The following is a 57,671-nucleotide window of genomic DNA, read 5'->3' on the forward strand; positions in this document are numbered from 1 at the left end:
TCTGCTGGAAGTCAACGAAGCGTTCGAAGAACAGATCGGTCTCAAAGCCGAAGACGTCATAGGCCAGACCGCCACCGACCTGAACATCTGGGGCGTACCCGGCGTGGGCCCAGGTTTGTTGCAGCGTTTGCAGGCCGGCAGCATCCGCAACCTGGAGATGCCCTTTCGCCGCAGCAATGGCCAGGTGTTTACCGGCCTGATTTCCGCCGAGCCTTTCGATCTCGATACGACCCCGGCCCTGGTGGTCGTCGTGCGGGACATCAGTCAGCTCAAAGAAACCCAGCAACAACTGCAAACCTCCGAAGAGAAATTCGCCAAAGCCTTTCATGCGTCTCCCGACGGCTTGCTCTTGTCCCGGCAGAGCGACGGTTTGCTGTTGGAAGTCAACGAAGGCTTCAGCCGTATTACCGGTTTCAACAGCGCGATGTCCGTGGATCGGTCGGCCCTGGACCTGGGGATCTGGGTCAATCTCAACGAACGCAAGCAGATGCTCGAGTTGCTGCACCGGGATGGTTTCGTGCGCGACTTCAGTTGCCACATCCGCCGCAAAGACGGGCAGATCCGGCTCTGTGAGGTTTCAAGCCGGCCGTTGCCCATCGGCGATGAAGACTGCATGTTGACTATTGCCCGGGACATTACCGAGCGGCACCTGATGCAGGAGAAACTGCAGCAGGCCGCCACGGTGTTCGAGAGCACTGCCGAGGGTGTATTGATCACCGACACCCAACAGCACATCAGTGCGGTCAATCGTGCATTCACCGAAATTACCGGCTACAGCGAGAGCGAAGCGCTGGGCCACACCCCTCGCCTGCTCGCCTCGGGCCTGCATGACAGCGCATTTTATGCGGCGATGTGGCATCAGTTGACCGCCGACGGTCATTGGCAGGGCGAGATTTCCAACCGGCGCAAGAATGGCGAACTTTACCCGAGCTGGCTGACTATCAGTGCAGTGCGCAACCGGGACAAATTCATCACCCACTTTGTTGCGGTGTTCGCGGACATTTCCAGCCTCAAGCACGCTCAGGCCAAACTCGACTACCAGGCGCACCACGACCCCCTGACGGGCCTGCCAAACCGCACATTGTTCGAGAGTCGGCTGCTGACCGCACTGAACAGCCAGCAGGAAAACGGGGGACAGGGCGCAGTGCTGTTCCTCGACCTGGACCGCTTCAAGCACATCAACGACAGCCTCGGCCACCCGGTCGGCGACCTGCTGCTCAAAGGCATCGCCGTGCGCCTCAAGGAGCAGCTGCGCGATATCGATACCGTGGCGCGACTCGGTGGCGACGAGTTCATCATCCTGCTCCCGGGGCTGCAACAGTCCAGCGATGCCGACAACATTGCCACCAAGCTGTTGAACTGCTTCGCCGCCCCTTTCCAGGCCGGTGAACACGAGTTTTTCATCAGCGCCAGCATCGGCACCAGCCTGTACCCCAAGGACGGCTGCGACGTCGCGACGCTGGTCAAGAACGCCGATGCCGCGATGTATCGCTCCAAGGCCAAGGGTCGTAACCGGGTTGAAAGCTACACCCGGGACCTCACCGCCCAAGCCAGCGAGCGCGTGGCGCTGGAACATGAACTGCGACGCGCCATCGAGCGCAATGAGCTGTTTTTGTACTACCAGCCCAAAATCAGTCTGAATGACCATCGAGTGGTAGGTGCCGAAGCGCTGATCCGCTGGCATCACCCCACCTTTGGCGATGTACCTCCCGAGCACTTCATTCCCCTGGCTGAAGAAAACGGCATGATCCTGCAGATCGGAGATTGGGTACTTGAGACCGCCTGCCGACAGATGTACGAGTGGAATCAGGTCTATGAGTGCCTGGGCCCACTCTCAGTCAACCTCGCAGGCGCGCAACTGCGCCAGCCGAACCTGCTCGGCCGGATCGAGCAATTACTCAAAGACAACCACCTCAATCCCGGCTTCCTGCAACTGGAAATCACTGAAAACTTCATCATGAGCCAGGCCGAAGAAGCGCTGGCGGTGCTGCATCAACTCAAACGCCTGGGTGTGCAACTGGCGATCGATGATTTCGGCACCGGCTATTCGTCCCTGAGCTACCTTAAACGCCTGCCGCTGGACATCCTCAAGATCGACCAATCCTTCGTCCGCGGCCTGCCGGACGACCCACACGACGCGGCCATTGTTCGCGCAATCATCGCCCTGGGCCGCAGCATGCAATTCACCGTCATCGCCGAGGGCGTCGAAACCCAGGCGCAGCAGCAATTTCTCACCGCCGAAGGCTGCGAACAGATCCAGGGGTACATCGTCAGCCTGCCACTTCCCCCCGACGAATTCGCCGCGACGTTTCTTCGTACAGCCATATTGGATTTTTCGGATAGCACAGCCGAGAAACCATCGCTATAATCCGCGGCCTACTGAGGGCCTATAGCTCAGTTGGTTAGAGCAGGGGACTCATAATCCCTTGGTCGTAGGTTCGAGTCCTACTGGGCCCACCATACTCAAAGCCGCGCACTGCGCGGCTTTTTCGTGTCTGTCGTTCAGGTTTTCCTAACGCTTTTTTCTTTTAATGCAGCTGAAACGTCCACAAAGTGTCCAAATCGATTTTTGCAGCGAGACACACAATAGAATTTGACAAACCAATCTTGCACTTTAGGATGGCACAACCTATAAATATTATAGAAAACTAATGAACATCCTTCTCCCCTTTCCTCTACCCAAAAAGAAAGCGCTTGAAATAATACGTGAGCTTTCGGAGGTATCGGAGCGCATCTTCTATTCGCCGCACGCCAGGGCGCGGATGATTGAACGAGGCGTGAGCATGCCGGATGTAATGGACTGTTTAGGTAAGGGGCAGATCACCGAGGGGCCGTTTCAGCAGCCTGGGGGTGATTGGAGGTTTACTATTTCCTGGTTTAGAGCTGGGTCACCTCTCCAGGTCGTCGGCGCAATCGACATCGATGACGACGGGACATTTCTCGTCATAGTGACCACGATACAAAAGAAGGGGTGAGTTTTATGTACCACTACGTAGAAAGCGGCCTACCGAACGTATGGCTTAGCAATGGCTTCGTGGTGAAAGAGACCGCATATGGAGAGTCTGTTGCCATCACGGATGTGAAAGGCCTACATGACGTAATCGGCAAGGCCATCGCGGAGAAGCCCTCATTACTGACAGGCGCCGAGTTCAGATTTTTGAGAAAAGAGCTTGGGCTGTCCCAGGAAAGCCTCGCCGAAATCGTCGGTTTGACGAGCCAAGCCGTCGCGATCTGGGAAAAAACCGACAAAATCCCGATGGTGAACGACCGGTACTTGCGGGGGCTTTATCTTGAAGCCAAAACTGGCGAAGCGGATCTGATGGCGGCTATCAATACCATCAACAAATTGGACCACGACCTTTACAAACTCAATCTGGAGTTTGCAGGTGAATGGCACAATCAAGACAAAGCATGCGCTTGAGCCTGAATGCTGCGATAGAGCCCGGCAAAAATGCCGGGCTTTTTTTAGGCACTTTTCAGCCCCAGACACTCAACAATGGAATGGCCTGCACAGGCCGCAACTGCTCAAGCATTTCCCTCGTCAACACGACCTCATAAGTATCCCCCGGCCTACCCCATTGCTCCACAATGACCATGCCGTCTACCAGCGTCGCGCCCAGTCCGGTAATCGTATCGGCCAATGCCTCTACGATTTGTTGGGTCCGCAACCACATACGGTCAGTGATTTCTTTAAGCTCGGCAGTTATGCGCTCGGACGACGCGGGATCCGTAGCGGGGTAGGAGATATTTCGCAGCAAATGCCGTAACTCCCTTACTTTTGCGTAATCCTGTTCTGCCCCGAGCTCTCCATTCAGGATGGCTGTCGCTTTCAATTTATCGACAAGTTTCCTGGCCGAATGCTTTGCAGGTAAGGTTTGACTCATGGCTCCTGCAAAGAGGACGATCAGCCGACTTTCCAAATGTTCCTTCATTTCTTCTATCGAGGAAATTGACCGCGTCAAGATAATGGAAGCCCCGGCCTGATGCCTCAAGTCCATGGTGACTTTCAAGGTCACATCACCCGTTTCAAAGCCCAAAGCTCGGGCAACCACGTAGTGTCCCATTTCGTGATTCGCGATCTGCAATGCATGTTCCCGTATAGCGGGAGGCATTTTCTTGTTCATTCCCATCATCTCCCGTCACAGCTCTCCGTTGCGTATTCGACTATGAGAGTAACGGCTTGTGTCTCATCCAAGGCTAGTCCAGTCAACCGCCACGAGCACCGTGCAGGATGTGCCTGTAACATGCCTGCCCATTGCTCTATACCGCTGGAGATGCCCCTTTGCCTGACACCCGCCCTCCCGTCCTTGACGAAATCGACCGCCAATTGATCGCGGCCTTGCAAATCAACGCGCGCGAAAGTGTCGCCATGCTCGCCCGTCAACTGGGTATCGCCCGCACCACCGTCACGTCGCGCTTGGCGCGGCTGGAAAAGGCCAAGGTAATCACCGGTTACGGTGTGCGCCTGGGACAGCGCATGGTGGATGGTGGATTGCAGGCATACGTCGGGATCACGGTGCAACCACGGTCCGGCAAGGAAGTGCTGCGTCGTCTCAGCGCCATGGCGCAGGTGCAGCAGTTGTGTGCGGTGAGTGGCGAATTCGATTATGTGGCGTGGTTGCGCACCGACTCGCCGGAGCAGCTGGATCAGTTGCTGGATCAGATTGGCAGTGTGGATGGCGTGGAAAAGACGACGACTTCGATCATCCTGAGTAGCAAGATTGATCGGGGGCAGCCGGTTTGAGTTTCTGCCGGTAGGTCTTCGGTGTCTGGTCGGACCTCTTCGCGGGCAAGCCTCGCTCCTACAGTGTGTAGTGATATGTCGTCATATTGATCAGGTAATTGGCAAAACGACGACACATTGCGTCTTATTAACGTGTTCTACGCTCTCTAGAATGGCTGCCATCTTTTCCTATACTCAGACGCGCACTCTGCGTCAGGTCGCCAGCAAGGTCAGCCATGAACAAGAACAATCGCCATCCTGCAGACGGTAAAAAACCGGTCACCGTTTTCGGCCCGGACTTTCCTTTCGCTTTCGACGACTGGATCGAGCACCCGGCCGGGCTGGGCAGCATTCCGGCACACAATCACGGCGCCGAAGTGGCGATTGTCGGGGCAGGCATTGCCGGTCTGGTGGCAGCCTACGAATTGATGAAGCTGGGCCTCAAACCCGTCGTCTACGAAGCCTCGAAGATGGGCGGCCGTCTGCGCTCGCAGGCCTTCAATGGCGCTGAAGGCATCATCGCCGAGCTCGGCGGTATGCGTTTCCCGGTGTCGTCCACTGCGTTTTATCACTACGTCGACAAGCTCGGCCTCCAGACCAAGCCCTTCCCGAACCCACTGACGCCTGCGTCGGGCAGCACGGTAATCGATCTGGAAGGTAAAACTCATTACGCACAGAAACTGGCGGATCTTCCTGCACTGTTCCAGGAAGTCGCTGACGCCTGGGCCGATGCTCTGGAAGCCGGCTCGCAGTTCTCCGATATCCAGCAAGCGATCCGTGACCGAGACGTGCCGCGCCTCAAGGAACTGTGGAACACCTTGGTGCCGCTGTGGGACGACCGCACGTTCTATGATTTCGTCGCCACCTCCAAAGCCTTCGCCAAGCTCTCGTTCCATCATCGCGAAGTGTTCGGCCAGGTCGGTTTCGGTACTGGCGGCTGGGACTCGGACTTCCCCAACTCGATGCTGGAAATCTTCCGCGTAGTGATGACCAACTGTGACGATCACCAGCACTTGGTAGTCGGCGGCGTGGAGCAGGTGCCGCTGGGCATCTGGCGCCATGTACCGGAGCGTTGCGTGCATTGGCCTGAAGGCACCAGCCTCAGTTCGTTGCACAGCGGTGCGCCACGTTCCGGCGTGAAGAAAATTGCCCACGCGCCGAATGGGCGTTTTACGGTCACCGATAACTACGGCGACACACGCGAATACGCGGCCGTACTGACCACCTGCCAGAGCTGGTTGCTGACCACCCAGATCGAATGCGACGAAAGCCTGTTCTCGCAAAAGATGTGGATGGCCCTGGACCGCACCCGCTACATGCAATCGTCGAAGACGTTTGTGATGGTCGATCGCCCATTCTGGAAGGACAAGGACCCGGAAACAGGCCGCGACCTGATGAGCATGACCCTCACTGATCGCCTGACCCGCGGCACGTACCTGTTCGATAACGGCGACGACAAGCCAGGGGTGATTTGCCTGTCGTACTCGTGGATGAGCGACGCCCTGAAAATGCTCCCGCACCCGGTGGAAAAACGCGTGAAGCTGGCGCTGGATGCATTGAAGAAGATCTACCCGAAAGTCGATATCGCCGCGCGGATCATCGGCGATCCGATCACCGTGTCGTGGGAAGCCGACCCGCATTTCCTCGGCGCTTTCAAAGGCGCCCTGCCCGGCCACTACCGCTACAATCAGCGCATGTACGCGCACTTCATGCAGGACGACATGCCGGCCGAGCAGCGCGGGATTTTCATCGCCGGCGACGACGTTTCTTGGACGCCGGCATGGGTCGAAGGCGCGGTGCAGACGTCGCTCAACGCGGTGTGGGGGATCATGAAACACTTCGGCGGTGAAACTCACGCCGAAAACCCGGGTCCAGGAGATGTGTTCAACGAGATCGGTCCGATCGCCCTGCCCGAGTAAGAGGAATCCGAAATGCGCGTAGCCCTTTACCAATGTCCACCGCTGCCCCTGGATGTCGCAGGTAATCTGCAACGCCTGCATCAACTGGCGCTGGAGGCCAAGGGCGCAGATTTGCTGGTGCTGCCGGAGATGTTCCTGACCGGCTACAACATCGGCATCGATGCGGTCAGCGTGCTGGCGGAGGTGCACAACGGTGAATCGGCGCAGCAAATCGCGCGCATTGCCAAAACGACGGGGATCGCCATTTTGTATGGCTACCCGGAGCGTACCGAAGACGGGCAGATCTACAACGCCGTGCAGTTGATCGACGCCAATGGCGAGCGGTTGTGCAACTACCGCAAGACTCACTTGTTCGGCGACCTCGATCACTCGATGTTCAGCCCCGGGCCGGATGAGTTTCCGCTGGTTGAACTCAACGGCTGGAAGCTTGGCTTTTTGATCTGCTACGACCTGGAGTTCCCGGAAAACGCCCGCCGCCTGGCATTGGCCGGTGCCGAGCTGATCCTGGTACCGACGGCTAACATGATTCCCTACGATTTCATTGCCGACGTCACCGTCCGGGCACGGGCCTTCGAAAACCAGTGTTATGTGGCTTACGCCAACTATTGCGGGCACGAAGGCGAGATCCAGTATTGCGGCCAAAGCAGCATCGCCGCGCCGGATGGCAGCCGCATCGCCCTGGCCGGACTTGATGAAGCGCTGATTGTCGGTGAACTGGATCGTCAGCTGATGATCGATTCCCGCGCCGCCAATCGCTACTTCCTCGACCGCCGTCCCGAGCTATACGGCGAGCTGAACAAGCCCTAATCCGCTAGCATTAGCGCTTCTCTGTTCTGGAAGTGCTCATGCCTGCGCTGAATCACCCTCGCCTTCATACTGAAACCCTCGCCAACGGCCTGCGGGTGACGTTGCGTCATGCGCCGGATTTGAAGCGTTGCGCCGCTGCGTTGCGGGTCGCTGCAGGCAGTCACGACGTGCCACTGGCCTGGCCGGGGCTGGCGCACTTTCTTGAGCATTTACTGTTCCTGGGTACAGAGCGCTTTCCCGCAGAGCAGGGGTTGATGGCCTACGTACAAGGTCATGGCGGGCAGGTGAATGCGCGAACCAGCGAACGTACGACGGACTTCTTTTTCGAGCTGCCACCTCAGGCGTTCAGGGGTGGGCTGGAGCGTCTGTCAGACATGCTCGCTCATCCGCGTATGAATCCGGACGATCAGCGGCGGGAACGGGAAGTTCTGCACGCCGAATTTGTCGCCTGGTCGCGGGATGCGACGGCCCAACAGCAGTTTGCGCTGTTCGATGGGCTCTCGGCGGCTCATCCGTTGCGGGCGTTTCATGCGGGAAACCGTTACAGCCTGCCGGTACCGCAGCCCGAATTTCAGCAAGCGCTGAAGGACTTCTATCAGCGGTTTTACCAGACCGGGCAGATGACGCTGAGTCTGGCCGGGCCACAGAATCTCGATGAATTGAAGCGGATGGCACAGGCGTTTGCCGTTGCTATTCCCTCCGGCGAGAAAGTCCCTCAGACAAAACCCACCCTGTTGATGGATTCTTCAGACAATAGTTATCAACAGGCTGGAGAACGTCGGCTGGATCTGCTGTTCACCTTCGAAGCGCTACCCGACTCATCGCCCGAAGCGCTGGCGTTCCTGTGCCATAGGCTGAACGCCGAAAAACCCGGCGGCCTGGTGGCGCAGCTGCGAGAGCATGGGCTGGCGGACAACCTGAAAGCCACGCCTCTCTATCACTATGCAGGCCAAGCCTTGCTGCACATCGAACTCACACGGCCCGCCCACGCCACGCAACCGGCCAAAATGATCCGCGAACAGCTCCTGGATTGGCTGGGCTTTTTTGCCTCTCATCAGAATTGGGCCGAATTGCGCGAAGAGTATGCAGCCCTGCTGCAGCGCCAACAGCAAGTCAGCAGCGCCCTGCAATTGGCCCGACGAGACAGCGAACAGCTTGAACTCGGACTGTCCGAACAGGGCGTTGTCGCCCTCAAGGCAATCCTTGAACAAATCGGCGCTGTGGATAACTTTACCGGCCAATGGCAACTGCCGACTCCCAACCCGTTTTTGCGCGCCGAGACGCCAGCCCCGAATGCCGGATTGATTCGCGGCCAGACCAGCGCCCACCGCGGCCTGCGGACTTTTGCCCAGGATCGCTCACGCAGTCGCCGTGAACGATCGCCGATGCAGTTCAGTCAGGCATTGCCGGACAACACCGATCAAGGTGCGGTTTATCTGCGCTGGCGCCTGGAGTTCGTACCCCACAGCCGCCTTCAGTCGAACCTGGAAAACAACCTGCGGTTGCTGCGCGAAGATGCGCGTCAGGCCGGTGTCGACTTTTCCTTCAGTGCTTCGGGCAACGAATGGCTATTGAAAATGACGGGGCTGCAGGAACCGATGCCGACAGTCCTCGAACATGCGCTGAAAGAACTGACAAAACCTGATGCCGATTTCTCACAGGAAGAGCCGGCGGCTGTTGCATTGATGCCGATTCGACAGCTTCTCAAAGCATTGCCCGATCTATGCCATGAGCACAGCGTAGCCTCAGATGACCTACAGCAACTCTGGTCGAGCGCACGCTGGGATGGCCTGGCCACAGGCCTGTCTGCCCAGACACAAGCGGCGATGGGGCTTGCCTTGAGTCGTATTCCCGGCACTGCGGATAGTCAACTGACGCCGCCTCCGTCGATTCGCTCGCAGCATCTCTGGAACTCCGTCGATACCGGCTCCAGCGAACACGCGCTGCTACTCTTCTGTCCGACAGCAACCCATGACATCGCCGATGAAGCCGCCTGGCGCTTGCTCGGGCACGTATGCCAGACGCCGTTCTACCAGCGCCTCCGGGTAGAGTTGCAACTTGGGTATGCCGTGTTCAGCGGACTACGCCAGATAAACGGTCAGACCGGGCTCCTGTTTGGCGTGCAATCGCCGAGCGTCGCGCCCATGGATTTACTGGAACACATCGAACAGTTCCTCAGCGAACTGGAAGGGATGATCGAACGCATCGATGACGCGACCTTCATCGCTCAGCGCCAAGCCCTGGCCGATCAATTCGACAGCATCGCCCTGCCCAACGCCCAGGCCGCCGAGCTGCTCTGGCAAGGCAAACTGGCCGGCCACTCGTCTGATTACCTGCAGCGTCTGCCTCAGGCGATTCTGATGATCGACCGTGAAGCCTTGCTGGCGGCGGCACAACGACTGAATCGGGCCGATGGTGGATGGCGCTGTCTGGCCAGCGGGCCTTGTTCCGGGGCGCCTTGGCAAGTGGCAAAATGATCATTACCGGCGCTGCAATTAGCTTTCTCAAAGATTCGTGGCCAATCGCTCTGTAATTTTGAGTAACATAGCCACCTAACTATCTGAACATCTCCAGCTGGAGGTGGACTATATGTATAGGTCTCAACTGTCCCATCCACCTGAAGGAGCGCTTCTATGTCCTGGTCCAAACCTGCTTACACCGACCTGCGTATCGGCTTCGAAGTCACCATGTACTTCGCAAGCCGCTAAGCTCTGCCGTCTGGTAGAGAATGCAGTGCTACGCCTCGGCTCGCCGGGGCGTTTTTATTTTCAGCTTTCAATGATGGAGCGGCCATGTTTGTCCAGATTCTAGGTTCCGCCGCCGGCGGCGGTTTCCCCCAGTGGAACTGCAACTGCGTGAACTGCGCAGGTTTTCGCGACGGCAGCCTGCGGGCCGAGGCACGTACCCAGTCGTCCATCGCTATTTCCGATGACGGCGTGAACTGGGTGCTGTGCAATGCTTCGCCGGACATCCGCGCCCAGCTCCAGAGTTTTGCGCCAATGCAGCCGGGCCGCGCGCTGCGTGACACCGGCATCAGCGCAATCATTCTGATGGACAGCCAGATCGATCACACCACAGGTCTGCTCAGCCTGCGCGAAGGTTGCCCGCATCAGGTGTGGTGCACCGACATGGTCCACGAAGACCTGAGCACCGGTTTCCCTCTGTTCACCATGCTGACTCACTGGAATGGCGGGTTGAACTGGAACCGTATCGAACTCGATCAGAGCTTCACCGTCCCGGCCTGCCCGAACTTGCGCTTCACCCCGCTGCCCCTGCGTAGCGCCGCACCACCGTACTCGCCGCATCGGTTCGACCCGCACCCGGGCGACAACATTGGCCTGATCGTCGAAGACCTGAGCACCGGCGGCAAACTGTTCTATGCACCGGGCCTGGGCAAGGTCGACATATCGCTGCTGAAGATCATGGCCAGCAGCGATTGCCTGTTGGTGGATGGCACGATGTGGGACGACGACGAAATGCAGCGCCGTGGCGTCGGCACCCGCACTGGCCGGGAAATGGGCCACCTGGCGCAGAACGGCCCTGGCGGCATGCTCGAAGTGCTGGAACAGCTGCCCAAACAGCGCAAAGTGCTTATCCATATCAATAACACCAACCCGATTCTCGACGAGGATTCGCCAGAGCGTGCGGAGCTGGCCCGTCGCGAGGTTGAAGTGGCGTATGACGGCATGAGTATTGTGTTGTAGCGGATGGCCTCTTCGCGGGCAAGCCTCGCTCCTACAGAGCGATAACGCCGACCTGTAGGAGCGAGGCTTGCCCGCGAAGGCGTCCCACCAGATACACCAGAATCCACCGGTTGTACCCCGGAGAACCGCAATGACTGACACCGCAATGTCCCCCGCCGAATTCGAAGCGGCCCTGCGCGCCAAGGGTGCCTACTACCACATCTATCACCCGTATCACGTGGCGATGTATGAAGGCCGGGCGACCCGCGAGCAGATCCAGGGCTGGGTCGCCAACCGTTTCTATTACCAGGTGAACATTCCACTCAAGGATGCCGCGATTCTGGCCAACTGCCCGGACCGCGAGATTCGTCGCGAGTGGATTCAGCGTTTGCTGGACCATGACGGCGCCCCCGGCGAAGAAGGTGGCATCGAAGCCTGGCTACGCCTTGGCCAAGCGGTCGGCCTCGACCCGGATCAACTGCGCTCTCAGGAACTGGTGCTGCCCGGCGTGCGTTTTGCCGTGGATGCCTACGTCAACTTCGCCCGCCGGGCCCGTTGGCAGGAAGCCGCCAGCAGTTCGCTGACCGAGCTGTTCGCGCCGCAGATCCACCAATCGCGCCTCGACAGCTGGCCGCAGCATTACCCGTGGATCGACCCGGCCGGTTACGAATATTTCCGTACGCGTCTGGGCCAGGCGCGCCGGGATGTGGAGCATGGTCTGGCGATCACTTTGCAGCACTACACTACGCGGGAAGGCCAGGAGCGCATGCTGGAAATTCTCCAGTTCAAACTGGACATTCTTTGGAGCATGCTCGATGCCATGAGCATGGCCTACGAACTGAACCGCCCGCCCTACCACAGCGTGACCGAACAGCGGGTCTGGCATAAAGGAATCATCGTATGAGTTTCGATCGCAGCAAAACCCCGACCTGGCGCCCAGGCTATCGTTTTCAGTACGAGCCGGCACAAAAAGGCCATGTGCTGCTCTACCCGGAAGGCATGATCAAACTCAACGACAGCGCCGCGCTGATTGGCGGTTTGATTGATGGTCAGCGGGATGTCGCGGCGATCATCGCCGAATTGAACACGCAATTCCCCGACGTGCCCGAGCTTGGTGAAGACATCGAGCAATTCATGGAGGTCGCCCGTGCTCAGCACTGGATCGAACTTGCCTGACTCCACGTCAATCAAGTTACCGCCCAAGCCTGAAATCGGCCTGCCACTGTGGTTGCTGGCCGAGCTGACGTATCGCTGCCCGCTGCAATGCCCGTACTGCTCCAATCCATTGGATTTCGCCGAGCAAGGCAAAGAATTGACCACCGAGCAGTGGCTCAAAGTCTTTCGTGAAGCCCGGGAGATGGGTGCGGCGCAGCTGGGCTTTTCCGGTGGTGAGCCGCTGGTGCGCCAAGACCTCGCCGAGCTGATCGCCGAGGCGCGCAAGCTGGGCTTCTACACCAACCTGATCACCTCGGGCATTGGCCTCACCGAGCAGAAAATCAGCGACTTCAAGAAGGCCGGTCTGGACCACATCCAGATCAGTTTTCAAGCCAGCGACGAGCAAGTGAATAACCTGCTGGCCGGCTCAAAAAAAGCCTTCGCGCAGAAACTCGAAATGGCTCGCGCGGTGAAGGCTCACGGCTACCCGATGGTGCTGAACTTCGTCACCCATCGGCACAACATAGACAAGATCGACCGGATCATCGAGCTGTGCATTGCCCTTGAAGCGGACTTCGTCGAACTCGCGACATGCCAGTTCTACGGCTGGGCCCAGCTCAATCGGGTTGGCCTGTTGCCGACCAAAGAACAATTGGTTCGCGCCGAACGCATCACCAATGAATACCGCGCCAAACTGGAAGCCGAAGGGCATCCGTGCAAGCTGATTTTCGTTACGCCGGACTATTACGAAGAACGCCCGAAAGCCTGCATGAATGGCTGGGGCAGTATTTTTCTGACAGTCACGCCGGACGGAACCGCCCTGCCTTGTCATGGTGCCCGACAGATGCCGGTGCAGTTTCCCAATGTGCGCGACCACAGCATGCAGCACATCTGGTACGACTCGTTCGGTTTCAACCGCTTTCGCGGCTACGACTGGATGCCCGAGCCGTGCCGTTCCTGCGACGAGAAAGAAAAGGATTTCGGCGGCTGCCGCTGTCAGGCGTTCATGCTCACGGGGGACGCGAGCAACGCCGACCCGGTGTGCAGCAAGTCGGAACATCACGGCGTGATTCTCAAGGCCCGCGAAGAAGCCGAACACGCGACCCAGACCATTGAACAACTGGCCTTTCGCAATGAACGAAACTCACGCCTCATCGCCAAAAGCTGAACCCTTGAGCGCCGCCAAGGCTGTCGCGGCCGGCATCGACTTCGCCGAGTTACAGGTCGGGCAACATGGCCTGTTCTGGAACGAATACCGCCCCGAGGACGCCGCCTGCCGGATCTGGCAGTGGCGCGACGGCCAGGCTCGTTGCCTGACGCCGCCCACCTTCAGTGTGCGCAGCCGGGTGTACGAATATGGCGGCGGCGCGTTTTGTCTGACCGATGACGGGCTGGTTTTCGTCAACGAGGCCGACCAGCAGCTGTATCGGCAATCGCTGACGGGTGAGGCACCTGAGGTCCTGACTTCAAGTGAATGCCGCTACGGCGATTTGCACTTCGCCAACGGGCAGGTGCTGGCGGTGGAAGAGAACCGTGATCGACATCGCCTGGTGGCTATCAATCTGACTGACGGCCAACGTCATCTGCTGGCCGAAGGTGCCGATTTCTACTCGGCACCGACCTTGAGTCCTGACGGTCAGCGTCTGGCCTGGATCGAGTGGAACCGTCCGGATCAGCCTTGGACCGCTACCCGCCTGATGGTTGCCGAACGCCAGAGTGATCACACCTTTGCGCCACCGCGCTGTGTGGCGGGTGACGGCGCCCAGGAGTCACTGCAACAACCTAGATTCGATGACAGCAGCCGTTTGTTTTGTCTGACCGATCGCGGCGGTTTCTGGCAGCCGTGGGTGGAGTCCGGCAACGGCTTGAGCCCACTCCCAAGCGCTGCCGCCGACCATGGACCGGCGCCTTGGCAACTGGGAGGTTGCACCTGGTTGCCGTTGGGCGACGACACTTATCTGGCGAGTTGGACCGAAGGTGGTTTTGGTCGACTGGGGCTTTGTCATGGCGATGGTTCCCGTGACGATTTCACTGGCGACTACAGCCGCTTCCGCCATCTCGCACAGGATGAGCAGTTCATCTACTGCATCGCCGCTTCACCGGTCAGTTCATCGGCAATCATTGCCATCGACCGTGAAACACGCCAGGTCAACGTTCTGGCCGGCGGTATCGCACCGCTGCCAGCCGAACAGATCAGCTGCCCGAAAACCCTGCGTTATCCAAGCGGTTCGGGCGAGGCCCATGGTTTTTTCTACCCAGCGATGACCAACAACACGAAACCGCCGTTGGTGGTGTTCATTCACGGCGGCCCGACTTCAGCCTGCTACCCGATGTTCGATCCGCGGATCCAGTATTGGGCACAACGCGGCTTCGCCGTGGCCGACCTCAATTACCGAGGCAGCAGCGGCTATGGCCGGGCTTATCGCCAGGCGTTGCATCTGAGCTGGGGTGACGTGGATGTGGAAGACGCCTGTGCGGTGGTGGCCTACCTAGCCGATCAGGGACTGATCGACGGCGACAAGGCGTTTATCCGCGGCGGCAGCGCCGGCGGGTACACCACGTTGTGCGCACTAGCCTTTCACAAGGTCTTTCGTGCGGGTGCCAGCCTGTATGGCGTCAGCGATCCCGTTGCGCTAGGCCACGCCACTCACAAGTTCGAAGGTGATTATCTGGATTGGTTGATCGGCGACCCGGTGCAGGACGCCGAACGCTACGCCGCGCGCACGCCATTGCTGCACGCGAACAACATCAGCGTTCCGGTGATTTTCTTTCAGGGTGAACTGGACGCCGTGGTGGTGCCGCAACAGACCCGCGACATGGTCACTGCGCTACAGGACAACGGCATTCTGGTCGAAGCGCATTACTACGCCGACGAGCGCCATGGCTTTCGCAAGGCCGGCAATCAGGCCCATGCGTTGGAACAGGAGTGGTTGTTTTATCGGCGGGTGATGGAGTTGGCGGGCTGAAACCGCGTCGTGCCCTTCGCGGGCAAGCCTCGCTCCTACAGAACGTAGAGGCTTGCCCGCGAAGGCTGTTTACCTGACACATCAAAACTCAGCGCTTGGCGATGATGTATACCGCATGCACGATCCCCGGAATGTAACCGCACAACGTCAGCAGAATGTTCAGCCAGAACGCCCCAGCGAAACCGACTTGCAGAAACACACCCAGTGGCGGCAACAGAATGGCTATGATGATTCGAATAAAGTCCATGGGGTAGCTCCTGATTGAAGTTGGCTCTTGTGAAACCATACAGCTAATCGACCTGCGGCGTTCTACGGGGTTCCGTTGTCAATTCCGATCACTGCCTCCCTCCAAAGGAAGACAAAAAAACGCCCCACGCCAAAAGAATCAGGCGTAGGGCGATGCGTTATACCGCGAGACGGTTCGAGAATTCGTGTAGGACGGGTCTGATCAGACCGCAATACCTTTCCGGCACTGCAGTTGCGCGGTGCGTACGCGGGAGAAGGCACGGGCCAGGCGCAGGAGCATTTCGTCGATATTGGCCTTGCTAACGGTGAGGGCTGGGGTAAAGCGCAAGCAATCGGGTTGCGGGGCGTTGAGCAGCAATCCTTCGTACAGCGCAGCCTTGACTACGGCCTCAGCCGAATCGTCGGACAGATCAAGACCCCAGAGCAGTCCTTGCCCGCGCAACTCACCGTGACCGTAGCGATGAGCCAGACGACTCAAGCCTTCACGCAGATGCTGACCGACCTCGCGCACATGATCGAGATGGCCCTTGTCCTGCACATTGTCGAGGACGACAAGACCGGCAGCACTCATCAGCGCATTGCCGTGATGCGTGCCGGTCAGTTCGCCGACTTCGAAACAACAGGCCTTGCCTCGCGCCAGCAATGCCGCCAATGGCACGCCACCGCCAAGTCCTTTGCCGAGCACGACGATATCTGCCCGCACGCCGTAGGACTGTTCGGCGAGCAAGCTGCCGCAGCGACCGATGCCGGTTTGCACTTCGTCGAGTATCAGCAAGATGCCAAGCTCACGACACAGGCGCTCGACACCTTTGAGGTAGTGTTCGGTGGCGGGAATCACTCCGGCCTCGCTCTGGATCGGCTCGAGCATGATTGCGACAGTCTGGGCGTCCACGGCCGCATGCAACGCCGGCAGGTCATTGAACGGAACATGACTGAAGCCCGGCAGTTGTGGCTCGAATCGGTTGATCAGATTGGAACTGTCCGACGCTGAAATCGTCCCGAGACTACGGCCATGACAACCTTTACTGGCAACAATGATCCTCGAAGCACCGCCGCGATGTCGCTGACCCCATTTGCGCGCCAACTTGATCGCTGCTTCACAGGCTTCGCTGCCACTGTTGAGCAGGTGCGCCTGGTCACTGCCGGTGCTGGTACAGAGCCGTTCCGTGAGGTTGAGCATGCCACGGTTATGCAAACTGAAACCTGGGTTGATCAACAACTGAGCCTGTTCCGAAATGGCTTTGACCAGTGCCGAAGGGCTATGTCCAAGGCTATTGGCGCCGCCACCCTGTGAGAAATCAAGATAAGCGCGGTCATCGCTGTCCCACAGCCATGAGCCTTGGCCCCGCACGAAAATCTGTTTCGGCCGTTCGACACTGGGCATCAGGCACTCGCTGGTTAAGTTGTCGCTTCTGGACGACAGGGAGGTGTCCATTGCCAGGTCATCAAGGCTCGGTGTTTTGCGTCGCAGGTTGAACAGATTCATTGGATAAAACCTCGTTTGAGGTTTTCTGTCTTGCCTATGTAAACACCATCGTCGTAAACGGTATTCATCGTGCGCTATGGCCCTGTAAGCCCTGTGAATGTGGTTAGACTAGGCTTAGGCAAGGCACTGAGCCATTTCGATTTTCCAGCATTTTCGATAAGTATTACTTATGGATTTCAAGCAACTGCGTTATTTCGTCGCGGTCTACGAAGAAGGCCACGTCGGCCGGGCCGGCGAGCGACTTTCAATCTCCCAACCAGCGTTGTCCCAGCAGATTCGCCAACTCGAAAAAAACCTCGATGTGAGCCTGTTCGAGCGCAGCAGCAAACGTCTGCTGCCCACTCTGGCTGCCCATACGCTGTACAACCATGCTCTGCCCTTGCTCGATGGCCTGCAGCGCGCACGCGAAGCCTTGGGCAACTTCAAGGGAAAGGCGCTACGAACCTTGGCCATCGGCGTACTGCAGACCGTCCACTCCAGCCTCGTGCCGCAAATGCTCGAACGCGTGCGCAAGGCACAGCCACATTTGGTGGTGCAGATCTATGAACTGACCGGCCTGGAAATCGAGCGGCGGCTACTCAATGGTTCACTGGACATCGGCATCAGCTACCTGCCGCCCCGTCAGCCGGGTTTGCACGGCGTGCAGTTGTACGAAGATGAACTGACCCTTGTCATCCCGGCGGACCACCCGTTGCGCGAATTCAAGAAAGTCTCTATGAGCCAGGCCGCCGAGTTACCGATGTTGCTACTGGGTGAAGAGTTCCAAGTGAGGCAGATCTGGCAGGCACAATTAGCCAATCTGGGACGTCGCCCCCAAGTGCAGGCTGAGCTGAACAACATGGCGGGGATTCTCGACAGCCTGCCGCACACGCGACTGGCGACGGTTCTGCCTGGGCGCTCGCAAAAGACCCATGGCGATCAGGCCTTGCTGTGGAAACCACTGAGCGAGCCGCGGGTGCCGCTGAAAGTCGGATTGGTGTGTCGGGATGTGCAGCGGCAACAGGCTTCGCTGACGTTGTTGCGGACATTGCTGGAAGAAGTGATAAATGGGCCAGATGACCACTTGAATGGCCCGGCGACACTGGACGGGTTGAGCTGAGCACTTTTTTCCAGGCAAAAGAAAACCCCGCCGAAGCGGGGCTTTGCAGACTGTTTCCCTGACATCCATTTCACTCCGCCGTCCTGGCAGAATCCTACGTGTCCGTGTTGTTGCTTTGCGCTTCCTGCGCGACGTCCATGTGAAGTAGATTAGCTCTGGATCCAATCTTCGCCTATGGGAAAACAGCAGCACGTTATGTAAGAGAATGCTTACATAACGTCAAAGGATCAGAATTGTCCTGCGTCCAGCAGGAACAGCGATTCGCTGCCTGCCTTTACCGACGCGCTCAATGAGTGAATACGCGGCAGTAGACGTGCGAAATAGAACCGCGCCGTGCCGAGTTTGCTCGCATAGAATTCGTCCTGCGCTTCTTTACCGAAGGCTGCCTTGGCCATCAGTGCCCACATGTAGGCGTAGGCCATGTAGCCGAATGCTTGCAGATACTCCACCGACGCCGCACCGATCTCGTTCGGGTTGTTTTTCGCCCGGTCCAGCAACCAGGCGGTCAGTTCGTCGAGGGTGTCCACCGCATCATTCAGCGGCTGGGTGAACTCCGCCAGGTCAGCACTGGCTGTCCCGATGAAATGACGAATCTCATCAGCGAACAGATTGTAAAACGCCCCGCCGCTGCCGACTATTTTGCGTCCTACAAGGTCCAGCGCCTGAATACCGTTGGTGCCTTCGTAGATTTGCGTAATACGAACGTCGCGCACCAGTTGCTCCTGGCCCCATTCACGGATGTAGCCGTGACCGCCAAACACCTGCTGGCCGTGAACCGTGGTTTCCAGACCCAGGTCGGTCAGGAATGCCTTGGCCACCGGCGTCAGCAGTGCAACCAGGTCTTCTGCGCGCTTGCGGGTGGTGGCGTCTTCGCTGAACTTGGCGGTGTCCAGCTGCATCGCCACGTAAGTCGAGAAAGCACGGCCGCCTTCGTTCGAGGCTTTCATGGTCAGCAGCATGCGACGCACGTCCGGGTGGACGATGATCGGGTCAGCGACCTTGTCTTTGTTTTGCGCGCCGGTCGGCGAGCGGCTTTGCAGACGGTCACGAGCATATTCGATAGCGTTCTGGTACGAGCGCTCGCCAGTGGCCAGGCCCTGGATGCCGACGCCCAGACGCTCGTAGTTCATCATGGTGAACATCGCCGCCAGGCCTTTGTTCGACTCGCCGACCAGGTAACCTACGGCTTCGTCGAAGTTCATCACGCAGGTCGCGGACGCCTGGATGCCCATCTTGTGTTCGATCGAACCGCAGTTCGCCGGGTTACGTGCGCCCAGGCTGCCATCGGCATTGACCATGAACTTCGGCACCAGGAACAAAGAGATGCCTTTCGGTCCCGCTGGCGCGTCCGGCAGTTTGGCCAGTACCAGGTGGATGATGTTCTCGGTCAGGTCGTGCTCGCCGCCGGTGATGAAGATTTTGGTGCCGCTGACTTTGTAGGAACCGTCGGCCTGAGGCTCGGCCTTGGTGCGGATAATCCCCAGGTCAGTACCGGCGTGCGGCTCGGTCAGGCACATGGAACCGGCCCATACACCGGCGTACATGTTTGGCAGGTACGCCGCTTTCAGCTCTTCGCTGGCGTGGGCGTTGATCGACAGGCAGGCGCCGGCGGTCAGCATCGGGTACAGACCGAACGACAGGCTCGCAGAGTTGACCATTTCTTCGACCTGCGCCGAAACCGCCTTGGGCATGCCCATGCCGCCGTAGGTCGGATCACCACCGACACCAACCCAACCGCCTTCAGCGTAAGTCTGATAAGCCTGTGGGAAACCGGCTGGGGTGGTGACGGCACCGTCGGCCCAGTGGCAGCCTTCTTCGTCAGCTGCACGGCTCAGGGGCGCGATGCTTTTGCTGGTGACCTTGCCGGCTTCTTCGAGAATGGCTTCGACCGTTTCCGCATCGACGGTCTCGGCCAGCGCAGGCAATTCGGCCCAGAGTTTGGCGACCTCGAAAACTTCATTGAGGACGAAGCGCATATCGCGCAGGGGCGCTTTGTAGTCAGCCATGGCAAACCTCGCAAGATCTAAACAGGTGGTTCGTAGAATGTGATTTCGTTGTGTCCGAGTGTACCTCAACAACTTTTACGACACATAGGGTCAGCCCATGACCGTTTTGTTATTTTTAGTCACCAGCCTTTCAGCTGAGATCGTTCTCGCCTGCCAGAACGCATTCGCGGGCAAGCCTCGCTCCTACGGTTCTATGTCGTTCACGTTAAATGCGTACGACACGACCTGTAGGAGCGAGGCTTGCCCGCGAAGCTTTTCGGGTAACCGTCAGAGCGCAAACAACTCTGCCGGCAGCTTCATCAGGCAATCGCTGCCCGCCTCGATGGCCGCCCGATGAGCAGCCGTACGTGGCAGCAAACGCTTGAAGTAAAACTCGCTGGTCGCCAGCTTGCCCCGGCAGTAATCGGCATCGCCGCCGCCCGCCTCCAACTGCGCCTGAGCCACCAACGCCATGCGTAGCCACAGGTAGCCGAGGATGATATAGCCGCTGTACATCAGGTAATCCACCGAGGCGGCACCGACTTCATCCGGATTTTTCATCGCGGCCATGCCGACCTTGGTGGTCAACTCGCCCCACTGCTGATTCAGACCATTGAGTTGCGCCATATAGCTGGCGAGTTGCGGATGTTCAGCGTTTGCTGCACAGAACTTGTGGACGATTTTAGTGAAGCCGCGCAGCAGTTTTCCCTGACTGCCAAGGACTTTTCGCCCAAGCAGATCCAGCGCCTGAATGCCGTTGGTGCCTTCGTAGATCGGCGCGATCCGGCAGTCGCGAACCAGCTGCTCCATGCCCCACTCACGAATGAAACCGTGGCCGCCAAACACCTGCATGCCGAGGTTGGTCACCTCCAGCCCGGTGTCGGTCATGAAGGCTTTGCAGATCGGCGTCAGGAATGCCAATAGATCTTCGGCCTCCTGACGCGCCGTTTCATCCGGGCTCAGATGAGCGACGTCCAGCAACTGCGCGGTGAAATAAGTCAGCGCCCGGTTGCCTTCATTGAAGGCCTTCATGGTCAGCAACATCCTGCGCACATCGGGATGAACGATGATCGGGTCGGCGACTTTTTCCGGTGCTTTCGGGCCGGTCAGCGAGCGCATTTGCAGGCGGTCGTTGGCGTATTTGATCGCGCCCTGGAAACTTGCCTCACCCAGACACAGACCTTGCATGCCGGTGCCGAGCCGCGCGTGGTTCATCATGGTGAACATGCAGTTCAGGCCCTTGTTCGGCTCACCGATCAAGAATCCCTTCGCGTCGTCGAAATTCAGCACACAGGTGGCCGAGGCCTTGATGCCCATTTTGTGTTCGATCGAGCCGCAGGAAACACCATTGCGCTCACCCGCCTCGCCCTCGGCATCGGGTAGGTATTTAGGAACGATAAACAGCGAAATGCCCTTGGTACCGGCAGGAGCGTCCGGCAGTTTGGCCAGCACCAGATGGATGATGTTGTCACTCATGTCGTGTTCGCCGGCGGAAATGAAAATCTTGCTGCCGGAGATCGCGTAACTGCCATCGGCCTGAGGCACGGCGCGGGTCTTGATGATGCCCAGATCGGTGCCGCAATGGGCTTCGGTCAAGCACATGGTACCGGTCCATTGGCCAGCGGTGAGCTTGCTCAGGTAGGTCTGTTTCTGTTCTTCGGTGCCATGGGCATGAATCGCCGACATCGCACCGTGAGTCAGGCCGGGGTACATGCCCCAGGAGGTGTTGCTGGAACCGACCATTTCACTGATGACCAAACCCAAAGAGCTTGGCAAACCCTGGCCGCCGTAAACCGGATCCGCCGCCAGACCATGCCAGCCGCCTTCCACGTACTGTGCGAAAGCCTGCTTGAAACCTGTAGGCGTTGTGACCACGCCGTTGTCGAAATGGCAGCCTTCCTCGTCGCCGCTTCGGTTCAGCGGTGCGAGAACGTTCTCACAGAATTTCGCGCCTTCTTCGAGGATCGCATTGATCATGTCCGGGCTGGCATCGGTAGCCCCGAGAGCGGCGTAGTTGCGGTGGAAATCGAAGACGTGGTCGATCAGAAAGCGCATGTCGCGCAGGGGAGCTTTGTACTCGGGCATGGTCATTTCTCCGGCAGCAGATTGCTCAAACCTACTGCCGCGCACCACGCCTCACAATCACAGTCCAGACGCTGAATGCGCCATCATCACTCAACCCGCAGCGGCGTCCATGCGCACCGCGCCACGGCGGTTCTGACCGAAAGCCATCACACAGTTTCGCCCCGCGCCTTTGGCGCTGTAGAGCGCCTGGTCAGCGGATTTGAGCACTTCTTCCGGCGTGCGCTGCTCCAACCGCTCGGCGACACCGATGCTGACGGTGACCGATACACTCGAGGCGCCTGAACCCGCGCGGCGCTGGCGTCCCTGCTGGTCATCCTGGGGACGACTGTCCTGATTGCGCAGCTGGATGTTGTAGGTGGCGATGGATTCGCGGATGACTTCCAGGTGCGGCATACACTCTTCGAGGGTTTTGCCTGCAAACACCAGAGCAAATTCTTCACCGCCGTAGCGATATGCCCTACCGCCCCCGCTGATTTTCGACAGCTTGCTGGCGACCAGGCGCAACACCTGATCGCCGACATCGTGGCCGTGGGTGTCGTTGAATTTCTTGAAATGATCGACGTCGCCCATGGCCAGCACGTAATTGCGCCCCAGCCGTTGCATGCGTTCGTTCAGGGCGCGGCGACCCGGCAGGCCGGTGAGCTCATCGCGGAACGCCATCTGATAGGCTTCATGGGCAACTGCAGCGGCAATCATCAACATCACCTGGCTGCACATGATGTTCAGGGTAAACGGCAGGATGAAGGTCTTCGGCAACATCCAGAACAATCCCAACAGACCCACCAATTGCGCAGCGTGCAAGGGTCTTGGGTTGCGCCAGTATTGCCAGGCCAGTAACAGGAACGAGGCGATGAATACCGGGTAGGACAACTGGATCAGACTCATCCAGGCGCCATGCAGGGCTGGCCAGCGGATCTCCGAGAGCCACATCAACAGCGCCTGTGGGTAACTCTGTTCCAGCCCCAGCGCCACGCTGCCGAACGCCAGCAACACGGCGAAACGCGCCACCATGTCCTGAAACAGATGGGTGCGCTCCTGCCAGGCGGCGAACAAGCCGAAGAGTAATGGCAGCAACAGACAGCACAGATGGAAGACCACGGCGGCATCGTCACGGACTTTACCATTGTCGCGGTAGTAGTCGGTCTGGGTGTCGAGCAAGAAGTAGGCGATGTACACCGTGACCATCAGAAACAGTTCACGCTGACGTCGGTAAACTGCGCAATACGCCCCGCCGAGCAACAGCACCAGCGTAGGCAGCACGTTGAACAGCGAGGTGAAGAAGACGTTGAGATCCTTGACGTAGGCAGCCGCAAGCCCCGCAAGCAATAACAGTAGCGATGGCAAAAAGTGACTGAAACGTACAGCGGAAGAACGCGGCAAGGGTAAAACTCCGACCCGGCAAACAAAGATGGCATTGTGCCTGCATTTAGCACAGCTAAGCACATGCAATGTGACGTGTGTCACATCGCCATCCTCTTTAACGGCAGCAATGGTGTTCTTCTTAGCGTTTTAGTCAGGAATATTTACAGGCGTGATCGTTTGCGTCAGGCATAAAAAAACCGCTGCTCCCGAGGAAGCAGCGGCTTTGTGAAGAGACTGCGTAGGGCTTAGTAACCCAGTGCGAAGTCTTCTTCTTTCATGTCCATCAGGTTGTTGGCGCCCGACAGCATGGTTACAACGTGAGTGCGGGTACGCGGCAGGATGCGCTGGAAGTAGAAGCGCGCAGTCTGCAGCTTGGCGGTGTAGAACGCCTCTTCGGTGGTGCCGGCAGCCAGTTTCTCGGCAGCCAGACGCGCCATGTCAGCCCAGAAGTAGGCAAGGCAGGCGTAACCGGAGTACATCAGGTAGTCCACCGACGCGGCGCCAACTTCTTCGCGGTCTTTCATGGCAGCCATACCGACCTTCATGGTCAGCTCGCCCCACTCTTTGTTCAGCGCAGCCAATGGCTCGACGAACTCTTTGACCGCGTCGTTGCCTTCGTTGGTCTGGCAGAACTTGTGGACGATCTTGGTGAAGCCTTTAAGCGCTTCGCCTTGAGTCATCAGCACTTTACGGCCCAGCAGGTCGAGTGCCTGGATACCGGTGGTGCCTTCGTACAGCATCGAAATGCGGCTGTCGCGAACGTTCTGCTCCATGCCCCACTCGGCGATGAAGCCGTGGCCGCCGTAGATTTGTACGCCGTGGTTAGCGGATTCGAAACCGACTTCAGTCATGAAGGCTTTGGCGATCGGCGTCATGAAGGCCAGCAGTGCGTCGGCTTTCTTCTTCTCTTCTTCGTCTACGCCGTACTTGACGATGTCGACTTGCTTGGCAGTGAAGTAAACCATCGCACGGTTGCCTTCGGCGAACGCCTTCATGGTCAACAGCATGCGACGTACGTCAGGGTGAACGATGATCGGGTCAGCGGCTTTGTCCGGCGCTTTCGGGCCAGTCAGGGAGCGCATTTGCAGACGATCGCGAGCGTATTTCAGGCCGCCCTGGAAACCGATTTCGGCGTGAGCCAGACCTTGCAGCGCGGTACCCAGACGTGCGGTGTTCATAAAGGTGAACATGCAGTTCAGGCCTTTGTTCGCCGGGCCGATCAGGTAACCGGTGGCCGCGTCGAAGTTCATCACGCAGGTGGCGTTACCGTGGATGCCCATCTTGTGTTCCAGGGAACCGCAGGTCACAGCGTTGCGTGCGCCAATCGAGCCGTCTGCGTTCGGCAGGAACTTCGGAACGATGAACAGGGAAATGCCTTTGGTGCCGGCCGGTGCATCCGGCAGACGTGCCAGAACGATGTGGACGATGTTGTCGGCCATGTCGTGTTCGCCGGCCGAGATGAAGATCTTGGTGCCGGAGACTTTGTAGGAACCGTCAGCCTGAGGCTCGGCCTTGGTGCGCAGCATGCCCAGGTCAGTGCCGCAGTGCGGTTCGGTCAGGCACATGGTGCCGGTCCATTCGCCGGAAACCAGTTTGGTCAGGTAAGCCTCTTGTTGCTCAGGCGTACCGTGTTCGGAAATGGTGTTCATCGCGCCATGGGACAGGCCTGGGTACATACCCCACGACCAGTTGGCTTCGCCAACCATTTCGCTGACGGCCAGACCCAGAGACTCTGGCAGGCCTTGGCCGCCGTGCTCTACGTCGTGAGCCAGGCTTGGCCAGCCACCTTCGACGAATTGTTTGTAGGCTTCCTTGAAACCGGTCGGGGTTTTAACGCCGGACTCGCTCCAGGTGCAGCCTTCGGTGTCACCCACGCGGTTCAGCGGAGCCAGCACCTGCTCACAAAACTTGGCGCCTTCTTCGAGAATGGCGTCAACCATGTCTGGAGTTGCGTCTGCACAAGCCGGAAGGCTCTGATAGTGCGCTTCGTAGCCGAGCAGTTCGTCACGAACGAAGCGAATATCACGCAAGGGGGCCTTGTAGTCAGGCATAGCGATAAACCTCTGCTGATGTAACCGGGAATGAACGACCGCGTTGATTTGTTGTGGCGGTCAAACAGTTGTTTGAAACATACGTTTACGCCCAATTCTTGTCAAGCGCCGATCTTTTGCCGTTCGTCATCGCGTCACGAAAACCTCGGACACGCCGCTGCCCACCGCCGTTGACTGAGCAACACGCCATGTAGGAGAGATTAGTTGAGGCAGAAGGACTTACGCAGAAAAACGCCGCGAACAGGCGCGGCGTTGGAGTAGCGGATTCAGCGAGGGTTCAGGCAAATGTATCGATCAGCGTACCGAGCATTTCATCGGATGCCTTGGCGACTTTGACGCCCAGTTCCACCTGGAACTTGCCTTGGGACATCTCGACCATATTGCTGGCCAAGTCCGATTGCTGGCTGCGGTCTACCGAACGCAGGCGATCAACCTGAACCTCGGAGGATTGACTGGTGACCGAACGTTCGATGGTGTTGTTGGCGATCTGACCCGAAGCCTGATCGACACGGTTCTGCCCTGTCTGAATAGTGCTCAGACCGGCATAAAAAGCGGTATTTCCTGAGATTTCCATGGGGGAACTCGTCCGACAAAGGATCAACAGCGGCCATTGAACCAGACACGCCGACAAAAGGCCCGACAAAAACACTAATGGCACAGTGCCTTGTCATAGCTAAAACTCAAGCCAACAAATTCAGTCCAGCAGATCCAGCTGCAAATGCGCGGCCACCGCGTCGGCTGTCACCGATTTGAGTTTTGGCACTCGTCCCAGGCATGGCGCGGGGATGCGCTCGGCCAATGTCGCGAGGTTCTCTTCAAGGCGCGACGTCTTAGGATCGATGATGTTGGCCACCCACCCTGCCAACTGCAAACCATCCCGTGCGATCGCCTCAGCTGTCAGCAGCGCATGATTGATGCAACCCAGCCGTACACCGACCACCAGGATCACCGGCAGCCCCAGCGCCATCGCCAGGTCCGACAGATTGTCCTGATCCGCCAACGGCACTCGCCAGCCGCCAGCACCTTCGATCAACGTGAAGTCCGCCTGCATATCGAGAATCTGCCGCATCGGTGTTAGCAGCGATTGCACGGTCAATGCCACGCCAGCCTCTCGCGCCGCCAGATGCGGTGCAATCGCCGGTTCGAACGCGACCGGATTGACCTGATCGTAGGTCAACGGTATCGAGCACTCGGCTAACAGGGCCAGCGCATCGGCGTTGCGCAACCCCTTGGGCGTCAGGTCGCAGCCGGAGGCCACCGGTTTGCCCGCTGCCGTGCTCAAGCCCGCCAACCGCGCGGCATGCAGCAAACCTGCGGCGACGGTGGTCTTGCCGACATCGGTGTCAGTACCGGTGATGAAATAGGCTGCACTCATAAGGGTTTCTCCAACACGGCGTAAACCACTTGATAAGTCGCCGGCAGTCCCTGTGCCTGACGATACTGCTCGTAAGCCTCGATCAGGCCGAGGATCCGCGCCCTGCCGGTCAAACCGCCTGGCCGACCGGGGTTCAGGTTATGCGCCCCAAGTGCCTTGAGCTCATGGGTCAGGCTGCGGACATCGGGGTAATGCAACACATGCGGCTGCGTTTCGAGGCTGACGACCTTCAAGCCGCTGCCCGCGCAAAGCTGTTGATAAACACCGAACTCGCGGAAGCGGTTGACGTGCACCATGCCATCCACCTGACGCCAGCTGTCGCGCAATTCGTACAGCGTGCCTACACACAGACTAGCAAACGCAAAAACACCGCCCGGTTTCAGTACCCGATACGCCTCATTGAGCACCGAGGCGAAATCCGCGCACCATTGCACCGCCAGGCTGGAGAAGACCAGATCGCAGGTCGAGTCCTGCAACGGCAAGCGCTCGGCATCGCCCGCGATGAAATGGGTCGCGCCGCCCAAGGGACGAGCGTGATTGAGCATGCCTTCAGCGATGTCCAGCGCCACTCCGGCGCTCGCAGGAAACTTCTGCGCCAAGGCTCGGCTGAAATACCCTGTGCCGCAGCCCATATCCAGCCAACGAGCAGGGACAAGATCTCCCGTTAACCGACGCAACAACTCGCTGCCCACGTCACGCTGCAGTTCGGCCACGCTGTCGTAGCTCTCCGCCGCACGGGAAAAGGACGCCGCCACCTGGCGTTTGTCGGGCAAGCCGCCGGGCAGGTTGGGAAGGGATAAATCAGTCATCACCGAACTCATGCAAAAAGGCCTGAATCGCCCCCGCCACACCGTGAGGGTCTTCCAGAAGAAACGCGTGACTGGCCTGTTCAATCAGACCGATTTCGACATCCGGCAGCAGCGTCAACAAGTCCCCCGCCGCTTCGGCCGGGACCAGCCCGTCGAGGCCGGCGAACAAGTGCAACTGCGGGCCGCGAAACGCTTGCAACGCTTGCCGGGTATCCAGCTGGGCAAGCAACTCCAGGCCGCTCATCAGCACCGGCGAAGACGTATGCGGTGCGCCAGCGAGCAACAGCCGTGACATCCCGCGCGGGTCTTCGGCACCTTGGGCGCACAGCAGCGAAAAACGTTTCAACGTCATGCGCGAGTCAGCCTTGCAGCCGGCCAGAAACGCATCGAAGGTTTCGCCGGGCATCGCGCTCGACCATCGTTCATGGGCGACAAAAGAAGGGTTGCTCGCCAGGGTCACCAAGCCGCAGCAGCGGTCACCGCGTCGTGCCGCCAACTCGGACGCCAGCATGCCACCCAATGACCAGCCACCGAGCCAGGCATCCTGCGGCAACGTCGAGTCCAACTCATCGAGCCATTCTTCAAGGTCGCTCGATTCCAGCTCCGGCAACGGCTCGATCTCGACGCGCAGGTGCTCATCCAACCCTTGCAAGGCCGCTGCCAAGGGCTCCAGCGGCGAAATCCCGAGACCCCAACCCGGCAGCAGAATCAGACGATCACGCATGGCTTGGCTCCGGTCCCAGTTGTTGAAAACAATCGGCCAGTCCATTTAACAATAGCTGTACCTGCGCCTCGCTGTGAGCGGCGGTCAGGGTTACGCGCAAACGTGCGCTGCCCGCGGGCACAGTCGGTGGACGAATCGCGGTCACCATCAGCCCGCGTTCGCGCAACATCTGCGACAGTCGAACTGCGCGCCCGGCATCGCCAATCATGATCGGCTGGATCGGCGTGAAGCTGTCCATCAACTCCAGGCCAATCTGTTCGGCGCCATGACGGAACTGGCGAATCAGCGCCTGCAGATGCTCACGTCGCCAGTGTTCGCTGCGCAACAGCTCCAGGCTTTTCAGCGTCGCGCAGGCCAGCGCCGGCGGTTGGCTGGTGGTGTAGATATAAGGGCGAGCGAACTGGATCAGGCTTTCGATCAGCTCTTCACTGCCAGCCACAAAAGCACCGGCCGTACCGAAAGCCTTGCCAAGGGTGCCGACCAACACCGGCACGTCTTCCTGACTCAGACCGAAATGCTCGACGATCCCGCCGCCATTGGCACCCAGCGGACCAAAACCGTGAGCGTCATCGACCATCAGCCAGGCGCCTTTGGCCTTGGTTTCCCGCGCCAGCGCCGGCAGGTCGGCGATGTCACCGTCCATGCTGAACACGCCATCAGTGACCACCAGCGTATTGCCGGTGGCCTTCTCTAGGCGCTTGGCCAGACTGGCCGCGTCGTTATGCAGATAGCGATTGAAACGCGCACCGGACAACAACCCTGCATCCAGCAACGACGCGTGATTGAGACGGTCTTCGAGCACCGTATCGCCCTGCCCGACCAACGCGGTGACCGCGCCGAGGTTGGCCATGTAACCGGTGGTGAACAGCAGAGCTCGCGGGCGACCGGTGAACTCGGCGAGGGCTTCTTCCAGTGCGTGATGCGGGCCGCTGTGGCCAATCACCAAATGCGAAGCACCACCGCCCACGCCCCAACGCGACGCGCCGGCGCGCCAGGCTTCGATCACCTGCGGGTGATTGGCCAGGCCCAGGTAATCGTTGTTACAGAACGCCAGCAACGGCTGGCCATCGACCACCACTTCCGGCCCCTGAGGGCTTTCGAGCAGCGGACGCTGGCGATAAAGGTTTTCGGCACGACGGGCAGCAAGGCGTGCGGCGAGATCGAAAGACATGCAGGCCTCACGGGTCAGGAAAACAAACAACTCCTGTAGGAGCGAGGCTTGCCCGCGAAGGGGTCACCACGGTCAGTCAGATAGACCAAAGTGCCTCATTCGCGGGCAAGCCTCGCTCCTACAGGGCGGGGTGAAGTCAGACAGCCGCGTTATAGAACTGCTCGCTGCTCTTCTGCTCCACCAGCGCCTGTTCGATGGCGGCCTGATGCACTTCGTCGGCGTGCTCTTCGCGGGCTTCCGGCAGGATGCCCAGACGCGAGAACAGCTGCATGTCCTTGTCCGCCTGCGGGTTGGCGGTGGTCAGCAGTTTTTCGCCGTAGAAAATCGAGTTGGCGCCGGCAAAGAACGCCAGGGCCTGCATCTGCTCGTTCATCGCTTCACGGCCGGCGGACAGGCGCACGTGGGATTTTGGCATCAGGATGCGAGCGACAGCGAGCATGCGGATGAAGTCGAACGGGTCGACGTCGTCAGCATTTTCCAGCGGCGTACCGGCGACCTTCACCAGCATGTTGATCGGCACCGACTCTGGATGCTCAGGCAGGTTGGCCAGCTGGATCAGCAGATTGGCGCGGTCGTCGAGGGACTCGCCCATGCCGAGAATGCCGCCGGAGCAGATCTTCATCCCCGAATCACGCACGTAAGCCAGGGTTTGCAGGCGCTCGCTGTACGTACGGGTGGTGATGATGCTGCCGTAGAACTCCGGCGAGGTGTCGAGGTTGTGGTTGTAGTAGTCCAGGCCGGCTTCGGCCAGGGCGACGGTCTGGTCCTGATCGAGACGACCCAGGGTCATGCAGGTTTCCAGGCCCATGGCTTTCACGCCTTTGACCATCTCCAACACGTACGGCATGTCTTTGGCCGACGGGTGCTTCCACGCCGCGCCCATGCAGAAACGGGTCGAACCGATGGCCTTGGCACGAGCGGCCTCTTCGAGGACCTTCTGCACTTCCATCAGTTTTTCTTTTTCCAGGCCGGTGTTGTAGTGACCGGACTGCGGACAATATTTGCAATCTTCAGGGCACGCACCGGTCTTGATCGACAGCAGCGTCGAGACCTGGACGCGGTTGGCGTCGAAATGCGCGCGGTGCACCGTCTGCGCCTGGAACAGCAGGTCGTTGAATGGCTGAACGAAGAGAGCTTTGACTTCGGCCAAAGACCAGTCATGACGCAGGGTTGCAGTGGTGCTGGCGCTCATGGGCGTTTCCTTGTTTATGCTTGGCAAGCGGCTGGGGAATGGAATACCCACAGACGCGACACGGATGTTCGGCATATTTAAGGAAGAGCGATGCGCTGTCAACCACGATACGAAGGACCGGTTTACATCTGGTTAAAAAACAAACAAATCTGTTTACTCTGCGCAGAAGCCGCGGACGACATCACCCCAATCTGCATGGCCTGCGAAACCGAGTTGCCCTGGCTGGGCGAGCACTGCCAAACCTGCGCCCTGCCCTTGCCTTCCACGGGCCTGACCTGCGGCCAATGCTTGAAACAACCGCCGGCCTTCGAGCGAGTCGCCGCGCCCTGGACTTACAGCTTTCCGGTCGACAGTTTGATCACCCGCTTCAAGCACAGCGCGAAGTGGCCGTTTGGCCGCCTGCTCGCCGAACTTCTCGCTCAGTTTCTGCAACATCGCTTCGATGAAGATCTGGATCGGCCCGATGTGCTGATACCCGTACCGCTGGCCTCCAAACGTCTGCGCCAGCGGGGTTTCAACCAGGCGGCGATGCTCGCCCGCTGGCTCAGCGTCAGCCTCGACATTCCTTGCGATGAAACGCTGTTGCTGAGGATTCAGGACACCAGCGCGCAACAAGAGCTGAATGCCGACGCCCGTAAAAAGAACCTGCGCCACGCCTTTGCCTTGGCGCCCAGCGCCTCGATCAAGGGTCGCCATTTCGCATTGGTCGACGATGTGCTGACTACCGGCGCCACCGCCCAGGCCCTGGCTCGCCTGTTGATGGACGCGGGCGCCGCGCGGGTCGATGTCTACTGCCTGGCCCGTACCCCAAAACCTGGCGACGTGACCTGACTTGACTCCCGCGCGCCAAGCCGCCAACGTCCTCCCCATCGCCACAGCCCAAAGCGTCTCGCCATGTCCTTGCCTACGTTGTTGTCCCAGCACATTGCCCGTCGCCCGCAGCGCATCGCGTTGCTGCAACACATCGCCGAACAAGGCTCGATCACCCGCGCCGCGAAAAGCGCCGGCCTGAGTTACAAGGCGGCGTGGGACGCCATCGACGAGCTGAACAACCTCGCGCAGAAACCGCTGGTGGAGCGTAGCGTCGGCGGCAAGGGCGGTGGCGGCGCCAAACTGTCCAGCGAAGGTGAGCGCGTGTTGCGCCTGTATCAAAAGCTGCAAGCCTTGCAGACTCAGGTGCTGGAAGCCGCCGAAGAAGCCAGTGACCTGGACCTGCTCGGTCGCCTGATGCTCAGAACCAGCGCGCGCAACCAACTGCACGGCAAGGTCGTGGCGATCGATGCACAAGGACGCAACGACCGCATCCGTCTTGAACTGGCCGAAGGTTTGCGGATCGATGCGCAGATCACCCACGACAGCACTCTGCGCCTGGAACTGCAGACCGGCACCGAAGTAGTGGCGCTGATCAAGGCCGGTTGGCTGGAACTGCTGGGCATCGATCAAACCGCAACGCCCGGCAACAATTGCCTGAAGGGCATGATCGAAGAAATCCTCGACGCCGACGACGGCCCCAGCGAAGTGCGCATCGGCCTGCCCAATGGCCAGACACTTTGCGCCCTGGCCGAGCCGCTGCACCTGAAGACCCTCGAACTCACCGCCGGAAAACCGGTACAGGTGCAATTCGCGCCATCCAACATTCTGCTGGGCACACCGCTCTAGATCAGACACCACACAACCCTGTAGCAGCTGCCGAAGGCTGCGTTCGGCTGCGCAGCAGTCGCCATCCGACGTTGGCAATCGCGGTGGCGGGTTTACGACCGCTTCGCGATCGAACGCAGCCTTCGGCAGCTGCTACAAAAAATCAATGCAGCGGCTGCAACAAAAGCTTCATCGACCACCATTAAGGTGGCTGCAAAAACCCGCAGGGAGCCTGATGTGAGCTTATTAGAAGACAACCAACCCACCGACCTCGAAAAAATGGTCGGCCTCAGCCGTCGTGGCTTCATCAGCGCGGGTGCCCTCTGTGGTGCGGCGATGTTTCTCGGTGGCAACCTGCTGAGTCGCAGCGTGCTGGCCGCCAGCGTCAGCGCCGGTTCCAGCAAACTGTTGGGTTTCGACAGCATCGCCGCCGCCACGACCGATACCATCACCCTGCCGCCGGGCTACAAATCTTCGGTGTTGATCAGCTGGGGCCAGCCACTGCAAAAAAATGGCCCGGCGTTCGACCCGAGCGGCAACGGCACGGCCCAGGCGCAGGAAGTCCAGTTCGGCGACAACAACGACGGCATGAGCCTGTTCGAATTCCCCGGTGAAAAAGACCGGGCGCTGATGGCGATCAACAACGAATACACCAACTACCGCTACCTCTACCCCCACGGTGGTATGCCGCAATCGGCGGAAGATGTGCGCAAGGCCCTGGCCTGCGAAGGTGTGTCGGTCATCGAAGTGCAGCGCAAGAACGGCCAGTGGCAGTTCATCCAGGGCTCGCGCTACAACCGGCGCATTCACGGCAACGCGCCGATCAGCCTGAGCGGTCCGGCGGCAGGTCACGAGCTGATGAAAACCAGCGCCGACAAACACGGCAAGAACGTCCTCGGCACCTTCCAGAACTGCGCCAACGGCAAGACGCCGTGGGGCACCTATCTGACCTGCGAAGAGAACTTCACCGACTGCTTCGGCAGTAGCAATGCCGAGCAGAAATTCGACGCCGCGCAGAAACGCTACGGCGCGGTGGCGGCCAGTAAAGAAATCAACTGGCATCAACACGATCCGCGCTTCGACCTGGCGAAAAACCCCAACGAACTCAATCGTCATGGCTGGGTGGTGGAAATCGACCCGTTCGATCCTCAGTCGACGCCGGTCAAACGCACCGCGCTGGGCCGCTTCAAACATGAAAACGCCGCACTGGCCGAAACCAATGACGGTCGCGCCGTGGTGTACATGGGCGACGATGAGCGCGGCGAGTTCATCTACAAATTTGTCAGCCGCGACAAGATCAACCATAAAAGCCCCAAGGCCAACCGCGACCTGCTGGACCACGGCACTTTGTACGTGGCGCGCTTCGATGCGGGCGACGGCAATGCCGATCACCCGAAAGGCCAGGGGGAGTGGATCGAACTGACCCATGGCAAGAACGGCATTGATGCCAGCAGCGGATTTGCTGATCAGGCCGAAGTGCTGATTCACGCCCGCCTCGCGGCCAGCGTGGTGAAAGCTACGCGCATGGACCGCCCGGAATGGATCGTCGTCAGCCCCAAGGATGGCCAGGTCTATTGCACGCTGACCAACAACGCCAAGCGTGGCGAGGACGGGCAACCGGTGGGCGGGCCGAACCCGCGCGAAAAGAACGTCTACGGGCAGATTTTGCGCTGGCGCACTGACCGTGACGATCACGGCTCGAAAAGCTTTGCCTGGGATCTGTTTGTGGTCGCCGGCAACCCGGACGTCCACGCCGGCACGCCGAAGGGCGGTTCATCGAACATCACACCGCAGAACATGTTCAACAGCCCGGACGGGCTGGGTTTCGACAAGGCCGGTCGCCTGTGGATCCTCACGGATGGCGACTCGAGCAACGCAGGCGATTTCGCGGGCATGGGCAATAACCAGATGCTCTGTGCCGACCCGGTGACCGGCGAGATCCGCCGCTTCATGGTCGGGCCGGTGGGCTGCGAGGTGACGGGGATCAGCTTCTCGCCGGATCAGAAAACCTTGTTTGTCGGGATCCAGCATCCGGGGGAAAACGGTGGGTCGACGTTCCCCGAGCATCTGCCCAACGGCAAGCCGCGGTCTTCGGTGATGGCGATTTCCCGCGAGGATGGCGGAGTCGTCGGCGCCTGATCGGGCCTCTTCGCGGGCAAGCCTCGCTCCTACAGGTACAGCGTGATCCCTTGTAGGAGCGAGGCTTGCCCCGCGAAGGCGTCATCCCAAACACCACTGATCTCAAGCCCACCCCCTAAAGAAGCCCCGTCTGCGCTACCATGTTTGGCCCGACGCGGCAGCCTGCTGCGCGCAGGAGTCAGCATGGCCCACCCGTTTGCAACGCTCACCCCAGACCTCGTGCTCGATGCCGTCGAAAGCATCGGCTTTCTCAGCGACGCCCGCATTCTGGCGCTCAACAGCTACGAGAACCGTGTCTATCAGGTCGGCATCGAAGACTCCGAACCGCTGATCGCCAAGTTCTACCGCCCGCAGCGCTGGACCAACGAAGCGATTCTCGAAGAGCACCAATTCACCTTTGAACTCGCCGAATGCGACGTACCGGTGGTCGCGCCGATGATTCACAACGGTGCCAGCCTGCACGAACACAACGGTTTCCGCTTCACCCTGTTCCCCCGCCGTGGCGGCCGTGCGCCGGAACCGGGCAATCTCGATCAGCTGTATCGCCTGGGGCAACTGCTCGGTCGCCTGCACGCGGTCGGCTCCACCAAACCGTTCGAACACCGTGAAGCGCTGGGAGTAAAGAACTTCGGTCAGGACTCGCTGACGACATTGCTCGAAGGCAATTTCGTACCCAAAAGCTTGCTGCCGGCCTACGAGTCCGTGGCCCGCGACCTGCTCAAGCGGGTCGAAGAGGTCTACAAGGCCACGCCACACCAGAACATCCGCATGCACGGCGATTGCCACCCCGGCAACATGATGTGCCGCGACGAGATGTTCCACATCGTCGACCTCGACGACTGCCGCATGGGCCCGGCGGTGCAGGATATCTGGATGATGTTGGCGGGTGATCGTCAGGAATGTCTGGGGCAGTTGTCGGAATTGATGGACGGCTACAACGAATTCCACGACTTCGACCCGCGGGAACTGGCACTGATCGAACCGCTACGCGCCTTGCGCCTGATGCACTACAGCGCCTGGCTCGCCCGTCGCTGGGACGACCCGGCCTTCCCTCGCAGCTTTCCGTGGTTTGGTACCGAGCGCTATTGGGGCGATCAAGTGCTGGCGCTGCGTGAGCAATTGGCTGCGCTCAATGAAGAGCCACTAAAACTCTTCTAAACACACCAGCCCCTGTAGGAGCGAGGCTTGCCCGCGAAGAACGATAACGCGGTTTGTCTGACGAACCGCATCATCGTTCTTCGCGGGCAAGCCTCGCTCCTACAAAAAACATGACACATCTATACAATCCCCTCTTTGTTAGCTGCCTAAGCAAGGATTCTCATGCAAGCCGCCAACCCGCGTCGCGGGTACATCCTGGGCCTGAGTGCCTACATCATCTGGGGCCTGTTCCCGCTCTACTTCAAAGCCATCGCCAACGTGCCCGCCGTGGAGATCATCATCCATCGAGTGCTTTGGTCCGCGCTGTTTGGTGCTTTGCTGCTGCTCGTCTGGAAGCATCCCGGCTGGTGGCGCGAACTGCGGGAGAACCCCCGACGGCTGGCAATCCTGGCCCTGAGCGGCACGTTGATCGCCGCCAACTGGCTGACCTACGTCTGGTCGGTGAACAACGGACGCATGCTCGAAGCCAGCCTCGGTTACTACATAAACCCACTGGTAAACGTGCTGTTGGGAATGCTGATCCTCGGCGAACGGCTGCGGCGCATGCAATGGCTGGCGGTTGGCCTGGCGGCGGTCGGTGTTGCGCAGCAAGTGTGGCAAGTCGGCAGCCTGCCGTGGGTGTCGCTGGTGCTGGCATTGACCTTTGGCTTCTACGGACTGATCCGCAAGCAGGCCCCGGTCAAGGCGCTGCCCGGGCTGGTGGTGGAAACCTGGATGCTGGTGCCGATTGCTGTCGCCTGGCTGCTGTTCAATCCGACGGCGAGCAGCGCGCAAGCCGAATTCTGGACCACCTCTGAAGCCTGGTGGCTGGTGGCTGCAGGTCCGGTGACGCTGGTGCCGCTGGTGTGTTTCAACGCCGCCGCCCGGCATTTGCCCTACACCACCCTCGGATTTCTCCAGTACCTGGCGCCGACGCTGGTGTTGTTGCAAGCCGTTCTGCTGTTTGGCGAACACTTGTCGTCCAGCACGCTGGTGGCGTTCATCTTTATTTGGGCCGGTCTGGCGGTTTACAGCGTCGATGCGTGGATAAGTCTGCGCCGCCGCAGCTGATCAGAAAACGTACAAATCTCTACAGGCCACGTATCCCGTGGCCTGCATCCATCCTTCCCAAGGTTATCCACAGTGTGATCCCCGGCGTTTGTGCGCAAGTCACTGAAACTGCTGGTTTTTTGATCAGATCCTGAAGAGCACCGGCCGACGTGGCCTGGCGAGGTGTCTCTACAGGTTATCCACAGGCAGGTGCACGTATAACTTGGATAACCTTTTCAGGGTTCGCTGCGCAGCACCAATTCGACCATCAGATCGTCCGCCAGGGTTTCCAGGCGCGATTGCAGCACCTCCAGCGACAAGGTCAGTGGCACCGCAAGAATCGCCTCGGCATGGAACAGCGGCTCGCTACTCATCGGCGCCGGTCGAACGTCGGTCACCAACTGCTCCAGGTTCACGCCCTGCTCACTCAGCAGACGCGTAATGTCTCGCACAATACCCGGACGATCATTGCCCACCAGCTCCATGGCAATCGGCTTCCAGGTGCAGGATTGTTCGATGCCGCTTTCGGCGATCAGCACGCGGATCCCTTGATCCGCCAATCTCTGTAGGGCGTCTACCAGTTCATCGTAAGCCTCGGCCGGTACACCCACCCGAAGGATCCCGGCGAACTGCCCGGCCATCCGCGACATGCGGCTCTCCAGCCAGTTACCGCCGTGCTCGGCAATGCATTGAGCGATGCGCTCGACCTGCCCGGGCTTGTCTGGAGCAATTACAGTGAGTACGAGATGGTCCATGGCGCAGCCCTCTGGTCATGACTTTTGTTATAGAAAAACAAGTATAGGCAAGGGGCTGGTGGGTGCCTGAAGTAGAGTCAATTGTGTGTTGAATCGATCGGCCCCTTCGCGGGCAAGCCTCGCTCCTACAGTATCGAGGTAATCCACAATCATGGGAACGACGCGGACCTGTAGGAGTGAGGCTTGCCCGCGAATAGGGCACCACCAACAATCCTGCCAAACCACAAATCGTGTACAAGTTTTTATATTTAACTGGAACAATCCAATAGTTTTTTGAGAACATCCCGTTTCTCGCCATGACCGCAATGCGTCATGGGGTCGCAGAACGACGTAATTAGTCTAATTTTCACAACCGCAATTCATCATGTAGTATGCCGCAGCGCGCACTACATAACGCTGGATCGATGTCTGCCGCAGGTCCGTCGCAACCCCTGAAAGCCCTGTCAGCAAGGCCGTAAAGCCGTTGATCGGATCGAACCCAGCCGCCAGCAATGGCATGTACTGGTAGAAGGGTTTGTGGTTTAAATGGCCAGAGGCTTCATTGTTAAAATTGAAGAGCTGAAAAGCGAAATAGCTGAGCAGAGTGAGGCAAGCAATGACTGAACACGTTCAAGTCGGTGGCCTGCAGGTCGCCAAAGTCCTGTTCGACTTCGTGAACAACGAAGCCATTCCCGGTACCGGCCTCACCGCCGACACGTTCTGGGCCGGTGCCGACAAGGTCATCCATGACCTGGCGCCGAAGAACAAAGCCCTACTCGCCAAACGCGATGATTTCCAGGCACGTATCGATGCCTGGCACCAGGCTCGTGCAGGTGTTGCGCACGATGCGGTGGCCTACAAAGCCTTCCTGCAAGACATCGGTTATCTGCTGCCAGAAGCGGCTGATTTCCAGGCAACGACGCAAAACGTCGATGACGAAATCGCCCGCATGGCCGGTCCACAGCTGGTGGTGCCGGTGATGAACGCGCGCTTCGCGCTCAACGCCTCGAATGCCCGCTGGGGTTCGCTGTATGACGCGCTCTATGGCACCGACGCCATCAGCGAAGCGGACGGCGCGGAAAAAGGCAAAGGCTACAACAAGGTTCGCGGCGACAAGGTCATCGCCTTCGCCCGCGCCTTCCTCGACGAAGCCGCGCCACTGGCTGCCGGCTCCCACGTCGATTCCACAGGCTACAAGATCATTGACGGCAAACTGGTGGTCGCCCTCAAAGGCGGCAGCAACACCGGCCTGCGCGACGATGCGCAACTGATCGGTTTCCACGGCGATACAGCGGCTCCAACTGCGATCCTGTTGAAAAACAACGGCCTGCACTTCGAAATCCAGATCGACGCCAGCACCCCCGTCGGCCAGACCGATGCGGCCGGCGTCAAAGACATCCTGATGGAAGCCGCGCTGACCACCATCATGGACTGCGAAGACTCGGTCGCCGCGGTCGATGCCGATGACAAAGTGGTGATCTACCGCAACTGGCTCGGCTTGATGAAGGGCGATCTGTCGGAAGAAGTCGCCAAGGGTGGACAGACCTTTACCCGTACCATGAACGCCGATCGCACCTACACCGGTGTCGATGGCAAAGAACTGAGCCTGCACGGTCGCTCGCTGTTGTTCGTGCGCAACGTTGGTCACCTGATGACCATCGACGCGATCCTCGATAAAGATGGCAATGAAGTACCGGAAGGTATTCTCGACGGTCTGGTGACTTGCCTCGCGGCGATTCATAGCCTCAACGGCAACAGCTCGCGCAAGAACAGCCGCACCGGCTCGGTCTATATCGTGAAACCGAAGATGCACGGCCCGGAAGAAGCGGCGTTCACCAACGAGCTGTTCGGTCGCATCGAAGACGTGCTGGGCTTGCCGCGCAACACCCTCAAAGTCGGGATCATGGATGAGGAGCGCCGCACCACGGTTAACCTCAAGGCCTGCATCAAGGCTGCCAGCGAACGCGTGGTGTTCATCAACACTGGCTTCCTCGACCGTACGGGTGACGAAATCCATACCTCCATGGAAGCCGGCCCGATGGTGCGCAAGGCCGACATGAAGGCCGAGAAGTGGATCAGCGCCTACGAGAACTGGAACGTCGACATCGGCCTGAGCACCGGCCTGCAAGGTCGCGCCCAGATCGGTAAAGGCATGTGGGCCATGCCGGACCTGATGGCAGCAATGCTCGAACAGAAAATCGCTCACCCGCTGGCCGGTGCCAACACTGCCTGGGTTCCATCTCCGACCGCTGCTGCACTGCATGCGCTGCACTACCACAAGGTCGATGTATTCGCCCGTCAGGCCGAACTGGCCAAACGCGCACGCGCTTCGGTGGACGACATCCTGACCATCCCGCTGGCCGTCAACCCAGACTGGACCGCGGAGCAGATCAAGAACGAACTGGACAACAACGCCCAGGGCATTCTCGGTTACGTGGTGCGCTGGATCGACCAGGGCGTCGGCTGCTCGAAAGTGCCGGACATCAATGACGTCGGCCTGATGGAAGACCGTGCGACGCTGCGTATTTCCAGTCAGCACATCGCCAACTGGCTGCGCCACGGCATCGTCACTGAAGATCAAGTGATGGAAAGCCTCAAGCGCATGGCGCCGGTGGTTGACCGTCAAAACGCCAACGACCCGCTGTACCGTCCGTTGGCACCGAATTTCGACAGCAATATCGCCTTCCAGGCGGCGGTCGAATTGGTGGTGGAAGGCACCAAACAGCCGAACGGCTACACCGAGCCGGTTCTGCACCGTCGTCGTCGCGAATTCAAGGCTGCCAATGGCCTTTGAGTAAACGCTGACGCTGGACATGAAAAAGCCCTGATCGAAAGATCAGGGCTTTTTTTTACGCCGCGGTCCCCTGTGGCGAGGGAGCTTGCTCCCGCTCGACTGCGCAGCAGTCGTAAATCCTGTGTATGCGGTGTACCAGGTACATTGGGATTGCTGGTTTTGGGGCTGCTTCGCAACCCAGCGGGAGCAAGCTCCCTCGCCACAGGCAAGCCCCCTCGCCCACAAAAAAAGCCGCTACACATCCATCCCCAACTCATGCTTGACCAATTCAAGCAGTTTGCCGCTATCGATGGGCTTGAGCAGAAAGTCCACTACGTGCAAGTGCATGGCTTCGATCGCATCCTTCACGTCGGCGTCGCCGGAGACGATGATGATCGGCAACGCCGCACGCGCCGATTCCCGCACCTGACGGATCAGCTCCAGGCCGTCGACATGTCCCATCCGCAGGTCGGTAATCACCAGCCCGATTGATGACTTCGTCTCCAGCAATTTGAGCGCCGTTTCGCCACTGGCCGCCATCATGCAGTGAATGCCGTCCAGCCCCAGAATTTCCGACAGCAATTCCCTGGAGTCCTTATCGTCATCGACGATCAACACCCGCTGCGGCGGCAAGTCTGGTTCCAGCATGACGGCACTGAGCGCTTCGCGCTCGGCATCACTCAAAATATCGTGGTCGGACATGGCTTTCTCAACGTTTTCGATTCGATCCCTGACACAGTGTGTCAGACATCGCTCAGCAGACTTCAATGTGCACTTCGTCGGAAACTTTTCCAATAGACAATGTAGGAGGTTTTTCCCACAGTTGTGTCAGACATTTCCCATATTCCGACCGTAGCACTGCCTACCTAGACTTACGTCCAATGGGCACCCTGCCCGTAGGGGCCGACCATGCCTGTAACGATCTGACACAACGATCCGACACAACAATCAGAAAAAGACTGCGGTAATGGTTATGAGTAAAGCGGACGCCTTCACCCAGGCAGGGAAAACCGCGGTGTTGCAGAACATCCAGGGCACTTTGCAATTCCTACAGCGCTTCCCGCCGTTCAATCAGATGGAAAACGCCCACTTGGCCTATCTGGTCGAGCAATGTCAGCTGCGTTTTTATGCCCCCGGCGAAAGCATCATCAAACCTGCCGATGGCCCGGTTGAGCATTTCTACATCGTCAAACAGGGCCGGGTCGTGGGCGAACGCCCGCACACGGCCAAGGGCGGGACGGAAACTACCTTCGAAATCACCACCGGCGAGTGTTTTCCCCTCGCCGCGCTACTGGGGGAACGGGCGACTCGCACCGAACATCTGGCGGCCGAAGATACCTTTTGCCTACAGCTGAATAAGCTGGCGTTCATCAAACTGTTCGCACTTTCCAGCCCGTTTCGCGACTTTGCCCTACGCGGAGTCAGCAGTTTGCTGGATCAGGTCAACCAGCAAGTCCAGCAGAAAGCCGTGGAAACCCTCGGCACCCAGTACTCGCTCAATACCCGACTGGGTGAACTGGCCATGCGTCACCCGGTGACTTGCAGTCCTAGCACTGCGCTGCGTGAAGCCGTAACGCTGATGCACAATCAACAAGTCGGCAGCATTGTGGTGGTTGATGAGCAAAAGGCGCCGCTGGGCATTTTCACCCTGCGCGACTTGCGACATGTGGTGGCCAACGGCACCAGCGACTTCAATGAAGCCATCGAAGGACACATGACCCGGGCGCCGTTTTACCTGACGCCGGACCACAGCGCCTTCGATTCCGCGATTGCCATGACCGAACGGCACATCGCCCACGTCTGCCTGGTCAAGGATCAGCGCCTGTGCGGCGTGGTCTCGGAACGTGACCTGTTTTCCCTGCAGCGGGTCGATCTGGTGCATCTGGCGCGGACTATTCGCAGTGCCCAGAAGCTGGAAAACCTGGTGGCGATGCGCGGCGAGATCGGCCAATTGGTGGAGCGGATGCTGGCCCATGGCGCGTCTTCGACCCAGATCACCCACATCATCACCCTGCTCAACGACCACACCGTGTGCCGGGTAATCGAACTGGTGCTCGCCGAGAAAGGTGACCCCGGCGTGCCGTTCAGTTGGTTATGTTTCGGCAGCGAAGGCCGCCGCGAGCAGACGCTGCACACCGATCAGGACAACGGCATTCTGTTCGAGGCCCGCGACGCGGCCCACGCCGCCGAGATTCGCGGCAAGTTGCTGCCCATCGCCCAGCAGATCAATCAGAACCTGGCGCTGTGCGGCTTCACTCTGTGCAAAGGCAACATCATGGCCGGCAACCCCGAGCTGTGTTTGTCCCGGGCCGAATGGGCGCGACGTTTTGCGGCGTTTATCCGCGAGGCGACGCCGGAAAACCTGCTGGGTTCGAGCATCTATTTCGACCTGCGCGTGGTCTGGGGCGACGAGCGAGGCTGCGAGCAACTGCGCCAAGGCATTCTCGATCAGGTCGGCGACAACCGCTTGTTCCAGCGGATGATGGCCGAAAACGCCCTGCGCAACCGTCCGCCCGTGGGCCGTTTCCGCGAATTCGTGCTGGCTCGCAAGAATGGCGAGAAAGCCACCCTCGACCTGAAGCTCCAGGGCCTGACTCCCTTCGTCGACGGTGCGCGAGTGCTGGCCCTGGCCCACGGCATCGACGCCAACAACACCCTGGAGCGTTTTCGCCAGTTGGTGGACAAAGAGGTCATTGAACGGCTGGACGGCGCGGCGTATGAAGAGGCGTATCACTTCATCCAGCAAACCCGCATGCAGCAACATCAGCTGCAGACCCGGGAGAATTTTCCCTACTCCAACCGCGTCGATCCCGACAGCCTCAATCATCTGGACCGACGCATCCTGCGTGAATCCCTGCGCCAGGCCCAACGCCTGCAAAGCAGCCTGACCCTGCGGTATCAGTTATGAGCCTGTTTTCATGGCTGCGCCCGGTCAGCCCCATTTTGCCCGGCGAACTGCAACAACGTCTGGAGCGCTTGCCTGCCGTGGCCGAGCTGGGCGATTGCAGCCTGCGCGAACAACGCTGGGTAGTACTCGACCTGGAAACCACCGGGCTGAACCTGAATAAAGATCGACTGTTGTCCATCGGCGCGGTGGTGATCGAGGACGGGGCGATCGATTTCAGCCAGCAGTTTGAACGCACGCTGCAATGCACCGAACTCAAACTCGGCCCCAGCGTGTTGATTCACGGTCTGGGCCCGAGCGCCATTGCCGCCGGCAGTGATCCCGCGCAGGCCTTGCTCGAATTCATGGAGTTCGTCGGCGACAGTCCGGTGCTGGCGTTTCATGCGCCGTTCGACCAGCACATGCTGGGGCGCGCGCTGAAAGAACATCTGGGCTACAAGTTGCAGCATCCGTTTCTGGACGTGGCCGACATCGCGCCGCTGCTTTGTCCACAGGCACACATTCGCGAGGCCGGGCTGGACGAGTGGATCGACTGGTTCAAGCTGGAGGTTTTCGAGCGGCATAACGCCAGTGCCGATGCCTTGGCGACAGCGGAGCTGGTGCTGATTCTGTTCAGCCGGGCGCGACAGCAGCAGATTCATAGCCCGTTGAATTTGCAGCAGCGACTGAGTCAGTGGAAGCGGCGGCGACAGGCTCCGTCTTTTTAGGTTTTATGGCGCCTGTTCTGGCGCCTTCGCGGGCAAGCCTCGCTCCTACGGGTTTTGTGTCGTTCACCAATTTCATGAACGACACAAAACCCGTAGGAGCGAGGCTTGCCCGCGAAGAACGATGACACGGTCAACCTGAATACCCCCCGCCAAAACCACCCGACCAGCACCAATTGCTTACCTCCCCCGCCTCTGCCACAATCGCGAACAATTCTCGTTACTTAACACTTCCCCTTCGGTGATGTTGCGTGTCGTCAGTCCAAAGCCCCCAGAGTGAGCTCGTTGGTGCGTTGTATCGCGACCATCGCGGCTGGCTATTAGCCTGGCTACGGCGCAACGTGGCCTGCCCGCAACGGGCCGAAGACCTGAGCCAGGACACTTTCGTGCGCTTGCTGGGCCGTGACGAACTGAAGGCGCCTCGCGAACCTCGGGCATTTCTGGTGGCGATCGCCAAAGGCCTGCTGTTCGACTATTTCCGCCGTGCCGCACTGGAACAGGCCTACCTCACCGAATTGATGCTGATCCCCGAAGGCGAACAACCGTCGATAGAAGAGCAGCAACTGATCCTCGAAGACCTCAAAGCCATCGATCACCTGCTGGGCAAGCTCTCGAGCAAGGCCCGGGCGGCGTTTCTCTATAACCGTCTCGATGGTCTCAGCCACGCAGAAATCGCCGAGCGTCTGGGGGTGTCGGTGCCGCGGGTTCGTCAGTACCTGGCCCAGGGCATTCGCCAGTGCTACATCGCGTTGTACGGTGAGCCGGTATGAGCCCAGTCAGCTCCAAACCCGTCTCGGCGCAGGTGCTGGATGCCGCGATTGCCTGGCAACTGTCGCTGGATTCCGGCAACGCGGTCGAGCGCGAAGCGTTCGCCAAATGGCACGCCGCCCACGAAGAACATGCTCGGGCCTGGCGTCAGTTGGGCATGCTCGACCAGCGTTTCAGCGTCGCCAACGGCCCGGCCCGCACTGCCCTGCTGCAATCGCGTGAGAGCATCCGGCGCCGGGTGCGCAAGCTTGGCAGCGGCCTGGCCAGCGTCGTCGCGGTGATCGGCCTGGCGCTGTTCGCCGGTGATCGTTATCTGCCCATCGACTATTGGCTGGCCGACCAGCGCACCGCTACCGGCGAGCAGCGCACCCTGCGCCTGAGCGACGGCACGCAGATCAACCTCAACACCCACAGCGCAGTGGATGTGCGCTTCGATGAGAAGCAGCGGCTGATCGTCCTTCAGGAAGGGGAAATCCTCGTCGAAACCGGCCATGGCGATGCCCGGCCGTTTATTGTCGAAACTCGCGAAGGCAGCATGCGAGCACTGGGGACACGGTTCCTGGTCAAGCGTGAAGATGAAGGCACGCGCCTGAGCGTATTGACATCAGCGGTCGCCGCTCATCCCGAATCGAGCCCCGAGGAACAGATCCTGCGCGAAGGCCAGCAAGTGCTGATGCGCAGCAATGGCCTGGGCGCCATCATCGCCCTCAACCTCGGCGCCGATGCCTGGACCCGCGGCATGCTGGTGGTGGACAACGCGCGGCTGGAGGATCTGGTCCAGGAACTCGCTCGCTATCGTCGCGGGCATCTTGGCGTCACGCCAGAGGTCGCCGACCTGCGCATCACCGGCAGCTTCCCGCTGAACGATACCGACAAGGCGCTGAGTGCACTTTTACCGACCCTGCCGGTGCAGATCGAACAGCACACGCCGTGGTGGGTGACGGTGGCGAAGGCTGACGCCAAGCCCTGAATTCAGCGCAGATCCTGTGGGAGCGGGCTTGCTCGCGAAAGCGGTGTCCCAGGCAACATTAATGTCGACTGACACGCCCTCTTCGCGAGCAAGCCCGCTCCCACATGGATTGCGCATAACTGGCTGGCATTAGGGCAAGTCCCCCTCCCCACATTAGAAATGGCTGAATCGAAATTATTTTCATCTCGCCCTATCACTTTTGAATTCTCGTCCGGCACCTAGGCAATTGAGAAATATTTCCATTCAGGAGCCGCTGTATGTCCCGTTCGCTAGACACCGTGTTGCGCCCCCGTTTGCTGGCGGTCGCCATTGCCCTTTGCGCCCCTTTGGCCAGCGGTCCACTGATGGCCGCCGAACAGGCGTCCAGTGTTCGCGCCTACAACCTGCCCGCTGCGCCTTTGGCCAGCACCCTGAACCAGATCGCCAGCCAGGCCGGTCTGGCGCTGTCGTTGAATCCGTCGCTGGCGGCGGGCAAGACCTCGGCGCCTGTGAAGGGCCAGTTCGACGCCACCGGCGCCCTGCGTGAAGCCCTGCGCGGCACCGGCCTGCAACTGGAACAGAGCAGCGCCGGCACCTACAGCCTGGTGGCCGTACCCGAGGGCGTAATGGCCTTGCCGGAAACCGACGTCATTGGCCTGGAAAATGCGGAAACGGCCTGGAGCCCGGTCGAAGGTTACGTGGCCACGCGCACCGCTGCTGGCACCAAGACCGACACCGCGCTCGTCGAAGCGCCGCGTTCGATATCCGTCGCTACCCGCCAGCAAATGGAAGATCGCGGTGTGCAAAACCTCGATGACGCTGTGCGCTACATGCCTGGCATCGTCGCCAGCAGCTTCGGCAGTGACACCCGCGCCGACTGGTTGCTCGTGCGCGGTTTCGAACCGACGCAATTCCTCGATGGCCTGCCATTGCCAAAAGGCGTGTACGCCAATCCGAAACAGGAAACCTGGAACCTTGAGCGACTCGCCCTGTTGCGCGGGCCGGCCTCTTCGGTTTACGGCCAAACCCCGCCGGGCGGTTTGCTGGACATGGTCAGCCGCCGTCCCAGCGCCGAGTCGAGCAATGAAATCCAGGTGCAATACGGCAGCGACAATCATCGCCAGATTAACTTCGCCAGCACCGGCAAGATCGATGACGAAGGCCAGTTCCTCTATGGTTTGAGCGGTGTGGTACGCGACAGCGGCACGCAGATCGACCACGTCGACAACAAGCGCTACAACATCGCGCCGAGCCTGACCTGGAACATCGACGAAGACACCAAATTCACCCTGCTGACGCAATTCACCCGAGACGATACCGGCATCACCAGCCAGTTTCTGCCTGTGCAAGGCACCAAGATCCATTCGCCACTCGGCAAGATTTCCCATCACAAAAACCTCGGCGACCCGGACTGGGAATTCTACGACCGCACCTATTACGCACTGGGTTACGCCTTTGAACATCGCTTGAATGATGTCTGGCAGTTCAAGCAGAACCTGCGTTACACCAAGTCGGACCTGTCCTTCCAGGCTCTCACGCCGGGCGCCTACCCGTTCACCCAGGTCGATGCCGAGGGCAACGTTGGCCGCTCTAGCACCAGTGTCGACGAGGACATCAGCCAGTTCGCCGTGGACAACAACTTCCAGGGCGACTTCGCGACCGGCGACATCCGTCACACCCTGTTGATCGGCCTCGATCACCAGCGCACCAATACCAACTACACCTCGATCTTCGGTGACGGTCTGACCACCAACGTCAACAACCCGATCTATGGCCAGCCAATCGTTCGCCCGTCACGCTCGACGGCGTTCTATGACTATGACCAGAAGACCTACCAGACCGGTTTGTATGTCCAGGACCAAATGGCCCTCGACCAATGGCGTCTGACCCTCGGTGGTCGTGAGGACTGGGTCCACACGGGCACCAAATTCTTCAACAAGGGTGATGCCACCAACACCGAACGGGACAAGAAATTCAGCGGCAACGCAGCGATCAGCTATGTGTTCGACTCGGGCTTCGTGCCCTACCTGTCCTACGCCGAGTCGTTCCAGCCGACCAGCAAAGCCACGGCATCGCCGACCGAGTCGTTCAAGCCGACTGAAGGCAAACAGTGGGAACTGGGTATCAAGTACCAACCGCCGGGCAGCAACACCCTGCTGACGGCCGCGGTCTATAACCTGACCCAGAAAAACGTCTCCGTCACCACGACCAACGCGGACAATGTCTCGATTACCAGCCAGACCGGCGAAGTGAAGGTCAAAGGCCTGGAGCTGGAAGCCGTTTCCGACGTCACCGACAACCTGAAAGTCATCGCCGCCTACACCCTGGCCAAGTCCGAAGTACAAAAGGGTGACTTCAAGGGCAATCGCCTGCAACTGATGCCTAACCAGCAAGCCTCGCTGTGGGCCGATTACACCTGGCACAACGGTGTGCTGGATGGTTTCGGCATCGGTGCCGGCGCACGCTACACCGGCAATACTTATGGCGACCAGGGCAACACCTGGCTGGGCAAGGCTGATGCCTACACGGTGTTCGATGCGGCGGTTCATTACGACTTGGGCCGTCTGGATAACAGTCTGAAAGGTGCGTCACTGGCATTGAATGCCACCAACCTGTTCGACAAGGACTACATCTCCACTTGCGACAGCTTCTACTGCTACTACGGCGACCAACGCAGTGTCGTCGCCAGTGCTACGTACAAGTGGTAATCGCCTGAACTGACACGCGCCACGACCAGGCCGTCCTTCGAGGACGGCTTTGGTCTTTCTGAAGGCCATGAAATGAAAAGCAAAACCATCCGCCGCTGGTCATTCGTTCACACCTGGACCAGCCTGATCTGCACGGTATTCCTGTTGATGTTGGCCCTCACCGGCCTGCCGTTGATCTTCCACCACGAGATCGACCATCTGCTGGGCGATGCCGCCGAGTTGAAATCCATGCCGGCCGATACCCCGCAGCTGAATTTGCAGCAGTTGGTGCAAGCGGCTGAAAAGCATCGTCCTGGCGACGTCGTGCAGTATTTCGGCTACGACGATGAAGACCCCAACGGCGTGATCGCCATCATGGCGCCCACCGCCGGCACCGAGCCGAACGCGTCCCACACCTTCATGCTCGACGCTCGCACCGGCGAAGCATTGGAAATGCCCTCGGCCAATGGCGGGCTGATGATGGTCATGCTGCGCCTGCACGTGGACATGTTCGCCGGCCTGCCGGGCAAGTTGCTGCTGGCGTTCATGGGGATGCTGTTTGTGCTGGCGATTGTCTCCGGGACGGTGCTGTACCTGCCGTTCATGCGGCGTTTGAAGTTCGCCACCGTGCGCCACGACAAATCCACCCGCCTGCGTTGGCTCGATCTGCATAACCTGATCGGCGTGGTGACGCTGACCTGGGCCTTGGTGGTCGGCGTGACTGGCGTGATCAGCGCCTGCGCCGACTTGTTGATCGCCGCGTGGCGCAACGACAGCCTGAGCGCGATGGTTGCACCCTATCGCGATGCGCCACCGCTGACTCAATTGGCGCCTGCGACTCGCTTACTCGACATCGCCAAAGATGTCGCGCCGGACATGCAGCCCGACTTCATCGCCTTCCCCGGCACGCGATTTTCCAGCGAACACCATTACGCCGTGTTCATGAAAGGCAGCACTCACCTGACCTCGCACCTGCTGACACCGGTGTTGATCGACGCCAGCACCCTGCAAGTCACCGCCGTGGCTGAACGGCCTTGGTACATGGACGCCATGGGCATGTCGCAGCCGCTGCACTTCGGTGATTACGGCGGCATGCCGATGAAAATCCTCTGGGCGACCCTCGATGTGCTGACCATCATTGTGCTCGGCAGTGGGGTTTATTTGTGGGTGGTGCGGCGCAAGGTCACGAAAACTGTGCTCGAGAATGCGCAGTGCCCGACATGAGACCGAGACAGTCGAACTTCTGGAAGGTCTTCGCCACGCCCACCGTCATTGCCCTGCTCAGCGCCGCGGGGCTGTTTGCCGCGTTGTTGGGCGATGGCGTGTGGGATGCATTGAGCTGGCTCGGGCTGGGCATCCCCACCGTCCTCGCCTTGCGCGGATTTCTGCAACACCGCTAAAAACTGTAGGAGCGAGGCTTGCCCGCGAAAGCGGAGTGTCATTCAACACTGATGCCGACTGGCACTCCGCTTTCGCGGGCAAGCCTCGCTCCTACAAGGGTTAAAGCCATCTTGAGCTATCGGGTCAACGCGCTATGCTGCCGACACTGCCCACGATCGAGATCGTCACCATGTCCGTTCCCAGCATGACCTTGTTCCACAACCCCGCGTCGCCCTTCGTCCGCAAAGTCATGGTGCTGCTGCATGAAACCGGGCAAACGAACCGCGTGGCGCTGCAAGCCAGCCAGCTCACGCCGGTCAGCCCGGATCTGGCCCTCAACGAAGACAACCCGCTAGGCAAGATTCCGGCCCTGCGCCTGGCCGACGGCAATGTGTTGTACGACAGCCGGGTGATCCTCGACTATCTCGATCATCAGCACGTCGGCAATCCGCTGATTCCTCGTGAAGGCTCGGCACGCTGGCGGCGTCTGACCCTGGCTTCGCTGGCAGACGGGATCATGGATGCCGCGGTGATGATTCGCTATGAAGTAGCCCTGCGCGCGCCGGAAAAACACTGGGACGAATGGCTTGACGGTCAGCGCGACAAGATTCGTCGCGCCCTGGCCCTGCTGGAAGCCGACGCGATTGCCGAGCTGACCAGCCATTTCGATGTCGCGGCGATCAGTGTGGCCTGTGCCTTGGGTTACCTGGATCTGCGCCATCCGGATCTGGAATGGCGCAAAGAGAATCCGAAGCTGGCAGAGTGGTATTTTGAGGTGAGTCAGCGGCCTTCGATGATTGCGACGATGCCGAAGGTCTGAAACTCGCGGTGACTGGTCTGCCGTCTTCGCGGGCAAGCCTCGCTCCTACAGGTCCAAGTGATCCGTAGGAGCGAGGCTTGCCCGCGAAGGAACCACCGCAATCCAACGGAAACAACCCGGCAATCCGCGTCGCCAACACCTCGCCCACCCGCTGATCCTCACGCAACCCCAACGACCGGCTCATTCCACGGCTCCAATATCAAACGCCAGCGGCTTGGCCGGTTTCTGCCCGATCCCGTACCAGTCCAGCTTGCGGGTCAGCACCATGAACACGCCCAGCAGCCCGAACAACAGCAACGAGCCCATCAACAACGCGTAATCCTCGGCACTCAGCAAGCCATAGAGCAAGCCATACAACGCCGCCAATCCCGCCGAAAAACTCAAGCCGTGACGCACACTGCGCAGCACATGGCAGACATAGAACCCGATCAACACCACACAACCACTCGCCGACAGCAGATACGCCAGGGCAAAGCCGATGTGTTCGGACAGCGACAGCAGCAACAGGTAGAAGAACGCCAGCGCCACGCCCACCAGCGCGTATTGCACCGGGTGGACCGCCAGGCTTTTCAGCACTTCGAAGAGGAAGAAACCGGCGAAGGTCAGGACGATGAACAGTAACGCGTATTTGATTGCCCGGTCGCTTTTCAAGTACTGGTCCACCGGGTCGATGAAACTCACGCCGAAGCTGCGACCACTGAACGCCTCGCACTGGCCGCCAGACACACAGCTGCTCAAGGCCTCTTGCAGGTTGGTGGAGAAAAACGAGGTTTGCCAATGGGCGGTGAAACCCTGATCGGTGATTTCACGCTGGGCCGGCAGGTAGTTGCCGATGAAGCTGGGATGAGGCCAGTTGGCGGCCAGTGAAACCTTGCTGGTCTTGCCCACCGGGAGAACCTGCAACTGGCCGGTGCCTTGCAGGCGCAAGTCGAAACCGAAGGCCAGTTCCGTGGCCTGCCGGGTATCCAGCGCTGGTAGCGTCACATGCACACCCTCGCCCAACCAGCCCACCTGGCTACCCGGTACAAAATCCAGGCTCTGGCCATTGAGTTCGAGCTTCAGCGCATTCTCGATGCCGCGAATGTCGCTGATGCCGACGGCCAGGAACGGTTGATCGAAGCGGTAATCGGCGAAGTCCTCTTTGATGCCCAGTTGTGCCGGGACTGAGAAATGCCCGCTGATGCGGTTATCGGCGTGGAACAGCCGCGCCTCGTAAATACCCCGAGCACGCAGTTCGGTCTGGACCTGGCCGTCCAGTTCGAAGCGCTCCGGCAGGAAATACAAACGGCCGCGTTCCTCGCGAACGTCCTGGTAACGCTGATTGGTTTTTTCGTTGGTTTTCCAGGTGCGCACCGTTTTGCGATAGGGCACCACCATCAGCGGGCCGCTCAGTTGCTGGCTGTAACTGGAACTGCGGGCGATGTCTTCGAGCACACCGTCGCGCAGTTGCTGGCGCTCCTGGATCACGCCGTTGATCATCAGTAGCGGGATCAGCAGCAACAGAATCAAAAGGGCAATCGCCCCCAGTTTTAGGGTCAGGCTACGGTTCATGGGACTCTCCCTGTTTGGATGGGGAAAGTCTGGGTCAGTTGTGTGGGGGGTTCGTGGAGGATCTGTGGGGATTGTGTGTAAATACCTGTAAAAGCCTTTTGGGTCTTGGCACACTGCGCTACCTTCAGGCCCCCTGCGGGTATCTGCACCCATTCCGGATACTTTTTACTGCCAGCTACAGTTCAGATTTTCGCCCCTTTGTTTGATATAGAGGAGGCCAGACAAGGAGCGCCTCTTTGCGAAACAACTCATTTGACCTGATCAGACACCTCGCTGCCCTCATGGTCCTGGTCAGCCATCACTTTGTGCTGTCGGGCATGAGCGAGCCGGGGATAACTGGTTACAACTCGTTGGGCGGTATAGCGGTCATTTGCTTCTTCGCTATTTCCGGGCTGTTGATCACCCTCAGTTATTTGAACGCCGCTAGCTTTCAAGACTACTTGGCAAAGCGTGTCGCTCGAATCTTTCCGGCGCTTATCGCTTGCTCATTTTTGATGACCTACGTGGCCGGAGCGTTCTTTGCCAGCGACTATGTTTTGGGAAAAGAGGCTTTGGTCGACTTTCTGCGCATTTCAGCTTTTGGACGTGCCTCCATTGATGAAGTAACCAGCGACTTCATCTTCAGCGAATCCTTTAACGGAAGCCTGTGGACGTTAAAGATCGAGTTCGTTTTTTACATTCTGCTGGCGGTGGTACTGACCTTGTATCGCAGCGCCTTGATGCCTCTGGCTTTGTTACTGCTGTTTGGCCTCGCAACCTTTGTCCTGAGCAACTACATCACGGGCGCACTGGCGCAGAAATTTCTGGCCTACTGCGCCGCGGGCATAGCGTTTTTCTCGGGATCATTGATCGCCTTTCATCGACATCACTTCAAAAGCCCTCGCACAAAAGCAATCGTATTGGCCGCCTCCATCCTACTGATAGTAGTTTCCTTGGGGACTTCGTCGGTGTGGGTCACCGCCACTCTAGGGGTTAGTCTGGCAACCATCAGCCTGGGCCTGTTGTACGTAGATAAAACCATCAGGGGCCGGTTTGATATCTCCTATGGCATCTATCTGTATGCCTTTCCCGTACAACAACTGGTCATCCATAAAACCCCACTGGCCTTTTTACCGTCCATTGTTGTCACGACTTTTATTGTCATCGGCCTGGCGACACTTTCATGGTTGTTCATCGAGCAGCCGGCACTCAAGTTCGTGCATAGAAAAAAGGCCCGAAAATCAGTGCCTGGCTGGGTAGCTCCTTGAGTCAATGACGAGTCGCCTCAGGCAAATGCAACTTGGCCTCTACACCGCCAGTAACGTTGCCTACCCACAGTTGGCCGCTGTGCAGTTTGACCACCTCTTCAACGAAGTTAAGCCCCAACCCTGTACTTTTGCGCCCACTGTCCGGACGCGGCAGTGAGTAGAAGCGCTCGCTCAAGCGCGGCAATGCATAGTCAGGAATCGCCTCGGCCTGGTTAAAAAACTTGAATTCGATTTGCTCACCGATCTTTGCGGCACTGAATCGCAGCAAGCCACGAGCCGGGGTGAAATCCAGAGCGTTCTCCAGCAGATTTCCCAGCGCCTGACGCAACAGGAATGGCTCACCGGTCACGGTCAGATCCGCTGCAATGGTTTGCTCCACACGCAACTGCTTGCCTTCGATTCGCGCAGCCTGCGCGCTCAATAGCTCATCGACCAAACCCGCCAACGGCACGGCCACCCGCTCTTCCAGCCCTTGGCGCTGTTCCACCTGCGCCAGGTTCAACAGTCGTTCGATCAACTGCTGCATGCGCGCACTTTCGCTGTCGATGTTGCTGACGAAACGCTGCTGCTGAGCCAGCGGCATCTGGCCTTGCAGCAACTCCGCCGCACCACGGATCGCCGCCAGCGGGCTTTTCAATTCATGGGTCAGGGTGTGTACATAACGCTCGACGTAGGCTTTGCCCTCAAGCTGGGTGCGCATCTGCTCCACCGCCGTGGCCAGTTGTTCCAGCTCGCCGCCACGATAATGCGGCACCTCGACCCGCCGGCCTTCGCTGACGGCCTGGGCATACGCCGTCAACCGCCGCAGCGCCGCGCTCAGCCACCACGACAACAGCGCACCGAACAGCAAACCAAGGCCAATCAGCCCGGCGCCATAAATCAGCAATCGCCGCTCGGTGCGATCAACGTAAGGCTGCAGCGAGCTATTGGGCTTGGCCACCGTCACCACGCCGATGATCTGGCCGTTGTCGCGAATCGGTGCCCCGACATGCATCACCGACGAATTCGAATCATCCGGGTTGCTGCGCGTCGAACGTGCGCCGTACTCGCCGCGCAGGGTCAGGTAGACGTCGTTCCAGCGCGAGTAGTCCTGGCCCACCGCGATGCCACTGGAATCGAGCACCACGATGCCCTTGGCATCGGTCACGTAAATACGGTGGTTGACTTGATTCTTCGGCATGCCCCAGATTTTCGCCTTCGGTTGCCGTTCACCGTAAGCCTTGAGCAACTCGGGCCAGCGGTTCTGGCTGAGGGTGCCGGCCTTGAAGTCGTCCCGCAGGATCTCGGCCATCAGGTTCGCGGTGTCCACTAGGGTTTCTTCGGTGGATTGGCGCACGCCGGGGCGGATTTCTTCCATCACCGTGTTGAGCACGAAGTAGCCGGTCAGGCCGATGAACAGCACATAAACCAGAAAAATCCGGATTCCCAATGGCATCAGCTGTGCCCCGGGCTGTAGCTGTAACCGAGGCCGCGGTGAGTCTGGATCGGCTCGGCGTCGGCCTTCACCTGGCGCAACTTGGCGCGCACGCTTTTGATGTGGCTGTCGATGCTGCGCTCATAGCCCGCATCGGCGGCCACACCCAACGCATCGAGCAATTGCTCGCGGCTGAAGACTCGCTCGGGTTGTTCCAGCAGGCATTGCAGCAAACGAAACTCATGGCGAGTCAGGCTCAGCGGCTGGTTGCGATAGCTGATCTGCACCCGTTCGCTGTCGATGCGAAACAGCGCTGACGCCGCCTCCGCCACCGGTCGTGGCGCCATGCGCTTGAGAATCGCCCGGACCCGCGCCGCCACTTCCCGGGGGCTGAACGGTTTGACCACGTAGTCGTCGGCGCCGATCTCCAGACCCACCACGCGGTCGATCTCTGCATCACGGGCGCTGAGGAACATCACCGGCACTTCGCTGAAACGCCGCAATTGCTTGCACGTCTCGAAGCCGCTGATGTCCGGCAGGCCGATATCGAGGATGATCAGGTCGGCCGGCGTGGCGCGCTGATGCTCGAGTGCCGCCGCGCCAAGGTTCAACCACGTGGTGGTAAAGCCCTCGCCCTGCAAGGCGAAAATCAGGGTGTCGGCAATCGCCGCTTCGTCTTCGACAATCAGGATATGAGGCATGGCGTCCGAGCCCACTAGTTAAGTGGGCGAACGGTGCCCCAAGGCTGATTCGCCGTCAATCAGCAGTCGGGTTTGTCTGCCGTGAAACGCCGTGCCGGGTTCACCGCCGCACCGAATTCACGCAGTGCTTTGGCGCCGATCAACAGCGGGTAATTGAAGCTGCTGCGGTCGGTGAGGTTGACTTCGACGGTGCGCTTGACATTGCCCAGGCACAGTTCCAGATCAACCACTGGCCGTTTGGTGGGTTCGATCGCTTCTTTGTCATCGTCGTCTTCTTCGGAGCGAGTCTTGATCTTGCTGATCCGCGCGACCTTGTGTTCGTAGACCTTGTTGCTCGCGCCTTTGGTGGCGAGGCGGAAACGCACCCATTCGTCGCCATCACGGGTGAAGGTTTCGATGTCTTTGGCCGACAGCGACGCGGTCAGGGCGCCGGTGTCCATTTTGGCCTTGAGGACTTCGCCACCGATTTCCGGCAGCGCGATGTATTCGTAACGCCCGTATAGGGTCGGTTCAGCGGCCAGGACCGGCAGGGCCACGAGGGAAAGCAGTGCAAGGAGAGATTTCACGTAGGGGGCTTCCTTGAAGAGTGGGCAGCGGGATTTTAGAACCCCGGCCTTTGAATTCGTTCGTTCTTGAAATCGCTTCGCGGGCAAGCCTCGCTCCTACAGAAATGTGTCGTTCGCGAAATTGCATATGACAGGAACTCTGTAGGAGCGAGGCTTGCCCGCGAAGAGGCCAGATCAATCAATACAACAACCTGACCCATTCAAATTCACTCAAGCATACCGCCGCAAACGTGAAACATTCGTCACCACCGATTTGGCCTGTCGCCTGAAGCTGCTTATCATGGCGCGCCCACACGCTTTCAAGAGTGACTTATGCGCCGCCTGCTCACCGGCTGTTTCGTTACCCTGCTGCTGTTGCTTAACACCCTGGTGCTGTTTGGGCCTTTGATGGTGTTCGCCCTGCTGAAACTGCTCTTGCCCGGGCGCTTTCGCGATTACGCCTCCTGGACGGTGATGTGGATTGCCGAAACCTGGGCCGAAATCGACAAACTGATCTTCCGACTGTGCATTCCCACCCAATGGGACATCCGCGGCGGCGATGATTTGCGCCGCGACACGTCGTATCTGGTGATTGGCAATCATCAGTCCTGGGTCGACATCCCGGCGCTGATCCAGACACTTAACCGGCGCACGCCGTTCTTCAAATTCTTCCTCAAGAAAGAACTGATCTGGGTGCCGTTCCTGGGCCTGGCCTGGTGGGCGTTGGACTATCCGTTCATGAAGCGCTACACCAAGGCGTTTCTGGCAAAGAACCCGGAGCTGGCCGGCAAGGACCTGGAGATCACCAAAGAGGCCTGCGAGCTGTACAAGCGTCAGCCAGTGACGGTGGTCAATTATCTGGAAGGCACCCGCTACACCTCGGCGAAAAGCGCCCAGCAGCAGTCACCGTTCACCCACCTGCTCAAGCCCAAGGCTGGCGGCGTGGCTTTTGTGCTGGCGGCGATGGGTGAACAGCTGGATGCCGTTCTCGATGTGACGGTGGTGTACCCGCAGCAGAAGATCCCTGGGTTCTGGGATTTGATCAGCGGCAACGTGCCCAGGATCATCATCGACATCCAGACACGTGAACTGGACCCGGCGCTGTGGCAAGGCGATTACGAAAACGATCCGGTGTTTCGCGAACACGTCCAGAACTGGGTCAACCAGCTCTGGATCGAGAAGGACCGGCGCATCAAGGCGCTACGCGCCGAGGGCTGACTCAGCTACCTATGCCGGTGCCGGTGCCAGTGCCCCAGATCCCGCCAAGATTTTGCAGCAGCGAACCGGCGACGCCTTGCTGACCGAGGTATTGCAGAATCACCGGGGCAAACAGGCCGATCATGCCGGTGTCCATGCCCAGGGCACTGAACGCGTTGTTCAGGTCCTTGGTGTCCTTGACGTTACCCAGCAAACCATTGAGCAAAGGGTTCTTGTCGACACCACCGCCGAGCAGCCCACCCAATCCGCTCAAGCCACTGAGAGCGCTGTTGCCGGCGATCTGATCGAGGCCCGGCACATTTTTGCTCAGCTCGGTGAAGTCCTGGCCGCTGAGTTGGTTCCTGGCCAGCCCCAGCATCGCACCGGCACCACCCACGGCCTGTTCTGCCGTGACGTTGAGCTGAGACCCCAGGGTAGTGAGCAAACCGGCAGCCTTGGGGAGCGCTGCCACGGCGTCTTCGCTCTCGTCGCTC

Annotated in this window: 50 protein-coding genes and 1 tRNA gene (2 of these 51 cut by a window edge); 31 read left to right on the top strand and 20 right to left on the bottom strand. The window is 59.4% G+C overall.

The window, feature by feature from the left end:
* From KW837_RS08145 to KW837_RS08160, 4 genes are all read left to right on the top strand, one after another.
* On the top strand, positions 1–2,368 hold the 3' portion of the coding sequence (locus KW837_RS08145) for a bifunctional diguanylate cyclase/phosphodiesterase (RefSeq protein ID WP_218395199.1). The gene continues 1,379 nt to the left of window position 1, outside the view; the window shows 2,368 of its 3,747 coding nt (coding positions 1,380–3,747); its start codon lies beyond the left edge, outside the window; it ends in the stop codon at positions 2,366–2,368.
* Between the two features lie 15 nt (positions 2,369–2,383).
* Positions 2,384–2,460 (top strand) — tRNA-Ile (locus KW837_RS08150).
* 191 nt (positions 2,461–2,651) lie between these two features.
* The gene (locus KW837_RS08155) at positions 2,652–2,975 is read left to right on the top strand and encodes a DUF4258 domain-containing protein (protein ID WP_218395200.1); all 324 of its coding nucleotides are present in this window, start codon (positions 2,652–2,654) and stop codon (positions 2,973–2,975) included.
* A gap of 5 nt (positions 2,976–2,980) precedes the next feature.
* Entirely contained in the window at positions 2,981–3,421 is a 441-nt protein-coding gene (locus KW837_RS08160) for a transcriptional regulator (RefSeq protein ID WP_008067397.1), read from the top strand.
* A gap of 55 nt (positions 3,422–3,476) precedes the next feature.
* On the opposite strand, the gene KW837_RS08165 is transcribed toward KW837_RS08160, so the two are convergent.
* Positions 3,477–4,124: a peptidase M41 gene (locus KW837_RS08165; RefSeq protein ID WP_218395201.1), complete on the bottom strand. Its 648-nt coding sequence runs from the start codon at positions 4,122–4,124 to the stop codon at positions 3,477–3,479.
* Between the two features lie 158 nt (positions 4,125–4,282).
* Between KW837_RS08165 and KW837_RS08170 the strand changes: the two genes are divergently transcribed.
* The 10 genes from KW837_RS08170 to KW837_RS08215 all read left to right on the top strand — a co-directional run bounded on the left by KW837_RS08170 (position 4,283) and on the right by KW837_RS08215 (position 15,253).
* Positions 4,283–4,744 carry an Lrp/AsnC family transcriptional regulator gene (locus tag KW837_RS08170; RefSeq protein ID WP_218395202.1) on the top strand — a complete coding sequence of 154 codons (462 nt, stop codon included), beginning with the start codon at positions 4,283–4,285 and terminating at the stop codon, positions 4,742–4,744.
* A 215-nt stretch (positions 4,745–4,959) separates the two neighbouring features.
* Complete coding sequence (locus KW837_RS08175) at positions 4,960–6,642, top strand: NAD(P)/FAD-dependent oxidoreductase (protein WP_008008232.1); 1,683 nt, start codon at positions 4,960–4,962, stop codon at positions 6,640–6,642.
* A gap of 12 nt (positions 6,643–6,654) precedes the next feature.
* Positions 6,655–7,449: a carbon-nitrogen hydrolase family protein gene (locus tag KW837_RS08180; protein WP_192344804.1), complete on the top strand. Its 795-nt coding sequence runs from the start codon at positions 6,655–6,657 to the stop codon at positions 7,447–7,449.
* 38 nt (positions 7,450–7,487) lie between these two features.
* Complete coding sequence (pqqF, locus tag KW837_RS08185; protein WP_218395203.1) at positions 7,488–9,926, top strand: pyrroloquinoline quinone biosynthesis protein PqqF; 2,439 nt, start codon at positions 7,488–7,490, stop codon at positions 9,924–9,926.
* Positions 9,927–10,082: 156 nt separating this feature from the next.
* Complete coding sequence (gene pqqA, locus KW837_RS08190) at positions 10,083–10,157, top strand: pyrroloquinoline quinone precursor peptide PqqA (protein WP_009045898.1); 75 nt, start codon at positions 10,083–10,085, stop codon at positions 10,155–10,157.
* Between the two features lie 84 nt (positions 10,158–10,241).
* Positions 10,242–11,153, top strand: a complete 912-nt coding sequence (gene pqqB / locus KW837_RS08195) for a pyrroloquinoline quinone biosynthesis protein PqqB (protein WP_123497362.1) — start codon at positions 10,242–10,244, stop codon at positions 11,151–11,153.
* A 130-nt stretch (positions 11,154–11,283) separates the two neighbouring features.
* Positions 11,284–12,036: a pyrroloquinoline-quinone synthase PqqC gene (gene pqqC / locus KW837_RS08200; protein ID WP_123497360.1), complete on the top strand. Its 753-nt coding sequence runs from the start codon at positions 11,284–11,286 to the stop codon at positions 12,034–12,036.
* Positions 12,033–12,308: a pyrroloquinoline quinone biosynthesis peptide chaperone PqqD gene (pqqD, locus tag KW837_RS08205; RefSeq protein ID WP_123497358.1), complete on the top strand. Its 276-nt coding sequence runs from the start codon at positions 12,033–12,035 to the stop codon at positions 12,306–12,308. The genes pqqC and pqqD overlap by 4 nt, the downstream gene beginning before the upstream one ends.
* 10 nt (positions 12,309–12,318) lie before the next feature.
* On the top strand, positions 12,319–13,455 hold the full coding sequence (pqqE, locus tag KW837_RS08210) for a pyrroloquinoline quinone biosynthesis protein PqqE (protein WP_185022154.1): 1,137 nt from the start codon (positions 12,319–12,321) through the stop codon (positions 13,453–13,455).
* Positions 13,421–15,253, top strand: a complete 1,833-nt coding sequence (locus KW837_RS08215) for a S9 family peptidase (RefSeq protein ID WP_218395204.1) — start codon at positions 13,421–13,423, stop codon at positions 15,251–15,253. Before pqqE ends, KW837_RS08215 begins: the two co-directional genes overlap by 35 nt.
* 88 nt (positions 15,254–15,341) lie before the next feature.
* Here KW837_RS08215 and KW837_RS08220 read toward each other — a convergent pair whose 3' ends face one another.
* Both KW837_RS08220 and KW837_RS08225 read right to left on the bottom strand, forming a co-directional pair.
* Complete coding sequence (locus tag KW837_RS08220) at positions 15,342–15,500, bottom strand: YqaE/Pmp3 family membrane protein (protein WP_007904205.1); 159 nt, start codon at positions 15,498–15,500, stop codon at positions 15,342–15,344.
* Between the two features lie 201 nt (positions 15,501–15,701).
* On the bottom strand, positions 15,702–16,985 hold the full coding sequence (locus KW837_RS08225) for an aspartate aminotransferase family protein (RefSeq protein ID WP_218395205.1): 1,284 nt from the start codon (positions 16,983–16,985) through the stop codon (positions 15,702–15,704).
* A gap of 169 nt (positions 16,986–17,154) precedes the next feature.
* Here KW837_RS08225 and KW837_RS08230 point away from each other — a divergent pair, with 169 nt between their 5' ends.
* Positions 17,155–18,084: a LysR family transcriptional regulator gene (locus tag KW837_RS08230; RefSeq protein ID WP_218395206.1), complete on the top strand. Its 930-nt coding sequence runs from the start codon at positions 17,155–17,157 to the stop codon at positions 18,082–18,084.
* A gap of 227 nt (positions 18,085–18,311) precedes the next feature.
* Here KW837_RS08230 and KW837_RS08235 read toward each other — a convergent pair whose 3' ends face one another.
* From KW837_RS08235 to bioB, 10 genes are all read right to left on the bottom strand, one after another.
* The gene (locus tag KW837_RS08235; protein WP_218395207.1) at positions 18,312–20,090 is read right to left on the bottom strand and encodes an acyl-CoA dehydrogenase C-terminal domain-containing protein; all 1,779 of its coding nucleotides are present in this window, start codon (positions 20,088–20,090) and stop codon (positions 18,312–18,314) included.
* A gap of 267 nt (positions 20,091–20,357) precedes the next feature.
* The gene (locus KW837_RS08240; protein ID WP_218395208.1) at positions 20,358–22,154 is read right to left on the bottom strand and encodes an acyl-CoA dehydrogenase C-terminal domain-containing protein; all 1,797 of its coding nucleotides are present in this window, start codon (positions 22,152–22,154) and stop codon (positions 20,358–20,360) included.
* Between the two features lie 90 nt (positions 22,155–22,244).
* Positions 22,245–23,534, bottom strand: a complete 1,290-nt coding sequence (locus KW837_RS08245; protein ID WP_192344813.1) for a GGDEF domain-containing protein — start codon at positions 23,532–23,534, stop codon at positions 22,245–22,247.
* A 227-nt stretch (positions 23,535–23,761) separates the two neighbouring features.
* Positions 23,762–25,567, bottom strand: a complete 1,806-nt coding sequence (locus KW837_RS08250; protein WP_007904189.1) for a phenylacyl-CoA dehydrogenase — start codon at positions 25,565–25,567, stop codon at positions 23,762–23,764.
* A 277-nt stretch (positions 25,568–25,844) separates the two neighbouring features.
* Entirely contained in the window at positions 25,845–26,141 is a 297-nt protein-coding gene (locus KW837_RS08255) for a hypothetical protein (protein ID WP_008076394.1), read from the bottom strand.
* A 120-nt stretch (positions 26,142–26,261) separates the two neighbouring features.
* Positions 26,262–26,942 carry a dethiobiotin synthase gene (gene bioD, locus KW837_RS08260; RefSeq protein ID WP_218395209.1) on the bottom strand — a complete coding sequence of 227 codons (681 nt, stop codon included), beginning with the start codon at positions 26,940–26,942 and terminating at the stop codon, positions 26,262–26,264.
* Positions 26,939–27,751, bottom strand: a complete 813-nt coding sequence (gene bioC, locus KW837_RS08265) for a malonyl-ACP O-methyltransferase BioC (RefSeq protein WP_218395210.1) — start codon at positions 27,749–27,751, stop codon at positions 26,939–26,941. Before bioC ends, bioD begins: the two co-directional genes overlap by 4 nt.
* Entirely contained in the window at positions 27,744–28,475 is a 732-nt protein-coding gene (locus KW837_RS08270; RefSeq protein WP_008008203.1) for an alpha/beta fold hydrolase, read from the bottom strand. Before KW837_RS08270 ends, bioC begins: the two co-directional genes overlap by 8 nt.
* Positions 28,468–29,646: an 8-amino-7-oxononanoate synthase gene (bioF, locus tag KW837_RS08275; RefSeq protein ID WP_218395211.1), complete on the bottom strand. Its 1,179-nt coding sequence runs from the start codon at positions 29,644–29,646 to the stop codon at positions 28,468–28,470. The genes KW837_RS08270 and bioF overlap by 8 nt, the downstream gene beginning before the upstream one ends.
* A 136-nt stretch (positions 29,647–29,782) precedes the next feature.
* A complete protein-coding gene (gene bioB / locus KW837_RS08280) occupies positions 29,783–30,838 on the bottom strand; it encodes a biotin synthase BioB (protein WP_008008198.1) in 1,056 nt (351 codons plus the stop codon).
* A 90-nt stretch (positions 30,839–30,928) separates the two neighbouring features.
* Between bioB and KW837_RS08285 the strand changes: the two genes are divergently transcribed.
* The 5 genes from KW837_RS08285 to rarD all read left to right on the top strand — a co-directional run bounded on the left by KW837_RS08285 (position 30,929) and on the right by rarD (position 36,823).
* Positions 30,929–31,669, top strand: a complete 741-nt coding sequence (locus tag KW837_RS08285; protein ID WP_218395212.1) for a ComF family protein — start codon at positions 30,929–30,931, stop codon at positions 31,667–31,669.
* A gap of 63 nt (positions 31,670–31,732) precedes the next feature.
* On the top strand, positions 31,733–32,497 hold the full coding sequence (locus KW837_RS08290; protein ID WP_192344819.1) for a TOBE domain-containing protein: 765 nt from the start codon (positions 31,733–31,735) through the stop codon (positions 32,495–32,497).
* 216 nt (positions 32,498–32,713) lie between these two features.
* Entirely contained in the window at positions 32,714–34,615 is a 1,902-nt protein-coding gene (locus tag KW837_RS08295; RefSeq protein WP_218395213.1) for a PhoX family phosphatase, read from the top strand.
* 183 nt (positions 34,616–34,798) lie between these two features.
* Positions 34,799–35,773, top strand: coding sequence for a serine/threonine protein kinase (locus KW837_RS08300; RefSeq protein WP_192344821.1), 975 nt, complete (start codon positions 34,799–34,801; stop codon positions 35,771–35,773).
* 162 nt (positions 35,774–35,935) lie between these two features.
* Positions 35,936–36,823 (top strand): EamA family transporter RarD, encoded by an 888-nt coding sequence (gene rarD, locus KW837_RS08305; RefSeq protein ID WP_030129965.1) that lies wholly within the window; start codon positions 35,936–35,938, stop codon positions 36,821–36,823.
* Between the two features lie 215 nt (positions 36,824–37,038).
* Here the strand turns inward: rarD and KW837_RS08310 are convergent, their stop codons facing one another.
* Positions 37,039–37,557: a glycine cleavage system protein R gene (locus tag KW837_RS08310; RefSeq protein WP_218395214.1), complete on the bottom strand. Its 519-nt coding sequence runs from the start codon at positions 37,555–37,557 to the stop codon at positions 37,039–37,041.
* Positions 37,558–38,152: 595 nt separating this feature from the next.
* Between KW837_RS08310 and KW837_RS08315 the strand changes: the two genes are divergently transcribed.
* A complete protein-coding gene (locus KW837_RS08315; RefSeq protein WP_218395215.1) occupies positions 38,153–40,330 on the top strand; it encodes a malate synthase G in 2,178 nt (725 codons plus the stop codon).
* A 234-nt stretch (positions 40,331–40,564) separates the two neighbouring features.
* Here the strand turns inward: KW837_RS08315 and KW837_RS08320 are convergent, their stop codons facing one another.
* On the bottom strand, positions 40,565–41,011 hold the full coding sequence (locus tag KW837_RS08320; protein WP_007904163.1) for a response regulator: 447 nt from the start codon (positions 41,009–41,011) through the stop codon (positions 40,565–40,567).
* A 265-nt stretch (positions 41,012–41,276) separates the two neighbouring features.
* Here KW837_RS08320 and KW837_RS08325 point away from each other — a divergent pair, with 265 nt between their 5' ends.
* From KW837_RS08325 to KW837_RS08360, 8 genes are all read left to right on the top strand, one after another.
* Positions 41,277–43,217 carry a putative nucleotidyltransferase substrate binding domain-containing protein gene (locus KW837_RS08325; RefSeq protein ID WP_218395216.1) on the top strand — a complete coding sequence of 647 codons (1,941 nt, stop codon included), beginning with the start codon at positions 41,277–41,279 and terminating at the stop codon, positions 43,215–43,217.
* Positions 43,214–43,921, top strand: coding sequence for a PolC-type DNA polymerase III (locus KW837_RS08330; RefSeq protein WP_063342325.1), 708 nt, complete (start codon positions 43,214–43,216; stop codon positions 43,919–43,921). Before KW837_RS08325 ends, KW837_RS08330 begins: the two co-directional genes overlap by 4 nt.
* A gap of 248 nt (positions 43,922–44,169) precedes the next feature.
* Complete coding sequence (locus tag KW837_RS08335; protein WP_218395217.1) at positions 44,170–44,688, top strand: RNA polymerase sigma factor; 519 nt, start codon at positions 44,170–44,172, stop codon at positions 44,686–44,688.
* Complete coding sequence (locus KW837_RS08340; RefSeq protein WP_218395218.1) at positions 44,685–45,656, top strand: FecR domain-containing protein; 972 nt, start codon at positions 44,685–44,687, stop codon at positions 45,654–45,656. Before KW837_RS08335 ends, KW837_RS08340 begins: the two co-directional genes overlap by 4 nt.
* 257 nt (positions 45,657–45,913) lie before the next feature.
* Positions 45,914–48,343: a TonB-dependent siderophore receptor gene (locus KW837_RS08345; protein WP_218395219.1), complete on the top strand. Its 2,430-nt coding sequence runs from the start codon at positions 45,914–45,916 to the stop codon at positions 48,341–48,343.
* Between the two features lie 72 nt (positions 48,344–48,415).
* Positions 48,416–49,546, top strand: coding sequence for a PepSY domain-containing protein (locus KW837_RS08350; protein WP_218395220.1), 1,131 nt, complete (start codon positions 48,416–48,418; stop codon positions 49,544–49,546).
* Complete coding sequence (locus KW837_RS08355) at positions 49,543–49,722, top strand: hypothetical protein (RefSeq protein ID WP_218395221.1); 180 nt, start codon at positions 49,543–49,545, stop codon at positions 49,720–49,722. The genes KW837_RS08350 and KW837_RS08355 overlap by 4 nt, the downstream gene beginning before the upstream one ends.
* Before the next feature lie 170 nt (positions 49,723–49,892).
* Positions 49,893–50,522, top strand: coding sequence for a glutathione S-transferase (locus tag KW837_RS08360; RefSeq protein WP_218395222.1), 630 nt, complete (start codon positions 49,893–49,895; stop codon positions 50,520–50,522).
* A 180-nt stretch (positions 50,523–50,702) separates the two neighbouring features.
* On the opposite strand, the gene creD is transcribed toward KW837_RS08360, so the two are convergent.
* Positions 50,703–52,073 (bottom strand): cell envelope integrity protein CreD, encoded by a 1,371-nt coding sequence (creD, locus tag KW837_RS08365; RefSeq protein WP_218395223.1) that lies wholly within the window; start codon positions 52,071–52,073, stop codon positions 50,703–50,705.
* 236 nt (positions 52,074–52,309) lie between these two features.
* Here creD and KW837_RS08370 point away from each other — a divergent pair, with 236 nt between their 5' ends.
* Complete coding sequence (locus KW837_RS08370) at positions 52,310–53,320, top strand: acyltransferase (protein ID WP_218395224.1); 1,011 nt, start codon at positions 52,310–52,312, stop codon at positions 53,318–53,320.
* Position 53,321: 1 nt separating this feature from the next.
* Here KW837_RS08370 and creC read toward each other — a convergent pair whose 3' ends face one another.
* The 3 genes from creC to KW837_RS08385 are packed head-to-tail and all read right to left on the bottom strand — an operon-like array spanning position 53,322 to position 56,001.
* Entirely contained in the window at positions 53,322–54,755 is a 1,434-nt protein-coding gene (gene creC, locus KW837_RS08375) for a two-component system sensor histidine kinase CreC (RefSeq protein WP_218395225.1), read from the bottom strand.
* Positions 54,755–55,435: a two-component system response regulator CreB gene (gene creB / locus KW837_RS08380; protein WP_218395226.1), complete on the bottom strand. Its 681-nt coding sequence runs from the start codon at positions 55,433–55,435 to the stop codon at positions 54,755–54,757. The genes creC and creB overlap by 1 nt, the downstream gene beginning before the upstream one ends.
* Before the next feature lie 59 nt (positions 55,436–55,494).
* Positions 55,495–56,001 (bottom strand): ATP-dependent zinc protease, encoded by a 507-nt coding sequence (locus KW837_RS08385; protein WP_007904116.1) that lies wholly within the window; start codon positions 55,999–56,001, stop codon positions 55,495–55,497.
* A gap of 312 nt (positions 56,002–56,313) precedes the next feature.
* Here KW837_RS08385 and KW837_RS08390 point away from each other — a divergent pair, with 312 nt between their 5' ends.
* Positions 56,314–57,198, top strand: coding sequence for an acyltransferase (locus KW837_RS08390; RefSeq protein ID WP_218395227.1), 885 nt, complete (start codon positions 56,314–56,316; stop codon positions 57,196–57,198).
* Position 57,199: 1 nt separating this feature from the next.
* Here the strand turns inward: KW837_RS08390 and KW837_RS08395 are convergent, their stop codons facing one another.
* A protein-coding gene (locus tag KW837_RS08395) for a DUF2780 domain-containing protein (protein WP_192344839.1) crosses the window boundary here: on the bottom strand, positions 57,200–57,671 show its 3' portion. Its footprint extends 155 nt past the window's final position; only the last 472 of its 627 coding nucleotides appear in the window; its start codon lies off the right edge, out of view — the gene reads right to left on this strand; the stop codon is at positions 57,200–57,202.

It is taken from the genome of Pseudomonas sp. PDM24 (genome assembly GCF_019218905.1).
Classification (GTDB): domain Bacteria; phylum Pseudomonadota; class Gammaproteobacteria; order Pseudomonadales; family Pseudomonadaceae; genus Aquipseudomonas.

Bases quoted from the DNA above. Each gene is read 5' to 3' on its own strand.
- KW837_RS08355 (WP_218395221.1), top strand. From the start codon at position 49,543: ATGAGACCGAGACAGTCGAACTTCTGGAAGGTCTTCGCCACGCCCACC.
- KW837_RS08310 (WP_218395214.1), bottom strand. From the start codon at position 37,557: ATGGACCATCTCGTACTCACTGTAATTGCTCCAGACAAGCCCGGGCAG.
- pqqC (WP_123497360.1), top strand. From the start codon at position 11,284: ATGACTGACACCGCAATGTCCCCCGCCGAATTCGAAGCGGCCCTGCGC.
- KW837_RS08320 (WP_007904163.1), bottom strand. From the start codon at position 41,011: ATGTCCGACCACGATATTTTGAGTGATGCCGAGCGCGAAGCGCTCAGT.
- KW837_RS08175 (WP_008008232.1), top strand. From the start codon at position 4,960: ATGAACAAGAACAATCGCCATCCTGCAGACGGTAAAAAACCGGTCACC.
- KW837_RS08255 (WP_008076394.1), bottom strand. From the start codon at position 26,141: ATGGAAATCTCAGGAAATACCGCTTTTTATGCCGGTCTGAGCACTATT.
- bioB (WP_008008198.1), bottom strand. From the start codon at position 30,838: ATGAGCGCCAGCACCACTGCAACCCTGCGTCATGACTGGTCTTTGGCC.
- KW837_RS08315 (WP_218395215.1), top strand. From the start codon at position 38,153: ATGACTGAACACGTTCAAGTCGGTGGCCTGCAGGTCGCCAAAGTCCTG.
- pqqD (WP_123497358.1), top strand. From the start codon at position 12,033: ATGAGTTTCGATCGCAGCAAAACCCCGACCTGGCGCCCAGGCTATCGT.
- KW837_RS08160 (WP_008067397.1), top strand. From the start codon at position 2,981: ATGTACCACTACGTAGAAAGCGGCCTACCGAACGTATGGCTTAGCAAT.
- KW837_RS08230 (WP_218395206.1), top strand. From the start codon at position 17,155: ATGGATTTCAAGCAACTGCGTTATTTCGTCGCGGTCTACGAAGAAGGC.
- KW837_RS08285 (WP_218395212.1), top strand. From the start codon at position 30,929: ATGCGCTGTCAACCACGATACGAAGGACCGGTTTACATCTGGTTAAAA.
- pqqF (WP_218395203.1), top strand. From the start codon at position 7,488: ATGCCTGCGCTGAATCACCCTCGCCTTCATACTGAAACCCTCGCCAAC.
- KW837_RS08250 (WP_007904189.1), bottom strand. From the start codon at position 25,567: ATGCCTGACTACAAGGCCCCCTTGCGTGATATTCGCTTCGTTCGTGAC.
- creD (WP_218395223.1), bottom strand. From the start codon at position 52,073: ATGAACCGTAGCCTGACCCTAAAACTGGGGGCGATTGCCCTTTTGATT.
- KW837_RS08235 (WP_218395207.1), bottom strand. From the start codon at position 20,090: ATGGCTGACTACAAAGCGCCCCTGCGCGATATGCGCTTCGTCCTCAAT.
- pqqB (WP_123497362.1), top strand. From the start codon at position 10,242: ATGTTTGTCCAGATTCTAGGTTCCGCCGCCGGCGGCGGTTTCCCCCAG.
- bioF (WP_218395211.1), bottom strand. From the start codon at position 29,646: ATGTCTTTCGATCTCGCCGCACGCCTTGCTGCCCGTCGTGCCGAAAAC.
- creB (WP_218395226.1), bottom strand. From the start codon at position 55,435: ATGCCTCATATCCTGATTGTCGAAGACGAAGCGGCGATTGCCGACACC.
- KW837_RS08215 (WP_218395204.1), top strand. From the start codon at position 13,421: ATGAACGAAACTCACGCCTCATCGCCAAAAGCTGAACCCTTGAGCGCC.
- KW837_RS08270 (WP_008008203.1), bottom strand. From the start codon at position 28,475: ATGCGTGATCGTCTGATTCTGCTGCCGGGTTGGGGTCTCGGGATTTCG.
- KW837_RS08240 (WP_218395208.1), bottom strand. From the start codon at position 22,154: ATGCCCGAGTACAAAGCTCCCCTGCGCGACATGCGCTTTCTGATCGAC.
- KW837_RS08155 (WP_218395200.1), top strand. From the start codon at position 2,652: ATGAACATCCTTCTCCCCTTTCCTCTACCCAAAAAGAAAGCGCTTGAA.
- KW837_RS08165 (WP_218395201.1), bottom strand. From the start codon at position 4,124: ATGAACAAGAAAATGCCTCCCGCTATACGGGAACATGCATTGCAGATC.
- KW837_RS08325 (WP_218395216.1), top strand. From the start codon at position 41,277: ATGGTTATGAGTAAAGCGGACGCCTTCACCCAGGCAGGGAAAACCGCG.
- KW837_RS08225 (WP_218395205.1), bottom strand. From the start codon at position 16,985: ATGAATCTGTTCAACCTGCGACGCAAAACACCGAGCCTTGATGACCTG.
- KW837_RS08360 (WP_218395222.1), top strand. From the start codon at position 49,893: ATGTCCGTTCCCAGCATGACCTTGTTCCACAACCCCGCGTCGCCCTTC.
- KW837_RS08220 (WP_007904205.1), bottom strand. From the start codon at position 15,500: ATGGACTTTATTCGAATCATCATAGCCATTCTGTTGCCGCCACTGGGT.
- bioD (WP_218395209.1), bottom strand. From the start codon at position 26,942: ATGAGTGCAGCCTATTTCATCACCGGTACTGACACCGATGTCGGCAAG.
- KW837_RS08330 (WP_063342325.1), top strand. From the start codon at position 43,214: ATGAGCCTGTTTTCATGGCTGCGCCCGGTCAGCCCCATTTTGCCCGGC.
- rarD (WP_030129965.1), top strand. From the start codon at position 35,936: ATGCAAGCCGCCAACCCGCGTCGCGGGTACATCCTGGGCCTGAGTGCC.
- KW837_RS08340 (WP_218395218.1), top strand. From the start codon at position 44,685: ATGAGCCCAGTCAGCTCCAAACCCGTCTCGGCGCAGGTGCTGGATGCC.
- KW837_RS08290 (WP_192344819.1), top strand. From the start codon at position 31,733: ATGTCCTTGCCTACGTTGTTGTCCCAGCACATTGCCCGTCGCCCGCAG.
- bioC (WP_218395210.1), bottom strand. From the start codon at position 27,751: ATGACTGATTTATCCCTTCCCAACCTGCCCGGCGGCTTGCCCGACAAA.
- KW837_RS08300 (WP_192344821.1), top strand. From the start codon at position 34,799: ATGGCCCACCCGTTTGCAACGCTCACCCCAGACCTCGTGCTCGATGCC.
- KW837_RS08345 (WP_218395219.1), top strand. From the start codon at position 45,914: ATGTCCCGTTCGCTAGACACCGTGTTGCGCCCCCGTTTGCTGGCGGTC.
- KW837_RS08390 (WP_218395227.1), top strand. From the start codon at position 56,314: ATGCGCCGCCTGCTCACCGGCTGTTTCGTTACCCTGCTGCTGTTGCTT.
- KW837_RS08350 (WP_218395220.1), top strand. From the start codon at position 48,416: ATGAAAAGCAAAACCATCCGCCGCTGGTCATTCGTTCACACCTGGACC.
- creC (WP_218395225.1), bottom strand. From the start codon at position 54,755: ATGCCATTGGGAATCCGGATTTTTCTGGTTTATGTGCTGTTCATCGGC.
- KW837_RS08180 (WP_192344804.1), top strand. From the start codon at position 6,655: ATGCGCGTAGCCCTTTACCAATGTCCACCGCTGCCCCTGGATGTCGCA.